Genomic DNA, 40,755 nt, shown 5'->3' with positions numbered 1-40,755 from the left:
CTCCCGGGGCCGCGCCGGCTCCCGGGGCCGCGCCGGCTCCCGGTGCCGCACCCGTGCCGCGGGAGGCCGCCCGGGTGGCACGACGGCTCAGGCCGTGCACGGCCGCCTGATATTCCTTGGCTCCCAGCGGACGTCCCGGCAGCTTGGGCCGGCCTCGGTCGACGGCCCGCAGCCCGTCGAGCACGATCGACAGCTGGCGCCGCCACTGGCCGGTGTAACCGCCGCCGAGGGTGCCGAGCGAGCCCACCATGGTGACGAGGACCGCGAGGTCGACCGCATCGACATCCGTTCGGAGGTCGCCGTCGCGTTTGGCCTGCGTGACGAGGGCCGACAACACCGCTTTAAACGAGGCCGCTTTACCGCGCGCCGGGTCGACCGTCTCCATGCGCTTGAGGATGGGCGGCAGCGACGGGTCGGCGACGAGCCACTCGGCGACGCGTTCGGTGTAGACGACGATGCCGTCCCACGCGGTGGGGGCGGCCGCAATCTCGTCGCGCACCGAGGCCAGCTCGGCGAGGGAGATGTCGTGCAGGGCCCTGACGAGGTCATCCCGAGTGGAAAAATTGCGGTACAGCGTGGCCACGCCCACGTCGGCGCGGCGGGCGATCTCCTCCAGCGAAGCGTCAACGCCGTGCACCGCGATCAGCGCCCGCGCCTCGACGAGGAGACGCTCACGGTTCTGCCGGGCGTCACGCCGTCGAGGCTGCGCCCCATCCTGCGGGGTCGATTCGGGCGAAGTCATGACCCTGAGTCTAGGTCCCGAACCTTGGCATCGCGGAGGCTCACCTCCACGCCCCCCTAGCAGGTGCCAACTGGTTGCGCCGAACCGGCACTGTCTTGCAGACTGCAGTCAGCACCCGAACGAAACGGAGCACCATGTCGGTCGAGCACAACACCCGCGAGTTCGATCCCGAGATCGTGACGGATTTCCGGGAGCGGATGAGTTACGGCTCCTACCTCGATCTGGACACCCTGCTCGGCGCGCAGAAGCCGGTCAGCTCACCCGAGCACCACGACGAGCTTCTGTTCATCATCCAGCACCAGACCACTGAGCTCTGGCTGAAGCTCGTGCTGCACGAGCTGCGCGCCGCGACCGCGTTCCTCCGCCAGGACCAGATCGCCCCGGCCCTCAAATGCATCGCCCGGGTCAAGCACATCCAGCGCACCCTGACCGAGCAGTGGTCGGTGCTGGCCACGCTCACGCCCAGCGAATACGCCGAGTTCCGGCATTTCCTGGGCAACTCGTCCGGGTTCCAGTCGTATCAATACCGGGCCGTCGAGTTCGCGCTCGGCAACAAGAACAGGCGCATGCTGAGCGTGTTCGAGAGCGACCCGGATGCTCACGCGCTCCTCTCCGAGATGCTCGCGGCCCCCAGCATCTATGACGAGTTTTTGCGCTACCTGCACCGGCAGGGGTTCGCTATCCCGGCATCCGTGCTGGAGCGCGACGTCACGAAGGCGTGGGTGCTGCATCCGGAACTCGTGGCCACCTTCCGCAGGATCTACGAGAACGCGGGCGAGCACTGGGGTGCCTACGAGGCCTGCGAGGAACTCGTCGACCTGGAGGACAACTTCCAGCTCTGGCGGTTCCGTCACCTCAAGACCGTGCAGCGCATCATCGGCATGAAGACCGGTACCGGTGGGTCGAGCGGGGCCGCGTTCCTGCAGAAGGCGCTCGAGCTGACCTTCTTCCCCGAGTTGTTCGCCGTGCGCACCGAACTCGGCACATGAGGCACGGATGACCGGCGGCCTGCCAGGCGGACCGGTGCCGGGCGGATCGGTGCCGGGCGGATCGGTGCCGGGCGGATCGGTGCCGGGCAGGACGGTCGGCAGGACCGTGCTCCCGGGCTTCCTCGATGCGCATGTGCACCTCGCGCTGATCGATCCGGCCCCGCTCACCGCGGGCGGCATCGCGCGCGTGCTCGACCTCGGCGGGTGGAGGCCGCCGCGGCCGACGCTTCCGGTCGAGTCCGACCCGTGGGCTCGACCTGGGCGGGTGGAGGTGGGCACGGGAGAGCCCCAGCGGGCGGGGCGTCCCGCGAGCGCGCTCCTGCCCGAGACCGTGTTCGCGGGGCAGTTCCTCGCCGCGCCGGGCGGCTACCCGAGCGAACGGTCCTGGGCCCCGGCAGGCAGCGTGCGCTTCGTGGCCCAGGCAACGGATGCCGCGGCCGCCGTCGACGACCAGCTGGCGCTCGGGGCATCCGTGATCAAGGTCACGCTGAACGGCGACGCCGGGCCAGTGCTGCCGCGCGCGGTTCTCGCGGCCATAGTCGGGCACGCCCACGATCGCGGGGCCCCCGTTCTCGCCCACGCCGAGGGGGCCGGCCAGGCGCTTCGCGCGTTCGAGGCCGGGGTGGACGCCCTGGCGCACACGCCGTTCAGCGAGCGGCTGGGCGACGAGGTGATTGCGGCCATGGCCGGGCGGATGGCCTGGATCAGCACCCTCGACATCCACGGCTGGGGCGAGCCGACCGACGATTTCGATCGCGCGGTCGACAATCTGCGCCGCTTCCACCGGGCCGGCGGACAGGTGCTCTACGGCACCGACCTCGGCAACGGCCCGCTGCCGGTCGGGCTGAACCGGCGGGAGATCACCGCGCTGCTCGGCGCCGGCCTGAGCGGCGCCGACGTGCTGCGGAGCCTGACCATGGGAAACCTCGGTGGCTTCCGGACCGTGCTGCGCGGCCCAACGGGCACCGAGCGCCTGGTCACGGTGCTGTGTGGCGAGCGCCCGGCCGACCCGGCCGCGTTCAGCGCCTGGCTCGGCACCGCCCGGGCGATCAGCCCGGCCGACCTCGGCGACCTCGGCGACCTCGACCCGCGGAATTCCTGAGCGCACCCCCGACCGCATCCACCGCCGCACGGCCGTCCGCGCTTCCCGCAGTCGCGCGGCCACCCGCGCGGGTGGGATACTTCCAGCGCGGCACGGTGTCGGCGAGTCCCCGGGAAGCGCGCATCGCTGCGCGATGGCTGCCCATCATCCGTTCGACCTCGAGGAATCCAGATGACCCCCCACACCGACACCAGCCCCGCCGGCAACGGCAGCCAGGATGCCCAGCTCGCCTTCGCCCGCCGGATGGACCGCATCGACGGGCTCGGGCACTACCGGCGGCAGTTCGTCGGCATCGAACCCGACAGCGCGACCGGTGCGGCCGGCGTGACCGGGCACACCCCGAGCCTCGTCGCCTACCTCGACGGCAACTCCCTCGGCCGGCCCACCCGGGCCAGCGTGGCCCGCATCACCGAGTTCCTCACCCACGACTGGGGCACCCGCCTGATCCGCGGCTGGGACGAGGCCTGGCTGGACCTTCCGCTGAAAATCGGCGACGACATCGGCCGCGCCGCCCTTGGGGCCGCGCCCGGCCAGGTCTTCGTCGGCGACTCGACCACCGTGCTGCTCTACAAGTTGGCGCGGGCGGCCGTCGACTACCTCCGCGTCGACGTGGAACCGACGCGTACCGAGATCGTGCTGGACACCGACAACTTCCCCACCGACCGCTACCTGCTCGAGGGCATCGCGGCCGAACGTGGCATGACGCTGCACTGGATCCACTCCGACCCCGCGAGCGGCGTCACAGTGGAGCAGGTGCGGCAGGCCGTGGGCCCGCAGACGGCGCTCGTGCTGCTCAGCCACGTGGCCTACCGCTCCGGCTTCCTTGCCGATATGCGCGAGATCACCACGGTAGTGCACGCCGCGGGCGGCCTCGTGCTCTGGGACCTCAGCCACTCGGTCGGCTCCGTGGTGGTCGAACTCGACCTGTGCGACGTGGATCTGGCCGTCGGCTGCTCCTACAAATACCTGAACGGTGGCCCCGGCGCCCCCGCGTTCGCCTACGTGCGCAGCGACCTGCAAGACGTTCTCACCCAGCCGATTCAGGGCTGGATGGGAACGAAGGATGTCTTCACGATGGGCCCGGGGTATGTGCCGGCCGACGGCATCCGTCGTTTCATGAGCGGAACCCCGCCGATCGTGGGAATGCTGGCCATGCAGGATTCGCTCGCGATGATCGAGGAGGCCGGCATCGACCAGGTGCGCGCCAAGTCGGTGGCGCTGACCGAGTTCGCGCTGACCCTCGTGGATGCCTGGCTTGCCCCGATGGGCGTGACTGTGTCGTCGCCGCGAGAGCCCACGCACCGCGGCGGTCACGTGACCGTGAACCACCCCGCTATGAGGCAGGTGACGCAGATCCTGTGGGAGCACGATGTGATCCCCGATTTCCGCACGCCCGATGCACTGCGCATCGGCCTGTCCCCGCTGAGCACAAGCTTTGTCGAGACCTTCGAGGGCCTCGCGGCGATCCGGGACGTGCTGCGCGGTCTGCTGCTCGGGCAGAGCGGGCTTGCCGGCGGAGCCAACGGTGGTCTCGGCACCGGCCTGGCCGGTGCGCTCGGCGGCCTGGGTGTCGGCCTGTAGAATCGTGGCATCCACCCCTCGATGCCTCCGGAGTGAGCTATGCCAACAATCATCGTAGAAGTTATGCCCAAGGCCGAGCTGCTCGACCCGCAGGGGAAGGCCGTCGCCGGCGCCCTGGGTCGCCTCGGAAAGACCCGTTTCACCAGCGTTCGCCTGGGCAAGAGGTTTGAGCTCACCATCGACGGCCACGTCGACGACGCCGTGCTCGCCGAAGTGCGGGAACTCGCCGACACCGTGCTGTCCAACACGGTGATCGAGGATGTCGTCGGCATCCACGTGCTGGAGGCACCCGCCGGAGAGACGCACTAATGCGTATCGGCGTCGTCACGTTCCCCGGTTCGCTCGACGATCGCGACGCCGCGCGCGCGATCCGTCTGGCCGGCGCCGAGCCCGTCGCCCTCTGGCACGGCGAGCACGACCTGCACGGCGTGGACGCGCTCGTACTGCCCGGCGGCTTCAGCTACGGCGACTACCTGCGCTGCGGCGCCATCGCGAGCCTCTCTCCGATCATGGCCGAGGTCATCAGCGCGGCCAACAGCGGCATGCCCGTGCTCGGTGTCTGCAACGGCTTCCAGATGCTGACCGAGGCGCACCTGCTGGAGGGTGGCTTGATCCGCAACGACCACGGCTCGTTCATCTGCCGCGACCAGAGATTGCGCGTCGAGAACGCCCTCACCGACTGGACCGGTGGTTTCGCTGCCGGCCAGGAGATCACCATCCCGCTCAAGAACGGCGAGGGCGGCTTCATCGCCTCCGCCGACACGCTCGAGCGCCTCGAGGGCGAGGGCCGCGTGGTTGTGCGCTACGTCGGCATGAACCCGAACGGCTCGCTCAACGACATCGCCGGCATCAGCAACATGCGCGGCAACGTCGTCGGCCTGATGCCGCACCCCGAGCACGCGGTCGAGCCCGGCTTCGGCCCCGACACCGTCGACGCCATGCGCAGCGGCACCGACGGGATCACCTTCTTCACCTCCGTGATCGAACGGATGCTCGTCAGCGCGTAGCAGCATCCGCTCGCCGTGCGGGTAGGGAGCGTGACGTAGGTGGAGCGCGGCAGGGGGCCGCCGGGCTAGCCTGTCAGGATGACGTCTATCAGTGGTGTGCGCGTGGGTGCCGCTGTCCGAGGGATGCCGCCCGGCTACTTCGCGTTGGTCATGGCCACGGGAATCATCTCGGTCGGGATGAACCTGATCGGCGTCCAGACGCTCAGTTTCGTTCTCATGGTCGTGTGCGCTGCGGCCTACGTGATTCTCGTGGCTCTCACCGGGTGGCGGTTCGTCGCCTACCGCTCGGCCTTCCTTGCGGACATGCACGATCCGCATCGCGGATTCCAGTTCTTCACGTTCGTCGCCGGCACCAACGTCCTGGCTGCCCGCCTGGCCATCGAGGGCTGGTTCGGCCTGGCGACGGTCCTCCTCGGAGTGTCCGGAATCACCTGGCTGCTGCTCGGCTACGCCCTCCCCTGGTTCGCGGTCCTGGGCCGCAGCGAGCGCCCCGTGCTCAACGCCGCGAACGGGACCTGGTTCATCTGGGTCGTCGCCAGCCAGTCGGTCGCCGTCGTGGCAGCCTCGTTGGAGCCCGTGGCGGGCGATGCCCGAGCGCTGCTCGCCGTCCTCGCGATCCTGTCCTGGTCGGTGGGCATCTTCCTCTACGGCGCCGCGGGTGTCTTCGTCTCCTTGCGGCTGGTGCTCTACGAAATCCGGCCCGAGCAGTTGGACCCGCCCTACTGGGTGTCCATGGGTGCCTGCGCGATCACGGTGCTGGCCGGCGCACGGATCGTCGAAATGGCGGACGCACCGATGGTGACCGCGACCCGAGGGCTCGTTGCGGGCGTCTCCGTCATGTTCTGGGCGTTCGCCACCTGGCTCATCCCCGTGCTGATCGCGGTGGGATACTGGCGTCACGTCAAGCACCGGGTGCCGCTGCGCTACGAAGCGACGCTGTGGAGCATCGCGTTCCCCGTGGGGATGTACGCGGTCGCCGGAATCTACCTGGGCCAGGCCGATGACCTTCCGCTGGTCGGACGGATCGGGACCGTCGCCCTCTGGGTGGCCCTCGTCGTGTGGCTGGCCATCTTCACCGCCATGCTGCGCCAGCCGCTGAAGGCAGGCGGTCCACTGCGCGGCGCCCCTGACCAGCTGCACCTGGCCGCCGAGTCGGCAGTCAGCGACGAACCGACCGTCACCGACGGATCGAGAAAGTGAGAACTGAACCGTGCAGAAAATCTCGATCGAGGCGTTCGCCCGTGAACATCTGAAGGCGGCCGCCGCCGGCACCAGTGGTCGCGCAGCCGGAACGGTCTTCGGCGGCCATGAGAAGGTGATGCGTCAAACCGTCATCGCACTGCTGGCCGGGGTCTCCCTGAGCGAGCATGAGAATCCGGGTGAGGCCACCATCCTGGTCCTCAGCGGCCGCGTGCGGCTGAGGGCCGGCGACGACGTCTGGGAAGCACGCACCGGTGATTTCCTGATCGTCCCGGACTCACGCCACAGCCTCGAGGCGGACGAGGACTCCACGGTCCTGATGTCTGTGGCCAAGAAAAGCTAGAACGACAAATAAGTGCCCAGGTGACTCCTCTCGCCGAGATCAGGCCATCAGGCGATCAGGCAGTCCGGTGATCAGGCGATGATCGTCCACGGGTTCTCGATCAGACGGGTCAGCGTCTGCAGGAACTGTGCGGCCACGGCCCCGTCGATGATCCGGTGGTCCGCTGACAGGGTGTAGCGCATCCGGTGCCGGGCGACGATATCATCCCCGACCACGACCGCCTCGCGAGCGGTGCCGCCGACGGCCAGGATCGCCCCTTCGGGCGGGTTGATGATCGCGGTGAACTGCTCCACCCCGAACATGCCGAGGTTGCTGATCGTGAACGTCCCACCCGACATCTGGCCGGCCGTGAGCTTCTTGGCGTTGGCCAGGCCGACAAGCTGCTTGGCCTCCGTACCGAGCTGGCTGACTGTCTTCTGGTCCGCGTCCTCGATCACGGGAACCACGAGGCCGTTGCCCGAGGCGACGGCCACACCGATGTTGACGCGGTGGTGCACCAGCATCTCGCCGCTCGCGTCGTCGATGTAAGACGCGTTGACCTCGGGGTGCTCGCGCAGGGCGAGCGCGCTCGCCCGGATCAGTAGGTCGTTGATGCTCACCTTCGGCCGACCGGCCTGAACCAGTTGCGCGTTCAGCTCGGTGCGCAGCTGCACCAGGTTCTCGGCATCGGCCGCACCGGTGACGAAGAAGTGCGGAATGGTGCGGGCGCTCTCGCCCAGCCGCCGCGCGATGATGCGGCGCATGTTGCTGAGCGGGATGGCCTCGGACGCGCGCTTGTCGACGGTGTCCGGTGAGGTTGTGGCGGCTGCCGCGCTCGGAGCGACGACGGGTGCGGCGGAGTCGGCGGAGTCGGCGGCGGGCGCGGTCGCCTGGGCGAGCAGCGCGTCGGTGTCCGAACGGATGATGCGGCCGCCGGGTCCCGTGCCGCGCACCTGGCTCAGGTCGAGGTGGTGTTCCCGTGCGAGCTTGCGCACCAGCGGAGACGCGAAGAGACGCTCACCGTTCCCGGCGGCAGTCCCATCGGCAGTGTCGTCGGTCGGAGCAGGTGCCGGTGCGGCCTCGGCCGCGGGGGCAGCTTCGGTCGCCGGAGCAGCCGCCGGTGCGCCGGTAGCGGTGGCCGGCGTCGCCGCGGGTGCGGGCGCGGCGCCCGCCTTGCCATCGTCCAGCAGCGCGATCGGCACGCCGATGGAGACCAGCTTCCCCTCGGCCACGAGGTGCTCGGACAGGGTGCCGGCCTCGTAGGCCTCGTACTCCATCGTCGCCTTGTCGGTCTCGATCTCGACGAGCAGGTCCCCGACCTCGACCCGGTCACCGGGCTGCTTGTGCCAGATGGCGATGGCGCCTTCCTCCATGGTGTCGGAGAGGCGGGGCATTGTGATTTCGATCATGATTTTTCACCCATCGGGTAGCGGCGGCGACCGACGGCGTCGAGGGTCTGACGGATGGCGCCGATGACGTCCTCCGCCGACGGCAACGCGGCCGTCTCCAGTGGTTTTGAGTACGGCAGGGGCACCTCGGCCATGGCGACGCGGCGCACGGGCGCGTCCAGGTAGTCGAAGGCGCCGTCGGAGATCGAGGCCGCAATCTCGGCGCCGATTCCATAGGTCAGCCAGTCATCCTCGAGGATGACGGCGGCGTGAGTCTTCTTGACGGACTCCACGACCGTTTCGCGGTCCAGCGGACGCAGACTGCGCAGGTCGATGACCTCGATGTCGAGGCCGTCCGATTCCGCGAGCTGCGCCGCGACCTGAGACGCGACGTGGGCCATCCGTGAATAGCCGATCAGGGTGATGTCCCTCCCCGTGCGGGTGACGGCGGCCTTGCCGATTTCGGCCGGCACGTCACCGTCGGGCACCTCGCCCTTGACGTTGTAGAGCGACAGGTTTTCCAGGAAGAGCACGGGGTCATCGTCCCGGATCGCCGCGATCAGAAGCGCCTTGGCGTCGGCCGGTGTGCTGGGTGCGACGACCTTCATTCCGGGGACGAAGGCGTAGAAGAGCTCGATGTTCTGCGAGTGGGTCGCACCCAGTTGCTGTCCGCCGCCACCCGGCGTACGGATGACGAGGGGCACCCGGGCCTGTCCACCGAACATGCCGTAGATCTTGGCGGCGTGGTTCACGATCTGGTCGAGCGCGAGCAGGGAGAAGTTGATGGTCATGATCTCGACCACGGGGCGGAGCCCGAGCATCGCGGCGCCGATGGCGGCACCGGTGAAACCCTCTTCGGCGATCGAGGTGTCCCGCACGCGTTTCTCGCCGAACTCATCGAGCATGCCCGCGGTGATCTTGTACGCGCCTTCGAAGAGGCCGATCTCCTCACCCATCAGGAACACATTCTCGTCCCGCAGCATCTCGGAACGCAGCGTGTCGTGCAGTGCCTGGCGATAGGTCATGATGCTCATTGGTTGACTCCGTAGTCGGGGATCGGTGCCGGCTCGAACAGAGGCTGCCCGGGCAACCGATGGGAGTCATTGGCCACGGCTGTGGCGTAGGTGTAGTCGAACAGGGTCGACACATCCGGGAACGGGCTGTTCTCGGCGAACGCCGCCGCCTCGGTTGCCTGACGGGATACTTCCTCGTCGATCTTTGCCAGTTCCTGCTCGTCGAGCAGACCGTCCGCGACCAGCTTGTCGGCGAAGGTGTGCACCGGGTCTCGTTCCTTGACCAGGGACATCTCCTCGTCGGAGCGGTACTTGGCCGGGTCGACGACGGAGTGCCCACGCAGTCGTTCCGTCACGACCTCGAGCAGGAAGGGCTTACCGCTGCGAGCCTGAGCAACGGCACGCTGGGCGGCCTCGAACACGGCGACGGGATCGAGCCCATCGACGCGTTCCGACGCCATCCGGTACGCGGATGCGCGCTTGTAGAGGTCCGGCTCGGCCGACGCCTTGTCGACCGTCGTGGCCATTCCCAGCCTGTTGTTGATGATGACGTAGACGATCGGAAGGTTCCAGAGAGACGCGATGTTCAGAGACTCGTGGAATGCTCCGATGTTCGTGGTGCCATCGCCCATCGTGCACAGCACGATCTCGTCGCCGTCGCGGTAGTCGATGGCCAGGGCGGCCCCCGTCGCCAGCGGGATCTGGCCGCCGACGATGCCGTAGCCGCCCAGCATCCGCTTCTCGAGGTCGAACATGTGCATCGAGCCGCCCCACCCCTTGGACACCCCGTCGGCACGGCCGTACAGTTCGGCCATCACCCGGTTGGGGTGGATGCCGCGGGTGATCGCGTAGCCATGCTCGCGGTAGTTGGTGAAGAGGTAGTCGCTCGGGCGCAGCGCGGACATGAGCCCGACGACCGCAGCCTCCTCGCCGAGATTCAGGTGGCAGTAGCCGCCGATCAGCGCTTGCGTGTAGGCCCGTGCGGCTCGTTCTTCAAACCGGCGGATGAGCATCATCTGGCGGTAGAACCCGGTCAAGAGTTCCCGGTCGGCCGGGGAGACGTCCAGTTTGGCGTTCGGGGTCGGTTGGCCCGAAGAGGTCGATGGTCGGGACTTGGTCGCCACGGATGTACGCGGTCGAGTGGTCATGAAAGAACTCCCTGCTCGGCCTTCGTGAGGTCGGAGATCGAAGAGTCGCATCGAATTTAAATGATACGAATTAGTTTCATTCTACATCCGAGAGTACGTTTACGTTTAACGTTTTTTTTCGAAGATCCGGAGGGCCGGCCATGGATTCAGCGACCCCAGCGAGCCCGGTTCGCAAGCGCGGCCGACCCACGGAGGCGGGGCGCGTCGAGCGTCGAGGCCAGATTCTCGACGCCGCGTTGCCGGTCTTCCTTGAATATGGCTTCGGCACGGCGACGGTGGACCGGATTGCCGCCGCGGCCCGCGTCACCAAGCGCACCATCTACACCTACTTCGGCAACAAGGACGGCGTCTTCACCGAGATGCAGCGACGCCTCGCCGCGAACGTCAGTGGCGAGTCTCTCCGTCCGGAGACGCTGGAATCACTCGCCGCGCGTATCGTGTACGGGTTGCACTCGGCTCAGATGATCGGACTGCACCGCCTTGTGATCGCCGAGTCGCTGCGTTTTCCCGAACTCGCCCGACGGCTGCACGACAACGGCGACATGCGCCACATCGCGCGCCTCGCGGACCACATTCGGGCCGAGCACGGCCAGGTGGCCGCTGCCCAGGCCGAGCAGCTCTACGCACTGCTGCTGGGCGAGGACTACCGGAGGCGGCTGCTCGGGCTGCTGGAACCGGTGACCGCGGCCGAGGCCGCGGTCCACGCGCGGTCCGCGCTGGCCGTCATCCAGCTGACGACGGCGAGCCTCCCGTCCGGTGCCGCATCGGCAGCGGGTGCGCCGAGTCCGTGATGACGACCCGACCGTCGCTCCTGCCCTGGCGCATCTCGCCGAGGACGTTGGCTCCTCGAGGCGGCCAGTGGCGACAGCCCACCGCAGTCAGGCCGCGATGCGCCTCAGCTGCAGCCGCTCGTGCTGCCACAGCTTTCGCACACGTAGCACGAACCGGACGGGCGCATGGCGGTGCCGCACGACATGCACAGCGGCGAATCCAGGCTGAGACCCTGCTGCGCCTCGAGCAGTTCCGCCGAGGAATGCACCGGCCGAGTCGCCACTACCGCCGGCCCGGCCGGAGGCAGCACCGGGCTCGGTTCCGCCGTTTCCGTTGCGTCATAGCCACCCGCATCGAGCTGCGAGACGCGTTCGGCGGTCGTAAAGATCCCCATCGCGGAGCGCGTGGCGTAGGGCAGGTGGTCCAGGGCCAGGCGGCGGAAAATGTAGTCCATCATCGACTGCGCCATCCGGATGTCCGGGTCATCGGTCATCCCCGCAGGTTCGAAGCGCAGGTTGGTGAACTTCTCGACGTAGGTTGGCAGCGGCACCCCGTACTGCAGGCCGATGGAGACCGCGATGGAGAACGCGTCCATGACCCCGGACAGAGTCGAGCCCTGCTTGCCCAACCGCAGGAAGATCTCGCCGAGTTCCGCGTTGGGGTACAACCCCGCCGTGAGATGTCCCTCGGCCCCGGCGACGGCGAAGGACGTGGTGATCGACGTGCGGGACTTCGGCAGGCGCCGGCGGATCGGAGGTGTCGCTGACTGCGCCGACAAGGGCTGCGCGACCGGCAGGGGGACCGGGTCGGCCTTGCCGTCCGACAGGGGCTGGCCGACCTTGCAGTTGTCGCGGTAGATGGCCACCGCCTTAAGCCCGAGCTTCCAGCCCTGGAAGTAGACCTCCTCCACCGCGTCGACCGTGGCGCTCTGCGGCAGGTTGACGGTCTTGGAGATGGCTCCGGAGAGGAACGGCTGAACCGCGGCCATCATGCGCACGTGGCCCATTGGCGCGATGGCCCGCTGACCCATGGCGCAGTCGAAGATCGCGTAGTGTTCCGGCTCGAGTCCGGGAGCATCGACGACATGCCCGTGCAGGGCGATGTGTTCGACGATCGCCTCGACGGCCTCCTTCGAATACCCCAGGCCGCGCAGCGCGCGGGGGACGGTCTGGTTGACGATCTGCATCGAGCCGCCGCCCACCAGCTTCTTGAACTTCACCAGCGAGAAATCCGGTTCGATTCCCGTGGTGTCGCAGTCCATCATGAAACCGATGGTGCCGGTGGGCGCGAGAAGGCTCGCCTGCGCGTTGCGCCAGCCCGACACCTCTCCGAGCGTGACGGCCTCGTGCCAGACGCCCGATGCCCGATCGTGGATTTCTCCGCTCATGCCATCCATTGAGTGCAGCGTGATGTCCGCTGTCGCGTGCTTCTGCATCACCCGGGTGTGGGCCTCCGCGTTCTGCGCGAAGCCCTCATAGGGGCCGACCACCCCGGCCAGCTCGGCGGACCGCCGGTAGGCGGTTCCCGTCATCAGGGAGGTGATCCCGGCGGCCAGGGACCGCCCGGACTCGGAATCGTAGGCGTGGCCGGTGGCCATCAGCAGGGCGCCGAGGTTGGCATAGCCGATGCCCAGCTGGCGGAACGCACGGGTCGTCTCGCCGATGGTCGCTGTGGGGTAGTGGGCGAAACAGATCGAGATGTCCATCGCCGTGATGATCAGCTCGACCGCTCGAACGAACGCATCGGTGTCGAACACGTCCTCCCCCGCGGTGTCGGTGCGGAGGAAGGCGAGCAGGTTGAGGGAGGCCAGGTTGCACGACGAGTTGTCGAGCGACATGTACTCGGAGCAGGGATTCGACGCCGAGATCCGACCCGATTCGGGAGTGGTGTGCCAGTCGCTGATGGCGCCGTCGTACTGGATGCCCGGGTCGGCGCAGTCCCACGCCGCCTGGGCGAGCTGACGGAACAGGGCCGCGCCGCTCACCGACTCGATTTCGCTGCCGTCCTGGCGGGAGGTGAGGGAGAAGCTGGTGTCGTTCTCCACGGATCGCATGAACGCGTCGGTGACCCGAACCGTGTTGTTGGCGTTCTGGTACTGCACGCTGGCCAGGTCCTCGCCGCCGAGGTCCATGTCGTAGCCGGCGTCACGCAGAGCGCGGATCTTGCCTTCCTCCCGCGACTTGGCCTCGATGAATTGCACGATGTCGGGGTGGTCCACGTCGAGCACCACCATTTTCGCCGCCCGCCGGGTCGCCCCACCGGACTTGATCGTGCCGGCGCTGGCGTCGGCGCCACGCATGAACGAGACGGGCCCACTGGCGGTTCCGCCGGAGGAGAGCAGTTCCATGGAGGACCGCAGGTTGGACAGGTTCACTCCAGCCCCGGAGCCGCCCTTGAAGATCATCCCCTCATCGCGGTACCAGCCGAGAATGGATTCCATGGTGTCCTCGACGGCGAGGATGAAGCAGGCGCTGACCTGCTGCGGCGAGGGTGTCCCGACGTTGAACCACACCGGGGAGTTGAACGAGAAGACCTGGTGCAGCAGCAGCCAGGTCAGTTCCGCCCCGAATATCTCCGCGTCATCATCGCCGGCGAAGTAGCCGTTCGCCGCCCCGGCAGCGACATACGCCCCGACCACCCGGTCGATCAGCTGCTTGAGGCTGGACTCCCGCTCGGACGACCCGACGGCCCCGCGGAAGTACTTCGTGCTGACGATGGTGGAGGCGTTCGCCGACCAGGTGTCCGGGAACTCGACGCCCGTCTGCTCGAAGACGGTTTCGCCGCTCTTCCAGTTCGTCTGCACGACGTCGCGGAGCTCCCAGACCACCTCGTCGTAGGGGTGAACCCCGGCCGTGCTGAAGTGGCGCTCGATGGCCAGTCCGGCGCCGCGCGCGCCTTTCTTACTTCCGCCGGACCCGGCTTCGGCGTTCTGATTCCTGTTACTCACGTTCGCTCCCCATTCACGACACCCGAATTCAGGATCACTACCAGTGGGTGTCAACTACCTAGTGAACCACTACATGTAGTGATTTTGTTTCTTTCGGCTTCGGCTCGGGCGTGTCCCGTGCGGGCAGTGCGGCGGAGAAGAAGGCCCGCCTCGCCGTGCGGCGCAGGGCTGCCAGCACGGGCCAGCCGATCAGTGCCACGCCGCCGGCCAGCACGATGGCCCGCATCAGGTCCCAACCGAAAGAGGTTGCGATGCTGAAGCGGAAAAAGGTCGTCAGCGTCTCGCCGAGCGGAGCCCCCGGAACGAAGCTGAGCGCCGTGTCCGGCCCCAGGGTGAAGGGCCAGAACGACAGGTTCATCGCCTGCCCGTAGACGAATCCGCACAGCGCCGCATAGAACGCGAGCACCACGATCTCGGTGCGTCCGCGAACCCGTGCGGGCAACAACCCGGCTCCCATCCCGCTCCAGGACGCGGCGAGCATCTGAAACGGCAGCCACGGCCCGACCCCGCCCGTGAGGAGCGCCGACGCGAACAGGGTCGTCGACCCCAGCGCGAAGCCGAATCCCGGCCCGAAGACGCGCCCTCCGAGAATGATGAAGAAGAAGACGAATTCGATGCCGGCGCTGCCGGCCGAGAGCGGCCGCAGGTCGGCGCCGACACCGGAGAGCAACCCGAGGATCGCGATGGCCTTGACGTCGATCCCGCCGTCGCCGAGGGCGACCAGGACGGTCGCCATCACTCCGACAAGCACCGCGCCGAGGATCAGCGGAGCGCTCGCATTCCGCTCCAGGAGGGTGCCCCGGCCCGCGAACAGCGGCCAGCCGAAGGCAAGAATCCCCACCAGGGACGCCAGCATCAGGGCGAGAACCGTGCGCGGCGGCACCGGAAGCGCACGGCTGCCGGTGATCACCGGGCCACCATCAGGGCGCGACGCACGGCGTCGACCGTCAGCAGGGGCACCGGGCGCAGGATCTTCGCGACCTGGGGCGCGAAGCCGGGTGAGGTCGAGAGCACCTCGCGGGCGGAGCCGTCAGCGACGATCTCGCCGTGGGCCAGCACGACCACCCGGTCGGCGACCCCCGCCACGAATTCCACGTCGTGGCTGGACAGCAGCACGCTGCCTCCCGCCGCCGCACGGTCTGCGATCTCGGCGGCCACCCGCCCCTTCGTCGCGTAGTCGAGTCCCCGGGTCGGTTCGTCCAGCAACAGGATGCGCGGGGACGCGGCCGACTGGATCGCCAGCACCAGCGCCAGGCGCTGCCCCTCGGACAGGTCCCGGGGATGCCGGCCCGGCGGGATTCCGGGGGCCAGCCGCCTCAGAATGGCCGCGGTCGCACCCGGGACCGCGGCACCCTGCCGATCCGAGTCTGCGCACTCCGCCGCCACCGTGTCGAGGTAGAGCAGGTCGGCCGGCACCTGCGGCACCAAGGCGATCTGCCTCCGCGCCAGATCCGCCCGCAGCGTCGCCGGGTCGACGGCCCCGGCCGTCCCGCCGGCCGGCGGCCGAGGCCACCGGAACGCGCGGATCGGGGGTGTCCCGGCCGGGAGCCGCCCCTCGGGCAGAGCGATCTGCACCGTTCCGCCGGCTCGCCGTCCGGCCCTCTGCAACGCCCAGAGCAGCGACGACTTGCCGGAACCGTTCCGACCCATCACCGCGACGATCTCACCGGCCCGCAGGGACAGGTCAACACCGTCGAGGGCCGGGATCGCCCCATACCGCACTCGGAGTCCGCGGGCGGAGAGAATGACCGTGCCCGTCGGTTCCGGTGGTGCGGCGGGCGGGGCCGCCGCGCTCCCCTGCAGCCGTGCCCGCAGGGCCTCTGCCTGACGGCGCGCGTCCCGCACCGACACCGGAAGTGGATCCCAGCCCATCAGACGTCCGAGCTCGATCACCGGAGGGGCGATCGGGGAGGATGCCAGCACCTTTGCCGTGGGGCCGTGCGTGGCGGTCCCGTCCGGATGGAGACGGATCGCGGAATCCGCGAACTGGGCGACGCGCTCGAGGCGGTGCTCAGCGAGCAGAACCGTCATGCCGACATCCTGAACCAGCCGGCTGATCGCCGCGAGCACCTCTTCGGCGGCCGTCGGGTCGAGCGCCGAGGTGGGTTCGTCCAGCACCAGGACGCGGGGGTGGCTGGTCATCACCGCACCGAGCGCGACCCGTTGCTGCTCACCACCCGACAGGTCGGCGAGGGCACGTCCGCGCAGCGGTTCCAGGCCGAGCAGGTCGACGATCTCCTCGACGCGTTTGCGCATCACGGCGCCGGGCAGACCGAGCTGTTCCATGCCATAGGCGAGTTCTTCGTCCACCGTGTCGGTCACGAATCCCGCCGCGGGGTCCTGGCCGACGACACCGACGAGATCAGCGAGATCGCGCGGGCGGTGCAGTCGGGTGTCACGGTCGTCCACCGTGACCGTGCCCTGCAGCAGGCCGCCCGTGAAGTGCGGCGCGAGCCCGTTCACCAGTTGCAGCAGGGTCGACTTGCCGGATCCCGTCGGGCCGACCACGAGGCACAACTCGCCCTCCGGGATGGTGAGGTCGAGGCGGATCAACGCCGGTTCCGGGGCGTCGGGGTAGGTGAACGTGACCCCGTCGAGCCGGATCATCGCACGGACCGTGGTGCGAGTGCGGCCGGCATCGCCGCGATGGCGGCGAGGAGGATCGGCATCAGCCAGCCCAGCAGATATACACCCGCAACCGGTCGATTCCCGCTGCCGGCCGCGACGGTCACGAGAACGGCCACGGTGATCCCGGATGCCGCGACGAGGCTCTCCTGCGCCCGCCAGGGATCCGGCCGGTAGCGGGTGTGCCGGATCCGGTGCGACGCCACGATCAAACCCGCGACCGCCACCATGGCGCTGACCGCGAGCAGCGGCAGTCCCAGCCGGCTCGGCGCGGTCCCGTCCAGCAGCACGTAGGTGCCCACCACGGCGCCGAGCAGGGCAACGAGCATCAGCGGCAGCACCACCCGGCTCCCCCGGCCGGGCACCGAGCGCGCACAACCGCGGGAGTCCATCGACGCGGCCAGGGCGAGCACCCGGTCCAGGGCATCCTGCAACACCGGCATCCTGGGGGCGAGCGCCGCGCGCATCCCGCGCGGGCGGTGGCCGCGCAACGAACGGGCACGCTGCACGCGTCGCCACGAGCCCACGAGTTGGGGTGCGAGCGTCACCGCGATGACAACCGCGGTGCCGAGCTGGTGCAGGGCCGCCGGCAGACTCCGCAGAGCCCGCTTGGGGTTGGCCAGGGCGTTCGCGGCCCCGATGCAGATGATCAGTGCCGCCAGCTGGAAGCCGGTGAAGGCCGCAGACAGCAGGCCGGGAAGCGAGACGGGGCCCAGCAACTGGATGCCGCCGGCCCACCGGGGAAGCGGGATCCGCGGCAGGGCGATGATCGTCGGGTCTCCCGTCTTGAGGCCCACGAGCACATGGAAAGCGACCCGGACCAGCACGATCACCGCCCCCAGAACCAGATAGGCGGGAAAGGCCCTGGCCCAGGGGGACTCATCCCGGCAGGAGAAGACGACGACCACGGCGGCGGCCACGATCAACCCGACCAACCAGGCGTCTTCGGTGCGCGTCGTGGCCAGCGCGAGGCCGAGCGCCCACACCCACCACGCCATCGGGTGCAGGGCAACGCTCACGGCCGGGCCTGAGCCTTCCGGCGACGCACGAACAGCACGATCGCGGCGGCGATCAGCAGGAGCAGGGATGCGGACGCAACGGCCGTGATCACCAGGCCGTCTCCCTGAGACGACTCCTCCTGCGAGCTCCCCGAGGCCTCGGTTTCCACCTCGGCCGGCGGACCCTGTTCCGTGGCGGTGCCGCTGCCGGGTCCGACCGAGCCGTCGTTGTAGCGCCACCCCTCGACCTCGCCCCGCACGGGGGCACTGGCGTCCGCACCGACGAGGTAGCTGGTCCACGCGTCCCCCGGCTGCGCGTGCCAGTACGACCAGAACGATCCGTCAAAGGTCGTCGGGCACGGGTCAGGCAGGCTGTCGATCGCGCAGATCATGCCGGGTGCGGAGTCCTGGGCCGTGAAGCCGGCCGAGGACAGCGCGTCGCGACCGGTCTCAGGGTCGCCCGGTGCGCATCCCGTCGTCGTCGTGCCGCCCAGATCGCTGGAATCGACGACGACGGTGACTCCGGTGCCGGCGGCGCACGCGTCGGCGCGGCTCTGGGCGTTCGCCGAGACCGAGGGTGACGCCAACACCACCAGGCCGGTGGTGGCGATCGTCAGGAGGATTCCGGCGAAGGTTCGGAAGTGTGCGCGGGCCGTCATTGCGGGCCTTTCCTGCAGTTCGCGATGAAAGCCCGAACTGTTCCTCGACCTTGCGGCGCGCGAAACGCGCGACGCGAGGAGGTCTCGCGAATCTGAGCCCCGTGTCGCAACCACGTCGATAGGGGTGGTGATGTTCCGTGCGTGGGCGACCTTCAACCGGTGGCCAGACGCCTCGCGTGCCGAGGGCAGACAGCCCCCACCGGTCCGCGAATGCATGAAACGATGGAATCGTCCGGAGCTAGTCCAGCGACTTCGTCAGCCTAGTCCGGCGATCAACGGAAGGCCACGAAATGGCAAGAATCTACACCAGGACCGGCGACGCCGGCAGCACCGGGATGCTTCACGGCGGCAGGGTCTCCAAGGGTGATGAACTCATGGACGCGGTCGGCGATATCGACGAAGCGGTGTCGGCCCTCGGCATCGCGCGGGCGGGCTGCGCCGAGCCCGAGCATGCCGCGATCCTGTTCCGGGTGCAGCGCGATTTATTCGTCGTCGCAGCCGATCTGGCCGCCAACCCGGAGCGCCGCGACCGCCTCGTCCCGCGCATATCGCAGGTCGTTCCCGAAATGGTCACGGAGCTGGAGGAACTCATCGACCGGCTCGTCGCCGCCCGGCCGCTGCGCCCGGTCTTCCTGATCCCCGGGTCGACGCCCACCGAGGCCGCCATCGACCTGTCCAGAACGGTCGTGCGGCGAGCCGAGCGGCACACGGTCCGGGCGGGAGCGGCCGGTCACTTGGTCAGCGATGACGTCTTCCACTACCTCAACCGGCTGTCCGACCTGCTCTACGTGCTCGCCCGGCACTCGGCGGGCCCTGAGGCAGAGCCCGCCAGCCACGACTAGGGACAACCGGAATCGGATCCCGTCCTGCCTGCTTCCTGCTCTGAGGACACCGTGGCTCAGGACACCGTGGCCGTCGCCGGAGGAGCCGGCAGGCGAGACGACGGCCTGCGCCGAGCACCCCAGGTTCGCCGCCATCCGGCACGGTCGAGGCCGGGTGCCGCCGACAGTCCTCCCGGCGGGACCGTGTCCGATCGGGCGGACGGCCGTGCGCTGACGTCGGTGAACTCCGGGACCGCAATTTCGTGGTCGATGACCGCACCGTCGGCGATGAAAGCCCCGCGGCCGATGTCCGTGTTACTGGCCAGGCGCGCCTCGTTTCCGACAATCGCATCGGCCCCGACATGCACGTTCGCGCCGACGAAGACCCGCGCTCCGATGATCGCCCCGTGGTCGATCCAGCTCCCCTGCCCGATCCACGATTCAGGCCCGACCTGAGCGTCACTCTCCACATACGTTGCGCTCGACACGTAGGCGCTCGGGTTCACCTGGGCGCCGGGCGACACCAGTCCACGCCCGTTCTCGTGACGCCGGTACTTCGTCACTTCGCCCTTCTCGAGTTCCACTTCCACACTCATTCTGGCCACTAGCAGTCTCCTCGATCTCATCGTGCGATTTATTAAAAGGATAACTCTGCTTTTAATAACCTGTCGAGGAAAGTTTCCCGGCGCTCACGGCGCGGGCGCCGCAGCGGCCCGCCCGAGTCATCCGTCGATGTCGCCAAGGCTAGACGGCGCTAGACGGCTCCCACAGGTTGATGCCCATGTCGACGGCGTGCTCGTCGATCGCCGCGATCTCGGCGTCGGTGAACGCAAGGTTGTCGATCGCGGCGACGTTCGTCTCCAACTGCTTCACCGAGGAGGCGCCGACCAGCGCCGTGGTGACGGTTTCGCGTCGCAGCACCCACGACAGGGCGAGCTGGGCGAGCGACTGACTGCGGGCATCCGCGATCTCGGTCAGGGCACGGATGCGCCCCACCGTCGCATCGTTCACCATGTCGCGGCTCATCGAGCCGGCCTGCGAGGCGCGGGACCCCTCGGGCACCCCGTTCAGGTAGCGGTCGGTGAGCAGCCCCTGCGCCAGCGGGGAGAAGGCGATGCAGCCGACGCCGAGGTCGTCGAGGGTGTCGAGCAGTCCGTCTTCGACCCAGCGGTTGAACATCGAGTACGAGGGCTGGTGGATCAGCAGCGGCGTGCCCATCTCGGCCAGGATCGCGGCGGCCTGCCGGGTGCGCTCGGGCGAGTACGAGGAGATGCCGGCGTACAGCGCCCGACCGCTCGTGACGGCCGTGTGCAGCGCGCCCATCGTCTCCTCGAGCGGGGTGTCCGGGTCGGCCCGATGGGAGTAGAAGATGTCGACGTAGTCCAGGCCCATGCGGCCGAGGGACGCGTCGAGGCTCGAGAGCAGGTACTTGCGGGAACCCCACGAGCCGTACGGGCCCGACCACATGCCGTAGCCGGCCTTGGTCGAGATGACCAGCTCGTCGCGGTGCGAGGCGAAATCCTGCGCGAGGTGCACGCCGAAGTTGCTCTCGGAGCTGCCCTTGGGCGGGCCGTAGTTGTTGGCCAGGTCGAAGTGGGTGACGCCCAGGTCGAAGGCGCGGCGCAGGATGGCGCGCTGTGTCTCCATCGGTGCGGTGCCGCCGAAATTCTGCCAGAGGCCCAGCGAGATCGCGGGAAGTTTGAGGCCGCTGCGCCCGGTGCGGCGGTAGGGCATGGAGTCGTAGCGGGTGTCTGCGGGAAGGTACGTCATCCCTTCAGACTCGCACAGTCGGCTGGGCGGTCCTCTGCCCCACTGATCCGTCGTGACATCCGATCGACCGATGCGCGGCTCCGCCGCAACCCTGCGAAGATCGAAGCTCCCCCTTTTTTTCGTCCCGTTCCCCACCCCCTGGAGTGTTCCCCCGTGTCTCCCCGCCTCTTCTACCGCACCATCGCCATCGCTGAGGCGGTGACCTGGACCCTCCTGATCGGCGGCATGCTGCTGAAATACGTGGCGGATGCCGGCGGCACCCCGGTGCGGATCGCAGGCTCCCTGCACGGGTTCGTCTTCATCAGTTACGCCCTGACCGCCGTGCTGGTGGGCTTGAACCAGCGCTGGCCGGTCCGTCTGATGGTGCTCGCCGTCGCCACGGCGATCGTGCCCTACGCGACGGTGCCGTTCGACATCCGTCTCGACCGCACCGGCCGGCTCGACGGCGACTGGCGCCGCGTCGCCACCGACGACCCGCGCGACCACACCCGGGTGGGCACGCTGCTGCGCTGGATGCTGAACCGTCCGGTGATCCTGATCAGCAGTTTCGCCGTGGCCGCGGTGGCGATCATGACGGTGATGCTGTCGCTGGGTCCTCCCGGCGGGCGCAGCTAGCGGGCGGCCAGGCCGCGGCCAGGCTCTAGCCGGGCGGTCTCGGAACCGGCGCTGAAGCGGCGCGGCGGGTAGACTCGCCAGGTCAAGCATCCGTTATCTCTGGGAGAACGCCACTCGTGACCGCTGTTACCACCACACCCTCCCGCGGCATTGCCGACACCGTTGCAAACGCGATTGCGACGCCCGAGAAAGAGCAGCCGTTCGACGCGCTGGGGTTGACCCCGGGCGAGTACGCCGAGATCCGCCAGATCCTCGGCCGCCGCCCCACCAGCGGCGAGCTCGCCATGTACTCGGTGATGTGGAGCGAGCACTGCTCCTACAAGAGTTCGAAGAAGTACCTGCGCTCGTTCGGCGAGAAGGTCTCCCCCGCCATGAAGAAGAACCTCATGGTCGGCATGGGCGAGAACGCCGGCGTGCTGGACGTCGGCGAGGGCTGGGCGGTCACGTTCAAGATCGAGTCCCACAACCACCCCTCCTACATCGAGCCGTTCCAGGGGGCCGCGACCGGCGTCGGCGGCATCGTGCGCGACATCATCTCGATGGGCGCCCGCCCGGTCGCCGTGATGGATGCCCTCCGCTTCGGACGTCTCGACGACCCCGACACCGCCCGCGTCGTGCACGGCGTCGTGTCGGGCATCTCCTTCTACGGCAACTGCCTCGGCCTGCCCAACATCGGCGGCGAGACCTGGTTCGACAAGGTCTACCAGGGCAACCCGCTCGTCAACGCGCTCTCCGTGGGCGTGCTGCGCCACGAGGACCTGCACCTCGCCAACGCCACCGGCGCCGGCAACCAGGTGGTGCTCTTCGGAGCCCGCACCGGCGGCGACGGCATCGGCGGGGCATCCATTCTCGCCTCGGACACCTTCTCCGAAGGCGGCCCGACCAAACGCCCCGCCGTGCAGGTCGGCGACCCGTTCGCCGAGAAGGTGCTGATCGAGTGCTGCCTCGAGCTCTACCGCGAGAAGCTCGTCGAGGGCATCCAGGACCTGGGCGCCGCAGGCATCTCCTGCGCCACCAGCGAGCTCGCCTCCAACGGCGACGGCGGCATGTTCATCGAGCTCGACAAGGTGCTGCTGCGTGACCCCACCCTGACGGCCGAAGAGATCCTGATGAGCGAGAGCCAGGAACGCATGATGGCCGTCGTCACCCCGGAGAAGCTCGCCGGCTTCCTCGCTGTCACCGCCAAATGGGATGTCGAGACCAGCGTGCTCGGCGAGGTCACCGACTCCGGCCGGCTCATCATCGACTGGCACGGCAAGGAGATCGTCAACGTGGACCCGCGCACTGTCGCGGTCGACGGGCCGGTCTACGACCGCCCGGTCGCCTACCCCACCTGGCTCGACGGGCTGCAGGCCGACACCGCCTCCGCGCTGCCCCGCCCGACCTCACCCGAGGTGCTGCGTGAGCAGTTCCTGGCCCTGCTCGGCTCGCCGAACCTGGCCGACCCGAGCTGGATCACCGACCAGTACGACCGCTACGTGATGGGCAACACGGCCCTCTCGTTCCCCGACGACGCGGGCATGATCCGGATCGACGAGGAGTCGGGCCTCGGCTTCGTCATCGCCACCGATGCGAACGGCCGTTACTGCCAGCTCGACCCGTACCGCGGCGCGCAGCTCGCTCTCGCCGAGGCCTACCGCAACGTGGCCGTGACCGGCGCGGTGCCGGTCGGCATCAGCGACTGCCTCAACTTCGGCTCGCCGGAGAACCCCGAGGTGATGTGGCAGTTCGCCCAGACCGTCGACGGTCTGGCCGACGGATGCCTGGCGCTCGAGATCCCGGTCACCGGCGGCAACGTGTCGTTCTACAACCAGACCGGCGACCAGCCGATCCACCCGACCCCTGTGGTCGCCGTGCTCGGCGTGATCGACGACGTCGCCCGCCGCGTGCCCAGCGGCTGGCAGGACGACGGCCACAACATCTACCTGCTCGGCGTGACCCGCGAGGAACTGGACGGCTCTGCCTGGGCCGATGTCATCCACGACCACCTGGGCGGGCTGCCGCCCGTCGTCGACCTGGCCGGCGAAGCCGCCCTGGCGGGGCTGCTGCACGCGGCGTCGATCGAGGCGCTCATCGACAGCGCCCACGACCTCAGCTCGGGTGGGCTGGCGCAGACGCTGGCCGAAGCGGTGCTCCGGTTCGGGGTCGGAGCCCGCGTGTGGCTCGGCGACATCTGCGAGCGCGACGGCGTGGACGCATCCGTCGCCCTGTTCTCGGAGTCGGCCGGACGCGTGATCGTATCGGTTCCTCGGGAAGACGACGTAAAGTTCCTCGGACTCTGCGAGGGGCGGGGCTACCCGGTGCTGCGCATCGGCGTGACGGACGCGACCTCGGCGAGCCTGGAGATCCAGGACCACTTCACGGTGTTGCTCGCCGACCTGCAGACGCGTCACCGCAGCACCCTCCCCTCCCGTTTCGCGCAGTAGGGGTTCCTCCTCTGCCCGTTCTCCCGCGTCCCTCCTCCCTCCGCCCGCCCGTCCGACCCCGTTTCGCCCCTGCGTGCGACCAATCGGCCGCCATCGCCGGGATCAAAGTGGCACTTTCCGCGCACGCGCGAGCGTCTGCGGTCGGCGCCTGTGGATAGAGCACCGCGCGAATTGCAGCGGGTGGCATCATCGTGCGATGAGACCGCCTTCTGAGCTGCCGGCCGGGCTCGGTGATGGGCCGTTTTCCGTCGCCGACGCTCGACATCGGGGAGTCAATTCCGGGCGGCTGCGGCGCAGCGACCTCGCGCGGCCCTTCCACGGCGTGCGGGTGCCTGTGGGGCGCGGCCCGTCGCCGGCCCCCATCAGCGACGCGGACAGGTGGGCCCGGATCCGTGCAGCAGCGCGCACCCGGGCCTGTGACTACGCGGTGCGGATGCCGTCAGATCAGTTCTTCAGCCACGCGACGGCCGCGCTTCTCCACGGGCTACCTCTTCCTGCACGGCTCCTCGAGCGGTCAATCGTGGATGTCGGCACAAGCATTCGGACCCGGCGCCGCCGCGGCAAGGGCGTGCGCGGGCATCTGATTCCGCTGGACCGGGTGCGCGTGGTTTCGGTGGGACACCTTGCCGTCGCTTCAGCGGTCGACGCGTGGGTCCAGCTGTCGACGGTCCTCACCCTCGATGAGTTGATCATCATTGGCGACTCCCTCGTGCGCCGACAGCGGCCTCCGGCCACGATGGCGGAACTCCAGGTGGCCGTTGCACGGCACGCGGGCTTGCCCGGTGCCTGTCGCCTCCGCGAGGCCCTCGCCCTGGTCCGTCCGCGCACCGATTCGGCCAAGGAAACAGTGCTGCGCCTCCTCATCGTGCGGGCCGGCCTGCCTGAGCCGGAAGTGAACCTGACCCTCGTCAATCGATACGGCGCCTTCATGGCCCTGGGCGATCTCGCCTACCTGCGCTACAAGGTCCTGATCGAGTATGACGGCGGGCAGCACCGCGAAGACGAACGACAGTTTCACCGCGACATCGACCGGCTGGACGAACCCATGGAAGAAGGGTGGCGGGTCATCCGTGTCAACAAATCCCACTCTCCCCTTGCGATCATCGCCCGAATTCGCACCGCCCTTCTCGATCGCGGTTGGATCTCCTAAATCCCACCTCCCGCCCCATGCCTTCTCCAGGAGGTCGCGTGCGCGAGAAACGCCGCCATTCCCCATCGTATGGCGGCGTTTTGAGCGCACGCGGGGCCGTGCAGCGGGGCGACCGCTAGATCGAGAAGGGGGCGCCGAGGAGGAGCTCCGAGCGTGACCAGAGCGACTCTGCGACCGCGGGGTCGAGCGAGGTGCGCGTGGGCTCCTGCAGCGTCGGCAGGCCGCGCGTGAGGTAGCGAGGGCCGTAGTAGTCGCCGCCACGGGCATCCGGGTCGACGGCCGCACTCACCGTGGGCCAGGCGCCGGCGTCCTTGCCCTGCGCACCGAAGGACTGCAGGGTGTCGGCGAACCGGCTCGCACGCGACGGCTGATTGACCCCGCGGATGCCCGGCGTCAGACCCGAAATCGAGTAACCGGGGTGTGCGACGAGGCTTTGCACCCCGTCAGTGCCGCCGGCGCCGGCCGCCCGCAGCCGTCGATCGAGCTCGAAGCCGAACACCTGCATGGCGATCTTCGACTGCGCGTAAGCCTTCCACCGGTTGTAGCCGGACTCCAACTGCAGGTCGAGCAGCGGCGAGTCCAGCAGCCGTGAAATCATCGACCCGAGCGCGACGACCCGGCTGCCGGGCGTGCGCCGCAGAGCCGGCAGCACCCGCTCGGTGAGCGAGAAATGGCCGAGGTAATTGGTCGCGAAGACGAGTTCGTGCCCGTCGGGGCTCAGCTCGCGCCTGCGCGGCGGGTGCACGATGCCCGCGTTCAGGATCAACCCATCGATCCGCGGCAACTCCAGCAGCGCGTCCGCGGCACGGTGCACCTGGGTGAGGTCGCTCAGGTCCAGCGGTATCGCCGACACGGATGCCCCGGGCACCCGGGCGTGGATGGCCGCGACCGCGGCCTCCGTCTTCGCGAGATTGCGGCAGGCCAGCACGACGTGGGCGCCCGCGGCGGCGAGTTGCTCGGTGGTGAAGTAGCCGAGGCCGGCGTTGGCGCCGGTGACGACGAAGGTCTTGCCGAACTGGGCCGGAAGGGCGCGCGCCGCCCCGGCGAGCGCGTTGGTCTGAGAAGTCATGAGGTGGCCGGCGACGTGGTGGCGGAAGAAGCGGGGCTGGTGCCCACGACCGGCCGTGCGACATCTGTTCGTGCCCCCGCAGCTCGGGGCGCTGACCCGTTCGCGGACTCGGTGCCGGCGATCTTCTCGTGGTGGTGGATGACCTCGGCGATGATGAAGTTCAGGAACTTCTCGGCGAAGGCCGGGTCGAGCCGAGCCTCCTCGGCCAGTCCGCGCAGTCGCTGGATCTGTAACAGCTCCCGCTCGGGGTCGGCCGGGGGCAGGCCGTGCGTGGCCTTGAGCCGTCCGACCTGCTGGGTGAACTTGAACCGCTCCGCCAGCAAGTGGATCAGCGCGGCGTCGATGTTGTCGATGCTCTGACGGATGCTGCCCAGTTCGTCGATCGCTTCCTGCCCCGCGCCGGCGGGCAATTCCTCGTGTGCAGCCATGGTTCGACGATACCGTTTCGCGCGCGGTGACCGCACGATCGGCACTGCCCGCCGTCCCCGATGGAGGCCGAGGGCTCCTACCCGGACGCGGCCACCCGTTCCCAGCGCATTTCCGGCCGCTCCGATTCCGGCGCCATACCGGCCGCCGTCAACTCCGTGACCGCTGCAGCGGCGCGGACGACTCCGCCGACCCGGACGACCCTGACGACCGGGCCGCCCTCACCGGCCGCGCCGACCGCCGCTCCGACCCCGCCCGCCCAGGCAAGAGCAGCCGCCGCTGGGTCAGCAGGATGCCGAGCAGCACCAGCGCCGCCCCGGCCGGCTCGTGCCACGAGAAGGTCTCCGAGAGCACGAGCACCCCCAGCAGCACCCCGACGACGGGTGTGACATACGTCACCGTCGACGCGTTCGTCGGTCCCCAAGCGCGCAGCACGTTGATGTGCCAGATGTAGGCAACGCCAGTGCCGAGCGCGCCGAGAGTGAGCAGTCCGGCCACGATCGGCACGGTCAGTGCCACCGGATACGCCGCCACCACCGGGGTGGCCACAAGCATGATCGCCCCGGCGATGCCGATGTTCAAGAACGCGAAGGTCGCGGGGGCGATCGGCCGGCCACTCAGGAACCGGCGCGTGTAGCCGAACGTAAAACCGTAGCAGACCGCCGCGCCCAGGCAGGCCAGCTGGCCCCAGAGGTCGCCGGTCAGGGCCGCGTAGCGCCACGGCGCGATGATCACGACAACGCCGGCGATGCCCACGAGGATGCCTGCCACCTGCCCGCGCACGAGCCGCTCCACCCGGAACGCGAGCGTCGCCATCACCGCGGTCATGATCGGCGTCACGGCGTTGTAGATGCTGGCCAAACTCGACGACACGTACTGCTCCGCCCACGCGAACAAAAGGTGCGGCACGACGCATCCGGTGATCGCGATCACCAGGAAATGCAGCCAGACCACCTTCTCGCGCGGTAGCACCGGCCCATTGGCCACACGCGGACGGCTGACCAGCACGATCAGGCCGAGCGTGAATCCGCCGAGCACCAGCCGCGACCACGCCACCTGGCCGAACGTGACCCCCTCGAGGGCCACTTTCATGAACAGGAAACTGGATCCCCAGACCACACCCATGCCCATGAACTGCAGGGTGACCCGGATTCGTCCGGCGGCGGAAACGTCTCTCACCTGCCGACTGTACCGCGCCCCGCCGACACTCCGCACGGACGCGCTCGACCGCGGCCCGCAGCACGCGCCGGAACGCGCCGGACGACGCAAACGGGCATCCGGCGGCGTCGCCGTCAGGCCACGTCTCTCGTCTCGAGCGGCCGCACCCGGTACTGAACCGATCGCGCGCCGTACCCGTCGAGCCGCGCCCGCAGCCCGGCCCGCACCCGAGGCCACTCGTTGTCGAGGATCGAGTAGATCACGGTGTCCCGCCAGCTGCCGTCAGCCCGGCGCCGCTCCCGGCGGATAATCCCCTCATACGTGGCCCCGATGCCCGCGATGGCCGCGCAGGACCGCACGTTCATCACATCCGCCTGGATCTTCACCCGACCGAACCCGTGGTCGAAGGCCAGCCCGAGCAGCAGTAGCTTCGTCTCCGCGTTGACGGCGGTGCCCCAGACCCGCGGATCGTAGGCGGTCCAGCCCACATGGGCCGACTCGTGTTCCAGGTGCAGGTCGCCGAGCGTGGACATGCCCACGAGGTCACCGGCGTGCGGGCCGCCGGCCACGCGCACCGCGTAGGGGAGTCCCGCCCAGTGAACGTAGGCATCCGCCCAGTCGGTGAACTCGGCCGGGTCGGTGCGGAGCCCACCCGGGCCGCCGCCAAAACCGCCGTCGAAAACCATTGGATGCGCGATCGCGCCGTGCAGCTCGGGCAGCAGCGCGCGGGTGAGAGGTTCGAGCCGCACATAGTGGCCCACGATGGCGATGCTCTGAGGTCGTTCGGCAGTCATGCCGACACTGTGGCAGCGCCAGGTTGCCACCGAATGAACGGCAGCGGTCAGGTCGGCGTGAACGATTTCGACGGAGATTGAGCCGAGAACGGATGCCGCGGGCCGGTTTTCGCCCCCCAGCAGCACAATCTCCGTCGAATTCGTCCGGGCACCGGGCGGAGCCCTTCAGCACCGCCCGCAGCCCGCAGCTCGCAGCTCGCAGCTCGCAGCTCGCAGCCGCGCTACCTCAGTCGACGAGATCGTGGCGCGAGATGATCTCCTCGCGGCCGGGACCGACGCCGATCGCCGAGATGCGGGCGCCGCTCATCTTCTCGATCGCGAGCACGTAGGCCTGCGCGTTCCGCGGCAAGTCCTCGAAGGTGCGCGCGCCCGTGATGTCATCGGTCCAGCCGGGGAAGTGCTCGAAGATGGGCTTCGCGTGATGGAAGTCGGACTGCGACACGGGCACCTCGTCGAAGCGCACGCCGTCGACGCTGTACGCGACGCAGACGGGAATCGTGTCCAGGCCGGTCAGCACGTCGAGCTTGGTCAGCACGAAGTCGGTCACCCCGTTGATGCGGGCCGTGTAACGGGCGACGGGCGCGTCGTACCAGCCGCAGCGGCGCGGGCGCCCCGTGGTGGTGCCGAACTCGAAGCCGTTGGCGCGCAGGAACTCGCCCGACTCGTCGAACAATTCGGTCGGGAACGGGCCTGCGCCGACGCGGGTCGTGTACGCCTTGACGACGGCGATGATCCGGTCGATCCGGTTCGGGCCGATGCCCGAGCCGGTCACAGCGCCGCCGGAGGTCGCGTTCGAGGAGGTGACGAACGGGTAGGTGCCGTGGTCGACATCCAGCATCGTGGCCTGGCCGCCCTCGAAGAGCACGGTCTTTCCGGCGGTGAGGGCCTCGTGCAGCAGCAGGGCGGTGTCGGCGACCATCGGGCGCAGGCGCTCGGCGTAGCTGAGCAGGTCCTCGACAATTTCGTCGACCGTGATCGCGCGACGGTTGTAGACCTTGACCAGCAGGTGGTTCTTCTGGGCCAGGGCACCCTCGACCTTCTGGCGCAGAATGTTCTCGTCGAACAGGTCCTGCACGCGGATGCCGACGCGGTTGATCTTGTCGGCGTAGGTCGGGCCGATGCCACGGCCGGTGGTACCGATCTGGCGCTTGCCGAGGAAACGCTCGGTGACCTTGTCGACCGTGCGGTGGTACTGGGTGATGATGTGAGCGTTGGCGCTCACCTTGAGCCCGGACACGTCTACGCCGCGGGAGATCAGCGCGTCAAGTTCTTCGAAAAGCACCTCGATATCGACGACCACGCCGTTGGCGATGATCGGCGTGACACCGGAGGTGAGGATGCCCGACGGGAGCAGGTGCAGCGCGTACTTCTCGGTGCCGATGACCACGGTGTGGCCGGCGTTGTTTCCGCCGTTGAATTTGACCACGTAGTCAACCCGGCTGCCGAGGAGGTCGGTGGCCTTGCCCTTACCCTCGTCGCCCCACTGGGCTCCGATCAGAACGATCGCTGGCATTTAGTTTTCTCCTCGGATAAAGAACGCCTCGGTCGGCGGGGCCGGGTCGGTGGCCCGATAGCCGTCCGGCGTGATGGTTTCCTGATCAAGGCGGCTAATCACCGTGGGATCGGCGCCGTTCAGGAAGGTGGTGAGACGCTCGAACTCGTTCTGTTCATTGATCTCGCCCGCGGCCCGGCGCAGCGCGTAGAGCGCCCGCAGGACTCCGCGATTGGGTTCGTGGGTCCAGCGCACCGGGCCCTGGCCGTGCCAGCCTGCCTTGCGGAGCGCGTCGAGACCGCGGTGGTAGCCCACGCGCGCATAGGCATACGACTCCAGGGTTCGACCCTCGAGGTGCGTGGCGTCGGCCAGCACGGCCCACGCCAGGGAGGACGTCGGATGAGCCTCCACCACGCCGGAAATGCTGCCGCTTTCGGCTCGGCGGAGCGCCTCGATCACCTCCGGTTCCGCGGGAAGAAGGGTCTCGGGCTGTTCAATCAAATTGTCGCCGGTCACACTCGATCCTAACAAGGCCCGGACCGCTCCTCGCCGAACAGGCCGCCGGAGAGGGAACCGAGGATGGCCGCGGCGACCTCGTCCCGCGGCCGGTCCGGTTCGAAAACGAGCCATTCCAGGCCCGCCATCAGCACGGCGCCGAACACGCTCGATGCCATCAGGCCGCAGGTCGCGTCGGCACGGCTGCCCGGTTTCGCCTCCGCGATCGCGTCGGCGAACACGGCGAGGGCCTCGTGCCGCAGCGCAAAGAGCGTCTTCTGCCAGGTGCGGTCGGTGCGGAAGATCTCCGCCGCCATCAGCTTGGACAGTGCTGTGTTCGCCGCGATCCGGTCGAGCAGCGCGTGCACCAGCGCCTCGAGGGCCGCGCTGCCGTGCAGACCGGCCGACGATTGGCGGAGGGTCTCGGCGAGCGCGCCGACCCCCTCCTGCAGCAGTTCCTCGAACAGTTTGTCTTTGGAGCTGAAGTTGTAATACAGGCTGCCCTTGGCCACCCCGGCCCGCTCGGCGACCTCATCCATCGTGGTGCCGCTGATGCCCCTGGTCGCGGCCAGCTCCAGCGTGGCGTCGAGGATGGCGCGTTTCGTTCCGGTGGCGCGTGCCATTGGAGTTCCTTTCCACGGGCAGGTTCGGTGCCGGCAGGTTCGGTGCCGGCCGGGACCGCTCTAGATGGTCAGTTCGGGGTGCAGCCGGCCCACGGTCCAGATCCGCTGGCGGCCGGCGCTCCAGGCGCTGATCGCGATCGAGCCGACCAGCATGACGGCGAGAACGACTACCGAAACCCACAGTCTAGAGTCGATGCCGCCGGTGATCAGTTCGCGCAGCCCGGTCACGACGTACGACGCCGGCATGAACGGATGCAGCACCTGGAAGAACACAGGCGTGGTCTCCACCGGGTAGGTCCCGCCCGACGAGCTCAGCTGCAGCATGAGCAGCACGAGGCTGACCACCCGGCCCGCCGCGGTGCCGAGCAGGATAATGAACATTTGCTGCAGGGCCAGGAAGGCGAGCGTCGTCAGGTAGAGGAACGCGCTCATCCCGAGCCAGTGTTCGGGCTGCAGGCCGATCCCGTAGACCAGCACAAGCACCATGATCACGACCTGGGCGAGCCCGATGGCCATCGCCGGCAGGAAGCCGGTCATGGTCGATCGCAGGCCGGAGGCGGCGCTGGCGAGGGCCCGGGTGGGCAGCGCCCGCAGGATCAGCCAGGTGATCAGCCCGCCGACGAAGGTGGCCAGGGCCAGGAAGAAGGGTGCGAACCCCTCGCCGAAGCTACCGGAGGCGTTCTCCCACTTCTGCACGAGCGTGACCGGGCTGGCGATCACGGCCGTCTTCGCTGCGATCTGGTCGGCGGAGAGGTCCGGGGCGCTCTGCCCGCCCTCGGCGAGGGCGTCGGAGAGGGTGCCGCTGCCGGTGGCGAGTTCGGCGGCGCCGGTATTCAGGCTCGAACCGCCGGCGGCGAGCTCGCTGGTTCCACCGACCAGGGCCGCCGTGCCCGCCGCGAGTTCCGTGCTCCCCGCGGAGAGTGCGTGAGCACCGGAGGCCGCGGTTCCGGCCCCGTCCGCCAAGGACGCCGCGCCGGCCGCGAGCTGCCCGGCACCGGTGGCGACCTCGGCGGCGCCGGGTGCCCCGGCGGTCAGCCTGCCGGAGAGTTCCTGAGTCCCGGCGGAGAACTGGGCGCTGAGTCCGGCATAGGTCTGGGTCTGCGTGAGCGCCCCCTGAGCGCCCGTGTTCACGGTGGCGGCGCCGGCGCCGAGCTGCTCCACGGCCGGCAGGAACGCCGACACCGGGGTGCCTGCCGGTGCCGCCTGCATCTGCAGGAGCAGGTCCTTCAGTCCGGTCGACACCGAGGCGGTGCCGCCGGCGAGGGTAACGGTTCCGTCGGCGATCCGGTCGGCGCCGTCGGCGAGTCCCACCGACTTCTCGGACAGGGTCGCGGCCCCCGCGGCGGCGGCCTGCAGCCCCTCGGACACCTGCACGGTGCCGTCGGAGAGGGTCACCGAGGAGCTGGCGAGCGCCCGGGCGCCGTCGGACAGCGTGTCCAGTCCGGTCGCCAGGGTGCCGGCGCCGTCGGTGAGGCGCGCGACGCCGTCGTCGTCGAGGGTGAGCGCTCCCTCGGCAAGGGCATCGAGGCCGACCAGGAGGGAGCCGGTCCCGGCCGACGCTGTGGTGAGCCCGTCGAACAGCCGGCCGGCGCCATCCGCTGCCGAACGGATGCCGTCACCGGCCTCGTTAACCCCCACCAGGAGCGCATTGACGGTCTGGTCGCCGATCTCGGTGGCGACCGCGTCCCGCAGTTGAACCATGGCCTGCTTGCCCATGGTGGTGGCGAGGAAACTGTTGCTGTCGTTGTAGTCGACCTGCACGGTGGCCGAAAGCGGGGTGTCGGTGCCGGCGGAGACGGCGCTGGCCGAGAAGTCGCTCGGGATGGTGACCGAGAAGTAGTAGTCGCCGTCCCTGACGCCCGCGGCGGCATCCGTCCCGTTCGTCACGATCCAGCCGAGCTCGTGGCCGTCGACCAGCTCGTCAACCAGATCCTGGCCGGCGGTGACCGGTTCACCGTCCCGGCTGGCGCCGGTGTCTCCGTTGACCAGCGCCACGGGCAGGTGGTCGAGTTCGTGGTCGGGCGCCCAGAAGGCCCAGAGGTAGAGCGCCCCGTAGATGAGCGGGATGAACATGAGCACGACGAGGGCGATCTTGGGCATCTTGCCCTTGCCGAAGCGGTGCAGCTCGGTGCCGGAGGAGAGGAAGGCGAACATTCAGCGGGTCTCCTGATTCAGTGGAACGGACGGGGTCATCCCAGCCTTGATCATCATGACAACGGTCGGGTCGATGCCGAGCTCGGCCCACATCTCGGTTTCGGGCGCGGTCGCGGACGCGATCACGCTGGTTCCGGCGGCGGCGACACAGGCGAGGCGCTGCCAGAGGATGCGCCGGGACTCCGGTGCGTGCACCTGCTCGACCTGGTCGAAGAAGAGGATGCTCGGCTCGTTCATGACCGCGAGCGCGGCCCGCAGCAGCACGGTCTGCACCTCATTGAGGTCCCAGATCACGGTGTCGGCAGCCGGAATCGGCACTCCGCCGAACACGGGGGCGCAGACGCGGCGCACCTCGGTGTCGTCGACCGAGCGGATGAACGCCCACCAGGGAGAGATCCAGGCCGTGCGCTCACGGATTGCGGCGCCGACGGTGACCGATTCCTCGAGGGTGTCGATTTCGTGGAAGCCCGAGATGCCGGTGCGCTTCTGCACCCGGCGGGCCCGGCGGGGCAGCTCGTGGCCGAGCACCTCGAGGGTTCCCTCGCTCGGCTTCATGCGACCGGCCAGGGTCAGCATCAGGCTGGTCCGGCCGCTGCCGGTGGGGCCGCAGAGCACGGTGAGGCCGGTGCCGGCCTCAAAGCTCAGGGGCCCGTAAACCGAGCCCCGCTTGAATCGCAGGGCCAGGTCGTGCGCCCTTACTGTCGACTGCACGTCGATCCTCTCGTTTGTACTGACTAGTCAGTATAGAACGAGAGATCGACGTGCCGCGTGCCACGGCTCAGGCCTGCGCGCCCCGGGTGCCGCCCGGACGGCACCGTGGCCTTCGCCACAGCGAACGCCGTTCTGGCCGCGGCTAAGACTCCGGAGTACCGGATGCTGCGCGACGACGCGGGAATGTCACCGCGTCGCCGCGGCTGGGAAGCTTCGCGAGCTCGGCCTCCGCGGGGGTGGGAGCTTCGGCCGAGGCCGGGAGGGTCGACCAGCGCAGCAGAGCGGCGGCGCTCGTCTCCGCCGGAAGCTCTCCGGGAGACACCACCATCACCCGCGCATCCGTCAGCATCGCCGCACGGATCAGCGCGTCGGCGGCCGGCACCGATCCGAGCTCACTTGCGCCGAGGGCATCGGCCGAGGTGGCTGCCAGCCACGGCTCGCGGTCGAGGGCGATCAGAGTCGTCCCCGTCATCCGGTCCGGGGCCAGCATCAGCACATCGACCTGGCCCTGCTGCATGGCCCGCACTACGGCCGCGAAGTCGAGCTCGGAGAGGCCGCTGCCCTGTCCCGTCCCCAGCCGCTCGAGGGCGTCGTGCTCCTCCTGCGCGAGAATCGCCGCGAGGTGGCGATTGAGGTCACCTTCGAGTTCCTCCTGCGTGGCACCACCCGGGCGGGTGTTCGTGGGAACGACGTGCAGCACCGCGCGGCTTGCGGGAGAGAGCTGGTCGACGAGCAACTGGCGGGCACGCACGTCGCCGGTGAGCACGAGCAGCTCGGCCTTACTGTCCCGCACGACCTCGTCGATCGCGGCGGAGATCTGGCCCTCGTTGCGCTTCCACACCTCCTCGGTGTGGTGCTGATAGCGCCCGTTCGCGAGGAAGTCGTCTTCGGAACCCACCTTCGTGAGAAACTCCGTGTCGCCCTCCACCTTCACCTTGGAGACCGGGTGCGAGCGGCTGAGCCGGTAGAGGGTGACCTCGCCGCCGTCGCGCCCGGCCTCGGCCACCACGTAGCTGAGGTCCCGCGGGCGGTGGATCAGCAGGGGGATCAGAGCGGGCACCGGCCCGTAGGAGACCAGCAACTCGCCGAGCGGCTCCCCCGAGAGCACCTCGTTGAATTCGACCACGCCCTGCCGCACGAACATCAGCCGGCCCATCGGACCGCCCACGCCCGGCGGCTCCTCAATCAGCTCGATGATGGTGCTGATGTCGATCTCCGGGGCACCGGCGTCGGTCAGCGCCTCCCGCAGTGTGCGTTGGCGCAGGGAGGAGGTGCGCCGGGGGTTCTGCGCATCCTGGGTCACGTCAACGTAGGCACTCGACACCGAACCGGATCGACGGTACAGGTCCGCTAGTCCCTCATTACTGAAATCAGCCATGGCCGGAGTCCCTTCTGTGGCAGTTTGACAGCCACGGTATCCCCGGGCTCCGGCGTTCACAACCCTGCCGGGACGGCCCGCAACGGAGCGGAAAAACTGCCCCTCTCTGCCGTTACAGGGCGGTCTGCTGGTGCGTCGCGACGCACCAGCCGCCGTCAGCGAATACGTAGGTCGTGGCCGCGTTCGCCTCGATCACCTCGTCTCCGCGGTGGGCCAGGAGCCGGTAGACGAGCACCCCGGCGTGTTCGTTCTGACGCACCACGGCCGGCTCGCGCAGCTGGTAGCTCGTGATGGCGGGCATCTCCTTGAAGAAGGCGATCGCTTCGTCGCGGGTGACGATCCTGCCCGGCAGGATCAGCAGTCCGTCCGCGGTCATCGTTCGCCGGTAATAGTCTCCGCCGCGGCCGGCGAGAATCGCCTGCCACCCATCGTGCTCTTCGTGAAGGAGGCGGGCGGGCAGATCGTCAGTGATCGCAGTCATGACCCAACGCTAGCCCCTCAAAGCACCGACTGAGCCGCTGGGGTCGGGACTGAGTTCTGGATCTGCGGCCGGGCGAGCCGACCGTTAGTACGGCGCCGGGTCGGGCTCGGGATCGGGATCGGGCGTGCGCGGTTCCGGTGCGGGTCTCGGCACAGGCGACGCCGTGCGGATGACCGTGGCCGGCTCACTCACGAACGTGCGCCCGGTCGGCGACGTCCACTCAAGGGTGCCATCACCGATGGTGCAACACCTGCCACCCGGTCTCGCTCTTCAACGCATGACACGCCAGGCACAGGTGCGCGAGGTTGTCGTGCGCGGTCAGCCCGTCGAACTGCCAATCCAGGGAATGGTCCAGATCGCAATGCGCCGCCGACCGGTTGCAGCCGGGGAACCGGCAGGTCTTATCTCGCACCCGGAGGAACCGTTTCAGGTCTTCCGGCACCGTGTACCGGTCCCGGCCGACCGACAGCACCGCCCCCGTCTCCGGGTGCACCAGGATCCGGGTGAAACTCGGCGCCCCGGCCGCGAGCTGCCGGGCCGTGTCCGGGTCGATCGGACCATACCCCTCCAGGAACCCCGGCTCCTCACTCAACCCCATCAGAGTCAGCACCGGCACGGTCACCGTCACCGTCACCGCACCCCGGATGCCCGTGCCGAGGCCGGACGGGGTGACCCCGTCGAGGATGATGTCGGCGAACACATCCGCCGTGAGCTGCGTCAGGGTGCGTTCCTCCCCCGGCCCCTGCAGGCTCAACGCCGCGAGCATCACCGCCGCCGCGTTCGCCCGGGCCTGCCCGAAGCGGCGCCCCGCCTCGACCAGCTCCGCCCGCCGGGCGCAGGCGCCGGCGATAGCCCGTTCGGCCGCCGCGATCGCCTCGAAATACTCCCCGAGGGCCTCCTGCTCTTCGATGAATGAGGGCTTCATGACACACACGCTACGGGCACCCACCGACATTGCCCGCGGCATCCGCCCACCCACAGGCACCCTGTGGATGACCCGATCAGGCCGTGATTGTGGAGGGATCGGCGGGTGGTGAAATGCCCGCTCAGAACCGGTGCTGCAACACCCAGTTGTGCATGGTGACGGCCGCGGCGGCCGACGCGTTGAGCGAGCGGGTGGAGCCGAACTGGCTGATCTCGACGACGGCATCCGCTGCCTCGATCGCTTCGGGAGAGAGGCCGGGACCCTCCTGCCCGAACAGGAGCACGCAGCGCTCGGGGAAGCGGAAGGTTTCGATGATCACGCTGCCGGGCACGTTGTCGATGGCGATGATCGGCACGGTCTCGGCGGCGGCCCACTCGACGAAGGATGCGACATCCGGGTGGTGCAACACGTGCTGGTACCGGTCGGTGACCATGGCCCCGCGCTTGTTCCACCGCTTGCGCCCGATGATGTGCACCGTGTCGGCGGCGAACGCGTTGGCGCTGCGCACGATCGAGCCGATGTTCATGTCGTGCTGCCAGTTCTCGATGGCGACGTGAAACGGATGCCGCTTCTCGTCGAGGTCGGCGACGATCGCGGCCATGCTCCAGTAGCGGTAGCGGTCGATCACGTTGCGCGTGTCGCCTCGCTCGAGCAGCTCGCGGTCGTAGAACGACTCCTCGGGCCACTCTCCGGCCCAGGGTCCGACGCCGTGGGTGGACAGTTCGGGCGTGGGGTTCTGCGGTTCTTGCACCGGTCCACCGTATCCCGCCGGGCACCGCAGGGCGTGCCGGGCATGCCGTCGGGTACTCTGGCCTGCAGGGTTCGCGTTTCGCCGGCTCGCACCCCGCCCGGAAGGAACCAGCACCATGCATCCCACGCTCTTCGGTATCGACTTTCTCGACTCGGAGTGGCTGATCGGCTGGTTCGGGTCGTTCGTGCTGCTGGGCGTCGCCGGCGTCGTCTTCGTCGAGACCGGCTTCATCGTCTTGTCTTTCCTGCCCGGAGACTCGCTCCTCTTCACCGTGGGACTGCTCACCGCCACCGGGGATGTGCCGTTCCCGATCTGGGTGACCTGCCTGGTCATCTTCATCGCCGCGTTCTCCGGCGACCAGCTTGCCTATTACATCGGTCGCAAGGCCGGTCCCGCCGTCTTCGCCCGCGAACAGAACCGCCTGTTCAACCCAAAGAACGTGGAACGCACCAACGCGTTCTTCGCCAAGCACGGCGGCAAGGCCGTCATCATCGCCCGCTTCCTGCCTGTGTTCCGTGCGTTCGTGCCGGTCGCCGCCGGCGTCGGCCGGATGAAATACCGCACCTTCGTGCTCTTCAACCTGGTCGGTGCCTTCGCCTGGGGTGTCGGCCTCACCCTCGTCGGATTTCTGCTGGGCCAGATCGAGTTCGTGGCGAAGTACTCCGAATTCTTCATCATCGGCATCGTGCTGCTCTCGGGCGTGCCGATCCTGTCCGAGCTCTACAAGGCCGGCCGCGAGACGATGCGCACCCGCGGCACGAGTGCCGTGCCCATTACCACGATCCCCGAGGACCTGCGCGAGGAGTAGCGTCAGTTCAGCTTCAGCGAGGCCAGGTGGGCGATCCGGTTCCACAGGGGTGCGTTTCCGGCCCTCGTCGAGGTAGCCGCTGAGGATGGCCCGCCGCACGTAGGCCTCGGCCCCACCGACCATGAACCCGTTTCCTCACTCTGCTTGCGTACTCAAACGCACGACCGCGCCGAAACGTTGCTTTGCCCAGCCGCCCAAACAGACGCTGATCTTTCGGCGCACCTAAATCTGCCCTATCCTTCCGGTGTGGCGAAAAACAACATGCGCACGGATGCGAGGAAGCCGGTCCCGGAGATCGCCACCGTGGCATCCTCTCACCTGCTCTGGTTGCTCGGCCCTGCCCTCGTCGCGGGCGTGGCCTACCTCGACCCCGGCAACGTCGCCAGCAACATGACGGCCGGCGCCCGCTACGGCTACCTGCTGGTCTGGGTGGTCGTGGCCGGCAACGTGATGGCCTGGCTGATCCAGTACCTCTCGGCCAAGCTCGGCATCGTGACCGGCACGAGTCTGCCGGAAATCCTCGGGCGACGCATTCGGCGCCCGCTCACCCGCCGCCTCTACTGGGTGCAGGCGGAACTGGTGGCCATGGCCACCGACCTGGCCGAGATCATCGGCGGCGCGGTCGCCCTGAACCTACTCTTCGGCCTCCCCCTGCTCGCCGGCGGCGTGATCACCGGGGTCATCTCGATGATCGTGCTCACGGTGCAGACCCGCCGCGGCCCGCGCACCTTCGAACGCGTCATCGTGGCACTGCTGCTCATCATCACCGTGGGCTTCGCGGCCGGGGTGTTCTTCGCTCCGCCGGATGCCGGCAGTGTCGTCGCCGGCCTCGTGCCGCGGTTCGAGGGCGCGAATTCGGTGCTCCTGGCCGCGTCCATCCTCGGCGCGACGATCATGCCGCACGCCATCTACGCCCACTCCGCGCTCACCCGGGACCGATTCCCCGTCGTGGCGGGCGGCCCGGCAACGCGACGCCTGCTCTGGGCCACCAAATGGGACGTCACCATCGCGATGGCCATCGCCGGCACGGTGAACCTGTCGATCCTGCTGCTTGCGGCATCCGCTCTGCAGGGCGTCGCCGGGACCGATACGCTCGAGGGCGCCCACGCCGCCCTCGAGGCAACCCTCGGGCCCGTGATTGCGACGGTGTTCGCGGTCGGGCTGCTCGCCTCCGGGCTGGCGTCCACCTCGGTCGGAGCGTACGCGGGCGCGGAGATCATGCACGGCCTGCTGCACGTGCGCGTGCCGCTGCTGGCGCGCCGCGTGGTCACCCTCATTCCCGCGCTGCTGATCCTGGGCGTGGGTTTCGACCCGACCGAGGCCCTGGTGCTCAGCCAGGTCGTCCTGTCGTTTGGCATCCCGTTCGCGCTGATCCCCCTGGTCTGGCTCACCATGCAGCGCGGAGTGCTCGGCGAACACGCCAACCGCTGGTACACGACGGTCGCCGGGGCCGTCTGCGCCCTGCTTCTGGTGGCCCTGAACGTGGTGCTGCTCGTGCTCGTGTTCACCGGGGCGTGATGAAACACCCCACACCCGCGGCCGAGGACTACCTCAAGACCATCTACGCGCACACCGAATGGCAGCCGAGTCCGATCACGCCTTCGGTGCTGGCCGCGCGGCTGGGGGTGGCGCCGTCGTCGGTCACCGAGATGGTGAAGAAGCTCGCCGCCGGAGGCCTGATCGAGCACGTCCCCTACGGGCCGCTCACCCTGAGCCGGACCGGTTTCCTGCGGGCAACCGCGGTGGTGCGCCGGCACCGGTTGATCGAGACCTGGCTCGTGCGGGAGATGGGCTACGACTGGCACGAGGTGCACGACGAGGCGGAAGTGCTCGAGCATTCGATCTCGGACCGGCTGCTGGCGGCGATCGACGACCGGCTCGGGAATCCGTCGGCCGACCCGCACGGGGACCCGATCCCGGCCGAAGACGGCAGCCTGACCCGGCCGGACGCCATCCTGCTGGCCGAGGCCGCACCCGGCCACGTCGGGGAGGTCGTGCGCATCAGCGACCGCGACCCGGACATCCTGCGCGACCTTGCCGTGCACCGGGTCGGCCCGGGAACCCGGCTCACCGTTCTCGAACCCGGCGTGGTGCGGCTACCTGGCGGCGGAATCCGTCGGCTGTCGTCTGCGGCGGCCCGGTCGATCTGGCTCACCTCGTAACCGTCCGGAAACCTCGCGCCGCTAGGCTTGTTCCCGAACCGAGGGAGCACCCAA

The 40,755-nt window shown here is 68.9% G+C and carries 39 protein-coding genes and 1 pseudogene (1 of these 40 running past the window's edge); 16 read left to right on the top strand and 24 right to left on the bottom strand.

Features of this window, described 5'->3' with window-relative positions; genetic code table 11:
• Positions 1–742, bottom strand: a 742-nt coding sequence (locus E3O62_RS11770; RefSeq protein ID WP_134398615.1) for a TetR/AcrR family transcriptional regulator, incomplete at its 3' end; no start/stop codon positions are given.
• 134 nt (positions 743–876) lie between these two features.
• Between E3O62_RS11770 and kynA the strand changes: the two genes are divergently transcribed.
• The 7 genes from kynA to E3O62_RS11735 all read left to right on the top strand — a co-directional run bounded on the left by kynA (position 877) and on the right by E3O62_RS11735 (position 6,964).
• A complete protein-coding gene (gene kynA, locus E3O62_RS11765) occupies positions 877–1,731 on the top strand; it encodes a tryptophan 2,3-dioxygenase (RefSeq protein ID WP_134395940.1) in 855 nt (284 codons plus the stop codon).
• A gap of 7 nt (positions 1,732–1,738) precedes the next feature.
• Entirely contained in the window at positions 1,739–2,833 is a 1,095-nt protein-coding gene (locus E3O62_RS11760; RefSeq protein WP_134398614.1) for an amidohydrolase, read from the top strand.
• A 171-nt stretch (positions 2,834–3,004) separates the two neighbouring features.
• A complete protein-coding gene (locus E3O62_RS11755) occupies positions 3,005–4,414 on the top strand; it encodes a kynureninase (protein ID WP_134398613.1) in 1,410 nt (469 codons plus the stop codon).
• 39 nt (positions 4,415–4,453) lie between these two features.
• Positions 4,454–4,723 (top strand): phosphoribosylformylglycinamidine synthase subunit PurS, encoded by a 270-nt coding sequence (purS, locus tag E3O62_RS11750; RefSeq protein ID WP_134398612.1) that lies wholly within the window; start codon positions 4,454–4,456, stop codon positions 4,721–4,723.
• Positions 4,723–5,421 (top strand): phosphoribosylformylglycinamidine synthase subunit PurQ, encoded by a 699-nt coding sequence (purQ, locus tag E3O62_RS11745; RefSeq protein WP_134395936.1) that lies wholly within the window; start codon positions 4,723–4,725, stop codon positions 5,419–5,421. Before purS ends, purQ begins: the two co-directional genes overlap by 1 nt.
• 78 nt (positions 5,422–5,499) lie before the next feature.
• Positions 5,500–6,621, top strand: a complete 1,122-nt coding sequence (locus E3O62_RS11740) for a tellurite resistance/C4-dicarboxylate transporter family protein (RefSeq protein WP_134398611.1) — start codon at positions 5,500–5,502, stop codon at positions 6,619–6,621.
• 10 nt (positions 6,622–6,631) lie between these two features.
• Positions 6,632–6,964 carry a cupin domain-containing protein gene (locus E3O62_RS11735; protein WP_134395934.1) on the top strand — a complete coding sequence of 111 codons (333 nt, stop codon included), beginning with the start codon at positions 6,632–6,634 and terminating at the stop codon, positions 6,962–6,964.
• Between the two features lie 71 nt (positions 6,965–7,035).
• Here E3O62_RS11735 and E3O62_RS11730 read toward each other — a convergent pair whose 3' ends face one another.
• Genes E3O62_RS11730 through pdhA form a run of 3 tightly spaced genes read right to left on the bottom strand, consistent with a single transcriptional unit; the run spans position 7,036 to position 10,492 of the window.
• Positions 7,036–8,352, bottom strand: a complete 1,317-nt coding sequence (locus E3O62_RS11730) for a dihydrolipoamide acetyltransferase family protein (RefSeq protein WP_174720138.1) — start codon at positions 8,350–8,352, stop codon at positions 7,036–7,038.
• Entirely contained in the window at positions 8,349–9,365 is a 1,017-nt protein-coding gene (locus E3O62_RS11725; protein ID WP_134398610.1) for an alpha-ketoacid dehydrogenase subunit beta, read from the bottom strand. Before E3O62_RS11725 ends, E3O62_RS11730 begins: the two co-directional genes overlap by 4 nt.
• Positions 9,362–10,492 carry a pyruvate dehydrogenase (acetyl-transferring) E1 component subunit alpha gene (gene pdhA / locus E3O62_RS11720; protein WP_134398609.1) on the bottom strand — a complete coding sequence of 377 codons (1,131 nt, stop codon included), beginning with the start codon at positions 10,490–10,492 and terminating at the stop codon, positions 9,362–9,364. Before pdhA ends, E3O62_RS11725 begins: the two co-directional genes overlap by 4 nt.
• Before the next feature lie 140 nt (positions 10,493–10,632).
• Here pdhA and E3O62_RS11715 point away from each other — a divergent pair, with 140 nt between their 5' ends.
• On the top strand, positions 10,633–11,283 hold the full coding sequence (locus E3O62_RS11715) for a TetR/AcrR family transcriptional regulator (protein ID WP_134398608.1): 651 nt from the start codon (positions 10,633–10,635) through the stop codon (positions 11,281–11,283).
• A gap of 104 nt (positions 11,284–11,387) precedes the next feature.
• On the opposite strand, the gene E3O62_RS11710 is transcribed toward E3O62_RS11715, so the two are convergent.
• Genes E3O62_RS11710 through E3O62_RS11690 form a run of 5 tightly spaced genes read right to left on the bottom strand, consistent with a single transcriptional unit; the run spans position 11,388 to position 18,492 of the window.
• On the bottom strand, positions 11,388–14,210 hold the full coding sequence (locus E3O62_RS11710) for a vitamin B12-dependent ribonucleotide reductase (RefSeq protein ID WP_134398607.1): 2,823 nt from the start codon (positions 14,208–14,210) through the stop codon (positions 11,388–11,390).
• Between the two features lie 58 nt (positions 14,211–14,268).
• Complete coding sequence (locus E3O62_RS11705; RefSeq protein ID WP_241973456.1) at positions 14,269–15,120, bottom strand: ECF transporter S component; 852 nt, start codon at positions 15,118–15,120, stop codon at positions 14,269–14,271.
• Complete coding sequence (locus E3O62_RS11700) at positions 15,117–16,817, bottom strand: ABC transporter ATP-binding protein (protein WP_134398606.1); 1,701 nt, start codon at positions 16,815–16,817, stop codon at positions 15,117–15,119. Before E3O62_RS11700 ends, E3O62_RS11705 begins: the two co-directional genes overlap by 4 nt.
• Entirely contained in the window at positions 16,814–17,854 is a 1,041-nt protein-coding gene (locus E3O62_RS11695) for an energy-coupling factor transporter transmembrane protein EcfT (protein ID WP_134398605.1), read from the bottom strand. The genes E3O62_RS11700 and E3O62_RS11695 overlap by 4 nt, the downstream gene beginning before the upstream one ends.
• Positions 17,851–18,492 carry a hypothetical protein gene (locus E3O62_RS11690; protein WP_134398604.1) on the bottom strand — a complete coding sequence of 214 codons (642 nt, stop codon included), beginning with the start codon at positions 18,490–18,492 and terminating at the stop codon, positions 17,851–17,853. Before E3O62_RS11690 ends, E3O62_RS11695 begins: the two co-directional genes overlap by 4 nt.
• Before the next feature lie 290 nt (positions 18,493–18,782).
• Between E3O62_RS11690 and E3O62_RS11685 the strand changes: the two genes are divergently transcribed.
• Positions 18,783–19,334 carry a cob(I)yrinic acid a,c-diamide adenosyltransferase gene (locus tag E3O62_RS11685; RefSeq protein WP_134398603.1) on the top strand — a complete coding sequence of 184 codons (552 nt, stop codon included), beginning with the start codon at positions 18,783–18,785 and terminating at the stop codon, positions 19,332–19,334.
• A gap of 56 nt (positions 19,335–19,390) precedes the next feature.
• Here the strand turns inward: E3O62_RS11685 and E3O62_RS11680 are convergent, their stop codons facing one another.
• Together E3O62_RS11680 and mgrA are read right to left on the bottom strand one after the other, a co-directional pair.
• The gene (locus E3O62_RS11680) at positions 19,391–19,909 is read right to left on the bottom strand and encodes a hypothetical protein (RefSeq protein WP_241973458.1); all 519 of its coding nucleotides are present in this window, start codon (positions 19,907–19,909) and stop codon (positions 19,391–19,393) included.
• A gap of 148 nt (positions 19,910–20,057) precedes the next feature.
• On the bottom strand, positions 20,058–21,083 hold the full coding sequence (mgrA, locus tag E3O62_RS11675) for an L-glyceraldehyde 3-phosphate reductase (RefSeq protein WP_134398601.1): 1,026 nt from the start codon (positions 21,081–21,083) through the stop codon (positions 20,058–20,060).
• Positions 21,084–21,236: 153 nt separating this feature from the next.
• Between mgrA and E3O62_RS11670 the strand changes: the two genes are divergently transcribed.
• The 3 genes from E3O62_RS11670 to E3O62_RS11660 all read left to right on the top strand — a co-directional run bounded on the left by E3O62_RS11670 (position 21,237) and on the right by E3O62_RS11660 (position 25,274).
• On the top strand, positions 21,237–21,698 hold the full coding sequence (locus E3O62_RS11670) for a DUF3817 domain-containing protein (protein ID WP_134398600.1): 462 nt from the start codon (positions 21,237–21,239) through the stop codon (positions 21,696–21,698).
• 116 nt (positions 21,699–21,814) lie between these two features.
• The gene (gene purL, locus E3O62_RS11665) at positions 21,815–24,124 is read left to right on the top strand and encodes a phosphoribosylformylglycinamidine synthase subunit PurL (RefSeq protein WP_134398599.1); all 2,310 of its coding nucleotides are present in this window, start codon (positions 21,815–21,817) and stop codon (positions 24,122–24,124) included.
• A gap of 196 nt (positions 24,125–24,320) precedes the next feature.
• Complete coding sequence (locus E3O62_RS11660) at positions 24,321–25,274, top strand: hypothetical protein (RefSeq protein WP_134398598.1); 954 nt, start codon at positions 24,321–24,323, stop codon at positions 25,272–25,274.
• 115 nt (positions 25,275–25,389) lie between these two features.
• Here the strand turns inward: E3O62_RS11660 and E3O62_RS11655 are convergent, their stop codons facing one another.
• From E3O62_RS11655 to E3O62_RS11595, 13 genes and pseudogenes are all read right to left on the bottom strand, one after another.
• Entirely contained in the window at positions 25,390–26,343 is a 954-nt protein-coding gene (locus tag E3O62_RS11655) for an SDR family NAD(P)-dependent oxidoreductase (protein WP_134398597.1), read from the bottom strand.
• 101 nt (positions 26,344–26,444) lie between these two features.
• Positions 26,445–26,771: pseudogene (locus E3O62_RS11650) on the bottom strand (chorismate mutase); the annotation flags it as partial.
• 148 nt (positions 26,772–26,919) lie between these two features.
• Positions 26,920–27,894, bottom strand: a complete 975-nt coding sequence (locus tag E3O62_RS11645) for a DMT family transporter (protein ID WP_134398624.1) — start codon at positions 27,892–27,894, stop codon at positions 26,920–26,922.
• 167 nt (positions 27,895–28,061) lie between these two features.
• Positions 28,062–28,721, bottom strand: a complete 660-nt coding sequence (locus tag E3O62_RS11640) for a GNAT family N-acetyltransferase (RefSeq protein WP_134395918.1) — start codon at positions 28,719–28,721, stop codon at positions 28,062–28,064.
• Positions 28,722–28,947: 226 nt separating this feature from the next.
• Positions 28,948–30,234, bottom strand: coding sequence for an adenylosuccinate synthase (locus tag E3O62_RS11635; RefSeq protein WP_134398596.1), 1,287 nt, complete (start codon positions 30,232–30,234; stop codon positions 28,948–28,950).
• Positions 30,235–30,729, bottom strand: a complete 495-nt coding sequence (locus E3O62_RS11630; protein ID WP_241973455.1) for a DUF3151 domain-containing protein — start codon at positions 30,727–30,729, stop codon at positions 30,235–30,237.
• An 8-nt stretch (positions 30,730–30,737) separates the two neighbouring features.
• Positions 30,738–31,331 carry a TetR/AcrR family transcriptional regulator gene (locus tag E3O62_RS11625; protein WP_134398595.1) on the bottom strand — a complete coding sequence of 198 codons (594 nt, stop codon included), beginning with the start codon at positions 31,329–31,331 and terminating at the stop codon, positions 30,738–30,740.
• 60 nt (positions 31,332–31,391) lie between these two features.
• Positions 31,392–33,485 (bottom strand): YhgE/Pip family protein, encoded by a 2,094-nt coding sequence (locus tag E3O62_RS11620; RefSeq protein ID WP_134398594.1) that lies wholly within the window; start codon positions 33,483–33,485, stop codon positions 31,392–31,394.
• The gene (locus E3O62_RS11615) at positions 33,486–34,196 is read right to left on the bottom strand and encodes an ATP-binding cassette domain-containing protein (RefSeq protein ID WP_134398593.1); all 711 of its coding nucleotides are present in this window, start codon (positions 34,194–34,196) and stop codon (positions 33,486–33,488) included.
• Between the two features lie 142 nt (positions 34,197–34,338).
• Positions 34,339–35,574, bottom strand: coding sequence for a hypothetical protein (locus E3O62_RS11610; RefSeq protein ID WP_134398592.1), 1,236 nt, complete (start codon positions 35,572–35,574; stop codon positions 34,339–34,341).
• 112 nt (positions 35,575–35,686) lie between these two features.
• Positions 35,687–36,055 carry a DUF4440 domain-containing protein gene (locus E3O62_RS11605; protein WP_134395911.1) on the bottom strand — a complete coding sequence of 123 codons (369 nt, stop codon included), beginning with the start codon at positions 36,053–36,055 and terminating at the stop codon, positions 35,687–35,689.
• 232 nt (positions 36,056–36,287) lie between these two features.
• Positions 36,288–36,980, bottom strand: a complete 693-nt coding sequence (locus tag E3O62_RS11600; RefSeq protein ID WP_370448921.1) for an HNH endonuclease signature motif containing protein — start codon at positions 36,978–36,980, stop codon at positions 36,288–36,290.
• Positions 36,981–37,101: 121 nt separating this feature from the next.
• A complete protein-coding gene (locus E3O62_RS11595) occupies positions 37,102–37,731 on the bottom strand; it encodes an RNA methyltransferase (RefSeq protein WP_134393870.1) in 630 nt (209 codons plus the stop codon).
• 115 nt (positions 37,732–37,846) lie between these two features.
• Between E3O62_RS11595 and E3O62_RS11590 the strand changes: the two genes are divergently transcribed.
• The 4 genes from E3O62_RS11590 to E3O62_RS11575 all read left to right on the top strand — a co-directional run.
• On the top strand, positions 37,847–38,539 hold the full coding sequence (locus E3O62_RS11590; RefSeq protein ID WP_134393871.1) for a DedA family protein: 693 nt from the start codon (positions 37,847–37,849) through the stop codon (positions 38,537–38,539).
• A gap of 261 nt (positions 38,540–38,800) precedes the next feature.
• The gene (locus tag E3O62_RS11585) at positions 38,801–40,057 is read left to right on the top strand and encodes an Nramp family divalent metal transporter (protein WP_134393954.1); all 1,257 of its coding nucleotides are present in this window, start codon (positions 38,801–38,803) and stop codon (positions 40,055–40,057) included.
• Positions 40,057–40,701 carry a metal-dependent transcriptional regulator gene (locus E3O62_RS11580; protein WP_134398590.1) on the top strand — a complete coding sequence of 215 codons (645 nt, stop codon included), beginning with the start codon at positions 40,057–40,059 and terminating at the stop codon, positions 40,699–40,701. Before E3O62_RS11585 ends, E3O62_RS11580 begins: the two co-directional genes overlap by 1 nt.
• A gap of 53 nt (positions 40,702–40,754) precedes the next feature.
• Position 40,755: a 1-nt sliver of an HAD-IIA family hydrolase gene (locus tag E3O62_RS11575; protein WP_134393873.1), read on the top strand. Its footprint extends 800 nt past the window's final position; just 1 of its 801 coding nucleotides falls inside the window; the start codon is cut by the window's right edge — 1 of its three bases falls inside, at position 40,755; its stop codon lies beyond the right edge, outside the window.

The sequence above is a fragment of the Cryobacterium sp. TMT2-15-1 genome (assembly GCF_004402345.1).
Classification (GTDB): domain Bacteria; phylum Actinomycetota; class Actinomycetes; order Actinomycetales; family Microbacteriaceae; genus Cryobacterium; species Cryobacterium sandaracinum.
The sequence above is the reverse complement of the archived record's forward strand: the minus strand, read 5'-3'. Positions and strand labels throughout refer to the sequence as shown.

Bases quoted from the DNA above. Each gene is read 5' to 3' on its own strand.
- E3O62_RS11700 (WP_134398606.1), bottom strand. From the start codon at position 16,817: ATGATCCGGCTCGACGGGGTCACGTTCACCTACCCCGACGCCCCGGAA.
- E3O62_RS11730 (WP_174720138.1), bottom strand. From the start codon at position 8,352: ATGATCGAAATCACAATGCCCCGCCTCTCCGACACCATGGAGGAAGGC.
- E3O62_RS11605 (WP_134395911.1), bottom strand. From the start codon at position 36,055: ATGACTGCGATCACTGACGATCTGCCCGCCCGCCTCCTTCACGAAGAG.
- pdhA (WP_134398609.1), bottom strand. From the start codon at position 10,492: ATGACCACTCGACCGCGTACATCCGTGGCGACCAAGTCCCGACCATCG.
- E3O62_RS11760 (WP_134398614.1), top strand. From the start codon at position 1,739: ATGACCGGCGGCCTGCCAGGCGGACCGGTGCCGGGCGGATCGGTGCCG.
- E3O62_RS11685 (WP_134398603.1), top strand. From the start codon at position 18,783: ATGGCAAGAATCTACACCAGGACCGGCGACGCCGGCAGCACCGGGATG.
- E3O62_RS11680 (WP_241973458.1), bottom strand. From the start codon at position 19,909: ATGAGTGTGGAAGTGGAACTCGAGAAGGGCGAAGTGACGAAGTACCGG.
- kynA (WP_134395940.1), top strand. From the start codon at position 877: ATGTCGGTCGAGCACAACACCCGCGAGTTCGATCCCGAGATCGTGACG.
- E3O62_RS11585 (WP_134393954.1), top strand. From the start codon at position 38,801: ATGCGCACGGATGCGAGGAAGCCGGTCCCGGAGATCGCCACCGTGGCA.
- E3O62_RS11590 (WP_134393871.1), top strand. From the start codon at position 37,847: ATGCATCCCACGCTCTTCGGTATCGACTTTCTCGACTCGGAGTGGCTG.
- E3O62_RS11655 (WP_134398597.1), bottom strand. From the start codon at position 26,343: ATGACTTCTCAGACCAACGCGCTCGCCGGGGCGGCGCGCGCCCTTCCG.
- E3O62_RS11755 (WP_134398613.1), top strand. From the start codon at position 3,005: ATGACCCCCCACACCGACACCAGCCCCGCCGGCAACGGCAGCCAGGAT.
- E3O62_RS11625 (WP_134398595.1), bottom strand. From the start codon at position 31,331: ATGGCACGCGCCACCGGAACGAAACGCGCCATCCTCGACGCCACGCTG.
- E3O62_RS11620 (WP_134398594.1), bottom strand. From the start codon at position 33,485: ATGTTCGCCTTCCTCTCCTCCGGCACCGAGCTGCACCGCTTCGGCAAG.
- E3O62_RS11600 (WP_370448921.1), bottom strand. From the start codon at position 36,980: ATGAAGCCCTCATTCATCGAAGAGCAGGAGGCCCTCGGGGAGTATTTC.
- E3O62_RS11635 (WP_134398596.1), bottom strand. From the start codon at position 30,234: ATGCCAGCGATCGTTCTGATCGGAGCCCAGTGGGGCGACGAGGGTAAG.
- E3O62_RS11645 (WP_134398624.1), bottom strand. From the start codon at position 27,894: ATGGGTGTGGTCTGGGGATCCAGTTTCCTGTTCATGAAAGTGGCCCTC.
- E3O62_RS11740 (WP_134398611.1), top strand. From the start codon at position 5,500: ATGACGTCTATCAGTGGTGTGCGCGTGGGTGCCGCTGTCCGAGGGATG.
- mgrA (WP_134398601.1), bottom strand. From the start codon at position 21,083: ATGACGTACCTTCCCGCAGACACCCGCTACGACTCCATGCCCTACCGC.
- E3O62_RS11640 (WP_134395918.1), bottom strand. From the start codon at position 28,721: ATGACTGCCGAACGACCTCAGAGCATCGCCATCGTGGGCCACTATGTG.
- E3O62_RS11660 (WP_134398598.1), top strand. From the start codon at position 24,321: ATGAGACCGCCTTCTGAGCTGCCGGCCGGGCTCGGTGATGGGCCGTTT.
- E3O62_RS11715 (WP_134398608.1), top strand. From the start codon at position 10,633: ATGGATTCAGCGACCCCAGCGAGCCCGGTTCGCAAGCGCGGCCGACCC.
- E3O62_RS11610 (WP_134398592.1), bottom strand. From the start codon at position 35,574: ATGGCTGATTTCAGTAATGAGGGACTAGCGGACCTGTACCGTCGATCC.
- E3O62_RS11690 (WP_134398604.1), bottom strand. From the start codon at position 18,492: ATGACGGCCCGCGCACACTTCCGAACCTTCGCCGGAATCCTCCTGACG.
- purQ (WP_134395936.1), top strand. From the start codon at position 4,723: ATGCGTATCGGCGTCGTCACGTTCCCCGGTTCGCTCGACGATCGCGAC.
- E3O62_RS11725 (WP_134398610.1), bottom strand. From the start codon at position 9,365: ATGAGCATCATGACCTATCGCCAGGCACTGCACGACACGCTGCGTTCC.
- purS (WP_134398612.1), top strand. From the start codon at position 4,454: ATGCCAACAATCATCGTAGAAGTTATGCCCAAGGCCGAGCTGCTCGAC.
- E3O62_RS11580 (WP_134398590.1), top strand. From the start codon at position 40,057: ATGAAACACCCCACACCCGCGGCCGAGGACTACCTCAAGACCATCTAC.